Source organism: Pleurocapsa sp. PCC 7327 (genome assembly GCF_000317025.1).
In the GTDB taxonomy this organism is placed as follows: Bacteria; Cyanobacteriota; Cyanobacteriia; order Cyanobacteriales; family Microcystaceae; genus Hydrococcus.
In genome coordinates, this window is record NC_019689.1 from 2,313,031 (window position 1) to 2,370,701 (window position 57,671).

Consider the following 57,671-nt stretch of genomic DNA (forward strand, 5'->3'; position numbering starts at 1 on the left):
TTCATTTTTTCGGCTTTCTTTAAGCCTTGGAGGTCTTTTTCTGCATCCTCGGCGAGTTTTTCTCTATCGTTGAGGTGAGAGACGATCGCGTGCAATTCTTCTTCTAGCTTTTCTTGGGTTTGAGGAGGCAAAACGTTCCAGTTGATTTTCCCGTGAGAGGTGCTGCTGCCGAGATTAACGCCTGTTTTTGCTTGTTTCTGACGGCGATCGCGTCCTTCTGTCAATACCGTCTTCAGGACTCTCTGGACTAACAAATCGGCATAGCGCTGTCCCGGCGAAAGACAATGAGTATAGCAATCCTTGTAGGCTAGTCCGAAATGAGGCGCGGGATGGCTGCTGTATTTGGCTGACTTGAGCGTCGATAGCAACAAATGATTCAAGATTCTAACACAAGGCGCTTTCGAGAATGCCTGGGTCAAATTTTGATAGTCGCGGGAAGTAATCTCCTCATCAGATTCTAAGCGTTGGTCTAATCCCAGATTGTTCGCCAATTTCAGGACATCTTCCAATTCATCCCAATCTGGTTCCGGCTGGGCGCAGTAAATTCCGGGTACGCCGAGGGCAAAGAGGTGATCGGCTACCGCTTTTCCTGCCAATACCGTTAACTCGGTCAACAGAGAACGAACTGGCAGGGAGGAAGACACCAGAATGGCACCGATTCTTCCCTCATCTTTATAAGGGCATGACGTTTCTGAAAGAATCTCAAAGCTGCCTCGCTGGATTCTTTGAGCTTTGATTAGAGGGCTGAGATTAAAAAATAGCTGCTTGAGGCGATCGACGACCTCTGCCATCTCCGGTTCGATCACTTCTGGATTGTTGAGCAAAGACTGCACCTGCTGGTAACTGAGTTGGTGGTCTACGCTAATAACGGTAGGTAAAGTTTCATATTCAAGCAGTTGACCCGTCTCGTCGAAGGTCATTAGGACTGAGATAGCTAGCCGATTTTCATCTGGAGCAAACGAACACAGACGAGTGACGGCTTCTGGAAACAGGGGCAGGACTTTTTGTCCGAGATATATTGCCGTGCCGCGCTTTTTGGCTGCTTTATCCAAGGGAGAATCCGGTTCGATATAGTGAGCAACATCGCTGATGTGAATGCCTAACTGCCACTTTTTCCCTCTCAGTTTTTCGAGGGTGAAAGCATTTTCTATAAAGGGGGGATGGTCTCTTTCTATGTATTCTTCTATGGTGAAGGTCAGTAACTTTCTTAGGTCTTTCCGTTTTTTGATTTCGGCTGATATGGAGGCTTCTGACAGTTGCTCTGCTGCTTTGAGGACTTCTGGCATAAAGGTTTGGGGCAGGTCGTGCTTGCAGCAAACGATATCCGTATCTGCGGCAGCTTCTGCATCGCTTCCCAGGATGCGGGTCACTTTTCCCAGTGGTCCGTATTGTCCGATAGGATAGCGCACCACCGAGACGTGAACGAGATGATTGACGGCTTCTTCTAGATTGTTGCCATTCTGTTTGAGGTCTAACTCGAACAAAAGTCGGTCGTCTAGGGGAACGGCACGGTATTTGCTATCATCCCGCTTTACTTGCGCTAGCAGCGAAGGGTTGGCTCTTTCTAAGATGAGCTTGACTTCTCCTTCCGGAGAGCGACGGCGACTGCCTTCTTTGATGATTTTAACGAGGACGCGATCGCCATTCCAGGCATTGCTGAGATGGCTTTCTCTAACGTAAATATCGTCGGCATCTTCATCGTCTTGGATGGCAAAGCAGAAGCCTTTACTGGAACAGCGCAGCTTAGCTTCTACGACATTTTCTTCCTGGACTCGACGATATTTTCCTCGTTCTTTAACCAAGATTCCAATTCGTTCTAAGGCATCTAAGACAATTTGCAATTCCTGAATGCTTTCTTCATCTTCACAACCGAGTTTTTTTTCTAAAACTTTAGCAGCGACTAATTTATCTTCACTGAAATGGGATAGTAATGTAGCGATTGAAAATTCCATCTAAAATAATCCTTCCGTGTTTAATTGTGATTTTCCGAGCAACGGCTTTTACGAGCTACTATTTTTTAGCATCGCTAATGAGAAAACCCAACTTAAAAATGTCAGCCATCAATCGATCGCAAACCGTTGCGTTAACAACCGATTGTTCCCAGCTAACTTTGCGATCGGGTAAATTTTCTCATCATGCAGTTTTCTAAATCTATCATTGGCAGATCGAGAGGCGACATACAAGATTCGGCTATAAGAACCGTCGTAATGCAAAAAAAATTTTCTAGCTTTTTACTTGGCTAGGGAGGACTCTAGCTGGCGGTTATCGTTCCGTGCGCTCTAGGTTCGCGCGGCTGCGATAACTTTGTGAAGTTGCAGCTAGCTAAAAAATTACTTTGTCCGCAGGGAGTTATAGCCCTATTATAATTTTGAGAGCTATCTCTCAGCAAACTAGAATAGTTTAAGCGTTTTAAGGGCTAGCGCTGAGGTTTTATTATTGTCAAACTGTAGATAACCCCTCAGCATTTTTTTCCAGAGGACATTTCATTTAGTCTTTAATTTTACCAATAGAGGAGACATTTTGCTTCTCTTTTCTTCAACCTTTAAGCTCAATTAGTACTAAATTAGTACTAAGATCTCATTGTTTGAGCGAGATAATTTTTTAGTCAGAAAAATCGTATTATGTTGACGCAATTCCGAAAACGCTATCCTCACGCCAGTCTCATTAGCGAGCTAGTGCAAATCGATCGCGACAAATACATCGTCAGAGCTTTGGTACAAGTGGGAGGCATGACCATCGCTACAGGTTTAGCTGCTGCCGATACAGTCGAACAAGCAGAAGATCGGGCAAGAAGTAGAGCTTTAGCCATTCTGGAGATCGACGAGGCAATAGTCGTTCCCTCAGAAGTTACAGTAACAAAAACTCCGAAAGTTGAAAGCGTCAAAACAAGAGAACCTCAAACAGCCGTTTCTCAACCGCTTGAAAAAATCGATCGCGCCGAAATTTCCCCATCTCAAAGTTCCGCAACCAACCGACTCCGAACCATTTCGGACTCGCTTGCAGTCGCCCAAAGGGACATCCGTGCCGCTCAAAGGAATTCGGGAGATAACTTGGAGGAGGACGCACTCCGCTTGTCCGGGCGAGACTGCACTCCAGCGTCCGTCCAAGCTCAAGATAAAGTTGAATCGCCCGAATCGCTACCTTTACTATCTAACGGAGCCACTTCCCCTCAAACCACTGGCGCGTTTGCCAAGTCCGAGGGATCCCAGGAGAATGTTAGTTTCCGCGAATCTATGACCTCAGATCTTGAGGAAGCTCGCTTAAGCTTTCAGGAAACTGCCACAGAAACTGCCGAACTGGGCGAGGTAGTCTCCGGATCTCCTCAACTTCCCCTGGAAACTGCAACTCCATCGCCCACCTTATCTTTTGATGAGATGATGCTCCAAACCACCGTTCAAATGAAGCGTTTGGGTTGGACGGACAAACAAGGGCGCGAATACTTGATAGAAGCTTACGGAAAGCGATCGCGCCACTTGCTCAACGATGAAGAACTGCTCGACTTTCTTCGCTATTTGGAGAGTTTACCCAGTTAGTAAGGCTTTTATGCAGAAGGCAATTACCAGTGATTCGATGATTCGATGAAAGAATTGGGGATGGTTAGTGGATAGTAGTTAGTAGGAGCAGCTTTATCTAAAAACCCTAGAGATTTACCTACAGTTACTGTCAAAAACCCGCCCGTATAGGGGTTAGTAGTTTGTCTTCTTCCTTGTCCCCCAGTCTCCCACTCTCCCAGTCACCTTCTCGCCTAATTCCCAATTACTGACCATTAACTGCTGCGGGTGGATGGCTAGCAGAGGGGCGGCGATTAATCACTTGGTCGATTAACCCGTAGGTTTTTGCTTCCTCCGCAGACATGAAGAAATCGCGTTCGGTATCTTCTGCGATTTTGTCTAGGGGTTGTCCCGTGTGGCTGGCAAGATGCTCATTGAGCAAGTTTTTGAGGTAAAGAATTTCCTTGGCTTGAATTTCAATATCAGTCGCTTGTCCCTGGGCACCTCCCAAAGGCTGGTGAATCATGATCCGAGAATTAGGAAGACTCATGCGTTTGCCTTTTGCCCCGGCACTGAGGAGAAAAGCGCCCATACTAGCTGCTAATCCGATGCAAATAGTGCAAACATCTGGACGAATTTGATTCATGGTATCGAAGATTCCCAGACCTGCCGATACGGAACCGCCGGGAGAATTGATATACAGATAAATATCTTTCTCAGGGTCTTCTGCTTCTAAAAATAACAATTGGGCAACGACTAGGTTAGCCGACTCATCTGTAACTTGCTGCCCTAAAAAGACAATTCGCTCTCGCAGCAGTCGAGAGTAAATGTCAAATGCGCGTTCGCCACGACCTGAAGTTTCAATTACGGTAGGAATCATTGAGTTTCTATCTTTTGTCCGACTTCTCTTTGATTGTAACGATTGTTGTGTCGATTCGCGATTCGAGGATCTTCTACTTTTTTCCACTTAGAAAGAAACAAAATCTTGCTTCGATCGGTCGAATTTCTTTTAATTTTGGGACTGACATGGCGCGATCGCGCCAATTATTCTAAACAATATCAACCTACTCGCAAAAAGTTTTTTCTCGCTAATCTCGAATTCGAGTTTTCTCCTATTGTCATGGTTTTCCTCTTGCCAACCCACCCTGCTGCCAAGCAGGGTTTTTCATTGCTAGGGATAGCAAAGCAGGGGAGGTAGGCGAGGATAGAGGGAATTTACGCAGGAGTGACTAGCTGCTCTTGGGTTGGCTTTCTGTATTCGGCGACCAGTTGGCGGAACTGGTCTCCCTCAATAGTTTCCTGCTCGATCAACAGATCGACCAACTTATCGACCAAGGCGCGATTTCCCTGGATAATTGCTTGGGCATGTTGGCGACAATGGCTGATAATCTCTCGTACCTGCGCGTCGATGCGAGAGGAAATTTCTTCTGAATATTCAGCTCGTTTGTTGACGAGATCGTTGCCCAAAAAGACCGCTTCGTTCTCGCCCTCAAGGGCTACTAGCCCCAACTCAGACATGCCAAAGCGAGTGACCATTCGCCGCGCCAGATAAGTAATTTTCTCTAAATCGTTACCTGCTCCCGTAGTGACTTCGGACTCGCCAAAGATAATTTCTTCAGCAACTCTTCCGCCCAAGAGTCCGGTAATGCGAGCCAATAGTTGCGCTCGCGAAATCAAGCCCTGTTCTTCATCGGGTGTAAACCAGGTTAACCCTTTGGCTTGTCCCCTGGGAATTAGGGTCACTTTTTCCACCGGATCGTGACCCGGACACAGCGTTCCGACGATCGCGTGACCGATTTCGTGATAGGCAATCAGGCGCTTAGCTTTGCTATCGACCAAGGGAGTTCCTTCCATCCCGGCGACGACGCGATCGATCGCGTCGTTAACTTCTTGCATGGTCATCGCCTCTTTGCGCCGCCGCGCTGTAAAAATAGCGGCTTCGTTAAGGACGTTAGCCAAATCGGCTCCCGTGAAACCGGGCGTGCGACGAGCGATGGCTTCTAGCGAGACATCCGAGTCAATTTTTTTGTTGCGGGAGTGAACCTCTAGAATTTCCAACCGCCCTTTCAAATCGGGATAATCGACGGTCGTTTGTCGATCGAAACGTCCCGGACGCAATAGCGCCGAATCGAGAACGTCGGGACGGTTGGTGGCAGCAATCACGATGATGCCCGTATTGCCTTCAAACCCGTCCATCTCGGTGAGTAGCTGGTTGAGGGTTTGTTCTCGTTCGTCATTGCCACCGCCAATCCCAGCGCCGCGCTGGCGACCGACGGCATCAATTTCGTCGATAAAGATCAAGCAGGGAGCGTTTTCCTTAGCTTTTTTAAACAAATCGCGCACTCGCGAAGCACCAACTCCCACGAACATCTCGACAAATTCCGAACCGGAGATACTGAAGAAGGGAACGCCTGCTTCTCCCGCGATCGCTTTTGCCAACAGGGTTTTCCCTGTGCCGGGAGGTCCGATTAGCAATACTCCTTTGGGAATTTTGGCTCCAACCGCCGTAAATTTTTCCGGCTGTTTGAGGAAGGTAACAACTTCCTGTAATTCTTCCTTGGCTTCTTCTATTCCAGCAACATCCTGGAAATTAATGCCCGTTTTCGCTTCCATCTGAAAGCGAGCGCGAGACTTGCCAAAGTTCATTGCTTGCCCGGAGGCGCTAGCAGAACGGCGCAGGATCGCAATGACGATTCCCAACAGTAAAAACAGGATTAATAGGTTAGCGACTAACCCGATAGCCGCCGAGCGGTCTGCCGTAGGGCGATTCTCTACTTCAACATTTTTTGCTGTCGTCAGCAGCGCATCCAATTCTGGGTTCCGCTCGAATAATTGGACTTCTTGGGAAGATTCGTTTTCGCCCTGACCTACCAAGGTAACTCTTGCTATCTGATTGGCTGGATCGAGTTCGACTTTACTAACTTGACCTTTTTCCAGCTTCTCTAGCAGTTGGCTGTAACTAAGCGCATTTTTTTCTCCTGTGGCAAGGGCTGGCAATCCCATTAAAATCGTCTGGCAAATTATCAAACCCGTCACAAGCGGTTTGAGGTATCGGGGAGAGGATCGTTTTTTGGGGAGTTTGCGATCGCTGGGGGGATTTTTTGTTCTCACTCGTTCGTTATTTTGCTCCTGCCGCGTTTCCTGCCAAGAATTTTCCTTCATAACCAACTGCTGTAGATGTGACTCTATTTTCCATTATGCTACGCCTCAGTCATTGGTCATTGGTCATTTGTTGTTTGTTAGACTTCCAAACTACCTCTGTGCGGGCAATGCTTTGCCTTGTTCCTACGACTGCTGACGTTGGGATCTTCTTTCTTTCGGCAAGGAGATCTAAAATCTCGATTATGTTTTGTTTTCTACGAAATGTAGTTAGGAATAAAGCCGCCCGATTTATCGGTTGGTGGGTTACTTGCCTCGTTCGCTGTTTTTTCCGTATCGCGTCTCTTGTAGAGTGTTGCCGATCCCTTGAATTATCCCGCGAGCGATCAAGCCAATGGCTCTGCCGATAACTTGTGTCAGCAAGTAAACAACACCTTTGCCAACAAACGCAACAACCGCTCGCAGGCGCGGGGAAAGCGCGTCGCGCAACTCTAGAGCTATTGTCACCAACCAAGGAATTCCGTTAAGTTGGTAGAGTTCGTCTTGGCGCGGCGCATAGATATAAGTAGTTTTCAGGCTGCCTCCGTTTAGGAAAAATAACCGATATTGACTTTCAAAAATATTTTTTGGCTCTTCAATGTAGCGTTCTTTTCGGTATCGCCAAGAAATGTCGTTCCGAAATCGCGCAATCTCTCTAGAAGACAGATAATTTTTCTGATAAAGATTTTGTTTGATTATTTCAATTTCAGAAAAATTATTCAAGATCGTTTGGACGATCGCATTGACAATTCGCTCGATTAGGTTTTGTAAAATAATTTCCGCTCTGGTTATTGCTTCAGGCGATTCGGGACGATAGAAGATATTATCGATCGCTAAATGTGTTTCAAATAAACAATATTCCAAAAGCTCGGTTATCATCGGGATTTTTTCTAGGATTTCTTCTTCAATCGTTCTAGCATCTAGGGAAAAGATCTCGATAATTTTATTAGCATTCAAACCGAGCGAAGTGTAATATTGGCTAAAAAAATCTAATAAAGAAGACTCTAATAACTCTCGCAAAACCAGGGAGCGTTTCTGGGGTAGCTCCTCGCGAGTAACATTGAGCGATCGCAAGTCTTCTAAAATTTTTCTGAAGCGATCGAGAACTAAATAAAATATTTCTTGTTTTTTATTGGCTTGCAGAATATCGATTTCTAGCGGAACGCCAGTTCGATTCTCTATCCCCAGTTGAATTTTTGCCAGCGTATTATTTAATATAATTGCTGTTGGAGATGTCCCAGGCACAAGCAAGTCAGTAGTGGGAAGGGAGAGACGGGACAGGTTCCGTTTGGGAGAGATGGCTAGTTCGCCGCCGCGATCGCTGGGTTTTTTCGGTTCGGGAGCAGTTTCCGGAACGACGACAACTTCTACGGGCACAAGTTGCTTGACTAGCCAACGCGAAGCTAGGAGTTCTCGCCTTCTCCCACTCCAATATAACCAATCGAATAGCGGTAGCTGAGGGTTATCTAGCTGAGCTTGTACCTCTTTTAGCGTTGCTTCAATTTGCGCCAGTCCCGACTCTCCCGTGCGAACGAGCCAATTTCTGCGGCGGATGGGTTGTCGAAGAGAGCGGTCGGGGGAAAAGGATACTATTGGGTACCATTGAGTTTCGCCTGCGGCAACCAGACGCAGAACTGCTACGATTTCTTCGATCGCCGTTCCTTTCGGGGCGTAACCTTTCACGCCATAGACTTGAGCTGCTAACAGGTTTTCTGAATCGGTTGTTGCGCTTAAGAGAAAAATTGGTAAATCAGGGTAATCTTGTCGAATCTGCCGACAGAGTTGCCAGCCATCGGGCATAGCTGGTTCTAAAATAACAAGATCGGGAATTTTTTCTGCCAATCGGGCGAGTGCGGTAGCCATGCTGTCGGCTTGGGCAATAACCCGAATATCGTCAAAGGCTTCTAATGCTGTAGCAAGACCTAGCCGAAAGATCGGATCGTCGTCGATGGTCAGAAGTTCAATCGGGCGATTGCTCACAGAATTTCGTCGATCGCTAGTCGTCAGTCATCGATCGGTTCGATTGACACTTCATAGTTTACAACCCGTCGTCAGTTTGCACTTCTGACACTGAGGAAAGTTTCTATGAATTAGCCATTCACGACAATTCCCTATCTCTGGAATACCGATCGATTGTCATTATCTCGGTCATCGTTCATTTGTCAATGACAATCGACTTTCGAGCGACAACCGCAGTCATCTTAGTTTATACTAGTATCCCGAAATTAATTCTCGTAACCGTAGAAATCTATGCGATAGTCGGTTATTTTAACGCCTGTTTGTTCTTCGATTTGTTTTATCAATGTCTCTGGAAGTTCGACGCGAACGTCAATAATGCGATCGCTATCGAGACAGTTGACATGACTGTGAGAATCGCTGATATTGCCGTAGAGTCTGCCGTCGCATCGCTCTACGCATTCGATTATTCCTTGACTGGATAAGGCTTCTAAGTTTTGATAAACAGAGGTGTGACCGATATCTTTGCCCTGTTGGTTCAAACGGTCGTAAATTTCTCTGGCTGACAAGTGCTCTTGCGCTTCCCAAAGCAGTTCGAGAATGTAGCGGCGCTGGCGACTAACCCGCATCCCCATCGTTTGACAGCGTTCGATAGCATCTTCGAGGGAGTGAATGGGTTTGGTTTTTGCCCCTTGTTCTTTCATATCTGAGGCTAGTTATTTACGTACTAAGACAAACTCATTACCAGTTTAGCCTAGAAAAGCCGAGAATGTCTACCTTGGCGCTTCCGTAAGCTACCAGCATGACATCGCCGCACGCTGGCAGCCATAACTCGAACTTAAACATGAGTCAGATAACTAAGCGCACGATTTTAGATAGCAACCGTCGCATTCGACAAAGAATGAGATAGCGCTTCTTTTAGGAGTGCTGCTTTGTCAGTAGCTTCCCAGGGCAGATCTAGATCCGTCCGTCCGAAGTGACCATAGGCAGCCACATCTTGATAGAAGCGACCCCTCTGGGCTGGGAGGCGGCGCAAGTTAAAGGTCTGAATAATACCAGCAGGACGTAGTTCAAAATGCTGTTTGACTGCCTCTAGCAGTTTTTCTTCATCGACTTTTGCCGTGCCGAAGGTTTCTACCATGATGCTGACGGGTTTTGCTACCCCGATGGCGTAGCTCACTTGCACTTCGCACTTATCTGCCAAACCTGCTGCGACGATATTTTTAGCGACATAGCGGCAAGCGTAGGCAGCCGAACGGTCTACCTTAGTGGGATCTTTGCCAGAGAAAGCACCGCCGCCATGACGAGAATAGCCGCCATAGGTATCGACGATAATTTTCCGACCCGTTAGACCCGCATCTCCTTGGGGACCGCCGATGACGAATTTCCCAGTTGGATTGACTAGATAGCGAGTATCGCGATCGGGTTTGACATCAATGTCTGCAAAGACTGGCTCAACGACAGCTTCCCAGAGATCGGCTTTGATTTTTGCCTGAACGGCGGCGTTGTCGCATATCTCGCCAATGGTCTCTGTATGCTGAGTTGAAATTAAAATCGTGTCGATTCCAACGGGTCGTCCGTCTTCGTAGACGACGGATACCTGAGTTTTTCCGTCTGGACGTAGATAGGATAAATCTCCGGTTTTGCGAACGGCTGCCAAGCGGCGAGAAATTCGATGGGCAAGGCTGATAGGCATGGGCATCAGTTCGGGCGTTTCATTGCAGGCATAGCCAAACATCAACCCCTGATCGCCAGCGCCGATGCGGTCTAATTCGTCATCGCTGAGTTCTTCGCGTTGTTCGTGAGCTGCCGTTACCCCTTGAGCAATATCGGGAGATTGTTCGTCTAAGGCAACTAAGACGGCACAGCTATTGGCAGAAAAGCCATTATTGGCATCGGTGTAGCCGATCTCAGCAATTTTCTTGCGTGCCAAGTCAACGTAGTTGGCGTGAGCGTTGGTGGTAATTTCCCCAGTGATGAGGACTAAACCCGTATTAACGACGACTTCTGCGGCGACGCGGCTGTGGTCGTCCTGGGCGAGTAATGCATCCAAAATCGTATCGGATATCTGGTCGCAGATTTTGTCGGGATGACCTTCAGTGACGGATTCAGAAGTAAATAAATAGCGGCGAGACAATTTATGTTAGCCCTCCTTGAGAAGTACTACTAAGCGATATTAACTAACTGCTGAAATTAATCTAATATCATAGCGGTAAAAAATATAAACAAGTGTAACGCTAAATCGGTTATCCGTTCGTTAAGAATCATCTTTACAGAATCTTCACGGGATTTTGGCTCCTCTTTATCGATCGGATTCAATCCTCCAACTATAGATAGTTCCCGAACGCGTAGTAATCCATTACATTAAATAATGTTCACTACTGCAAGACGAGAGGAAATCCAGTGCTGGAGTTATATCAGTTTGAACTGTCCCAATATTCGGAGAAAGTCCGTTTAATCCTCGACTACAAAGGACTGGAATATAAAAAAATTGAAGTAACTCCTGGTATCGGACAATTAGAACTTTTTCGACTTTCGGGTCAGCGGCAAGTTCCCGTTCTCAAAGATGGAGAGACATTCATTGCCGATTCGACAGAGATTGCTTTCTATCTCGATCGCAAGTATCCTGAAAAACCAATTATTCCAACCGAGCCGCTTTTGCGAGGACAATGCCTTTTAATAGAAGAATGGGCGGATGAATCGATCGGGTTAAAAGGTCGCAAGGCTTTTATCGGCGCGTTAAACCAAAATCAGAATTTCCGCGTCTCAATTTTGCCCAAGAATGTCCCAGACTTTTTCAAATCCTTGGTGGGGGCAGTCCCTTCTGAATTTTTGGGTTTGTTGGGAACGGGGGTTGGCTTCGGTCCGGATGCCATTAAAGAGGCACGCCGAGGACTCGAACAAGATTTAGAAGCCCTTACTCTTATTTTACAGAATCGTCCCTATTTGGTTGGGGACGAACCGACTTTGGCAGATTTGGCAGTGGCGGGACTGAGTACGATCCTGAAGTTTCCTGCCGGAAATTATTTAAATGTTCCCGAACAACTCAAAGGCAAAGGAATTCCGGGGTTGGCAGATCGAAGTGCTTACGAGCCGTTTTTCTCCTGGCGCGATCGCCTCTATGCCGAATACCGCAAACCCTTAACTGGTAGCGGTGCAACCGATTCTAGTCCTACGTCGATAGAAATAGATTAGATGATTCCTTCATGGCTGGCGATCGCGAGCGTTACTTTTGCGATCGCTTTTGCACTCAATCGAGTTTCTCCTAGAGGTCGTCGCTGGTTTAGCCGCCTGCGCCGACCGAACTGGCTTACCTTTGAATAGGCAATCCCTTCGATCTGGATTTTTATCTTTATCTGCGGAACCTGGTCGGCTTATCTCGTCTGGGAAACTGTTCCCGGTAGCAGTCGAACTTGGTGGCTGATGGCGTTCTATTTACTCGTAGAGGTCGCGATTTTGGCTTATACGCCCGTGATGTGCAATCTTCGCAGTCTGAGAGTTGGAACTCTTATTGGGGCGACGGGGTTTTTCTTGGGGCTAATTCTGGGGTTGTTGGTTTTTCCCATTTCGAGGGGAGCGTTTTTTACTGCTTCCCTATTTAATCTGGAGTCCGATTGGGACTTTTGTTACTTGGCAGACGATCGATTTGAATCCTGAAGATGCTTAGATACTCTCTAGAGCCACTTCTGTAGTTTCCTCTGGTATATCTATTAATAAAGAATTGCTAAGTGTCCCTGTTTGTTAATTAACCATTAAGCAAGTTTGACAATGAGCGATCGCCAACCTCCAGATTTAATAGCTATCCGTCAAGGCAAAGTAAAAAACCTCGTCCATGCCAATCTCGCCGGAATTGATTTAGCGGAAGCGCAGCTAGCTAATGCGGATTTGTCTCAAGCCAATTTAATGGGAGCGATGCTGACGGGAGCGAATTTACAGAGAGCTATTTTGCGGGCTAACCTGCGAGGAGCTGACTTGAGCGGAGCCGATTTGACTGGAGCAGATTGTCGCAATGCCGACTTGCGCGGAGCCAATCTTCTAGACGCGCAATCTTCCCAAACTAGCTTTGCTGGGGCATTTTTAGGAGGCGCGATCCTCAGTCATCTAGACTTGAGCGGTGCAGATTTTCGAGGGGCGGACTTGCGGGGAGCAACGCTGATAGGAGCTAGGCTAGATAGAGCAGATTTGAGCAATGCTAACTTATCGGGAGCGGATCTCTCGCAAGCCGATTTAGAAGAAGCCACCCTAAACGGTGCTGTTTTACGAGGAACCAATTTGACCAAAGCCAATTTATTGTGTGCCCAAGTCGAGCAAGCCGTTTTGACTGGTGCTACCCTCAAAGGTGCTTGTCTTGAAGGAACCCCTTTAATGCCAATTCGCAATTAATAATTCGCAATTCGCAATTGAATTGGGTTTAAAAACCTTCCCTATCTCTAAATTTCGACAACGGGCCAATCGAGTTCTCGTTTATAGGCTGTCATATCCCCAAATTTACGCAACTGAACTTGACGAATGGTAAGTATTTGGGGTTCGGTTCCCAACCAGCGATCGTTAAAATTGGACAGAAGTTCGACCAAGCGATCGCGGTCTAAATCGGCAGCAATTTCACCAAAATAACCTAAAGTTATATGTCCGGTTAAATAATATTGTTGTTCGATTCCTAGAGCCATTAAATTGGAGTTTTGATAAATCGATCGCCGCAGCCGCAAAATTTTTTCATAATCTATCTCGTTTCTTGGCACTAAACCGACAGCTATGGCACGGGGAAAAATAATTAATCCCATCAATTGCCATTGACTCGGACTGTTTTGAGGAATAATTTTTTTATAATTTTCAAAGCTTTCTCGGATGCATGCTTGGAGTTGGCGATCGAAGTCGAGATTTTCTGCGATCGAGTTCCTATAGGCATCGTTCCAAATTAAGTCGGCTACCGTCAAATGAAAACTGCTTGGAGGAACTGCTACGACCAATTTTGAGTCTAATTGTTTCAGTAGCTCCTCTTGAGCAAGCTCTAGATCTTTATAGAAATCTGAATTGTCTGAGTCTTCTTCTGCGGGAGGCGTTATCGCGCTGTAACCTGGAAAAGGAACTGCTTTTCCATCCCGAAATTTGGGAGACTTTTGGATGTTCTGAAGTTGAGTCTGATAAGTGGAAGGCAGGGTCATTCTTGCCATCCGATTGACGTAGACTTGATAAGTTTCGTCCAATCTAATTTCCTCTATGAGTTACTGTACCTATTTTCTCTCATCTAACTTGACTCAGAATTGAGAATTCTAAATTTCTTATATGCCAATCTATCTTTTTTGGGGAGACGATGATTTTGCGATCGCGCAAGCAGTCAAACAACTGCAACAAACCGTGCTCGATCCTAACTGGTCGTCCTTTAACTATGATAAGATTTCTGGCGACGAACCCGATGGGACGATATTTGCCCTAAACCAGGCAATGACCCCAGTTTTTGGCACGGGAGGACGGTTTGTTTGGTTAGTCGATTCTTCTGTCTGCCACTCTTGTTCTGAAGCGTTGTTGTCTCGCTTGCAGCAAACTTTACCTGCGATTCCTAATACCTCGCATTTGCTGCTGACTTCTCAGAAAAAACCGGATGCACGACTCAAATCGACCAAATTATTGCAAAAATATGCAGATATTCGCGAATTTTCTCTTATTCCTCCTTGGAAAACGACCGAACTGGTCGAGCAAGTCAAGCAAGTTGCCGGACAAGTTGGGGTAAACCTCACGCCTGCTGCTGCTCATCTGCTTGCGGAATTACTCGGCAATAATACCAGGCAGTTATGGGGCGAACTGGAAAAGTTACGCCTCTACAGGGGAGAAAACTTTCATCCCATCGATACCGACATCGTTACTCAGCTAGTCAATGCTAGCGCTCAAAATAGCATCAAGCTAGCAGAAACCCTTAGCCATGGCAATGTCGATTTGGCTTTGGGGATAGTCGCCGATCTCATCAATCGCAACGAACCCGCACTAAGAATTGTTGCAACCTTAGTCGGACAGTTTCGGACTTGGGCGATAGTTAAACTAAAATTAGAAGCCGGGGAACGAGACGAGAAAGCGATCGCAACAGCCGCAGATATTGCCAATCCCAATCGCGTTTTTCATCTTCGCAAACAAGTTCAATCTTTTTCTTCTCGTCAATTGCTTGCTACTCTACCAATTCTCCTAGAACTCGAAATGAATCTCAAAAAAGGTGCCGAACCCATTTCGACCTTACAAATTCAAATTGTTAAACTCAGCCAACTTTTAAAAAAAAATTAACGCACTAAATCTTATTATTTAGCGTTAATTATCAATCTAATTAAGGGCAGGTCGCCATAGGTAAAACTACCGAATTTATGCAAATTAGATCATTAAAACTTCACATTATCTCAAGACAAAAATTAAGTGTTTCTACGATACCTTCGGATCTCGCGGATAGACTACACTGAGGTTATCTTGAGGGATTTCAAAAATTTGTTTTTCAATAGACCATACAGGTCAACGATCGGTAAAAGGGAGGAGTAGATGCGACCCCCTCAATTCGCTCTGGCAGGATCGATCCAAACCCGAAAGCTACCGCGAGTTATGAATAGGTGAGTCAAACCTTTAAAGGCTAATCTTTTACTCCAATTACAAGTTGAACGTTCGTCAATAATGAATACCCAAGAATTTGAATTTGACGTAGTAACCGTCCAGCCAAAAGCCTCGAAAATTAACTTGAATCGAAGTCATAGTCAGTATTTCACTGAAGAATTAGGAAACCAGATCGTTCTGGAAATGGTATCTATTCCTAAAGGAAGCTTTATGATGGGTTCGTCTGAAAGCGAATTAGAAGCCTATGACAGCGAAAAACCGCAGCATCAGGTAACAGTGAAGCCTTTCTTTATGGGCAAATACCCCGTTACCCAAGCTCAATGGCAAGCGATCGCGGCACTCGATCCGGTCGAGTTGACACTCAACCCAGAACCCGCTAGATATAAAGGAACCGATCGCCCCGTCGAGAAAGTCTCTTGGTATGAAGCCGTCGAGTTTTGTTGGCGACTGTCGCGATTGACTGGAAGAATTTATCGATTGCCCAGCGAAGCCGAATGGGAATATGCCTGTCGAGCCGGAACCAATAGTCGCTTTCATTTTGGCAGAAGACTGCCGAAAAACCTGGTCAATTGTTACGGATCGCTATCGATGCAAGGATACGAAAAGGGAACTACACCCGTAGGAATTTTTGGGGTAGCCAATGCCTTCGGCTTGTACGATATGCACGGAAATGTCTACGAGTGGTGTGCCGATTGCTGGCACGACAACTATGAAGGTGCGCCGAGCGATGGAAGTGCTTGGTTGTCTGAAGATGAAGAAGGTGAGGATCGCGTAATTCGCGGGGGATTTTGGCTCTCTTATCCCAGACACTGCCGTTCGGCTTTTCGCGATAGCTGCGAACCCGATCTGAGATCGAGTACCGTCGGCTTTCGAGTAGTCTGTGAAATTTAAGGCAGAAGACAGAGAAAGTTAACTATCTGAATGATTTTGTCGTTTTTTAATTAGAGCAATGGCGCGGCTGACACTTTCGGGGAAAATGACCACCAAACCGCCATTATCGACGCGGTCTAAACCCGTTTCAATCGCTTCTGTTTCGTCCAAAATAGTTTGATAGCGAGCATCAGGCTTTTCTTGAAGCATGCCTTTGACAATCAGATCGGCAACTTCGCCGCGTTCTCGTCCTCGCGTATCGTCGTCTTCTTTGACAATAATGCGATCGAAGATTTGCGCCGAGAGTTTACCCAAAAGAATCAAATCCTCATCGCGGCGATCGCCAGGGCCGCCCACCACTCCAAGTTTCTCGCCATTCCAATTACGGACGAATCCGCCGACTGCTTCATATCCGGCAGGATTGTGAGCGTAATCGACTAGAGCGTGAAAAGAACTCAGCTTAAATAAATTCATCCGTCCTGGCGTTTGATTTGCCGACGGACTAAAAGTTCTGATCCCTTGACGGATTGCTTCGATATCAACGCCATTAGCAAAGGCTGCCAAACAAGCAGCTAGCGCGTTGGCAATCATGAAGGGAGCCATCCCTCCCATCGTGACGGGAACATTGACGACTTCTTCAATGCGCAGCGTCCATTCGCCTTCTAGAATTGAAAGATAGCCATTTTCATAGACAGCAGCCATGCCACCCCGACGGATATGGTTTTGGATAATTGGATTGTCGGGGTTCATAGAAAAATAAGCGATCTTACTTTTAACTCGTTCCGCCATTGCCGCCACCAGAGGATCGTCAGCATTGAGAACGGCATAGCCATCGGGACTGACGGTTTCTGCCACCACGCTTTTGACTTTTGCCATTTGTTCGATAGTATCGATATCGCCAATTCCCAGGTGATCGGCTGCCACATTCAAAACCACGCCGATATCGCAGCTATCAAACGCTAGCCCGGAACGCAGAATTCCGCCGCGAGCCGTTTCTAGAACTGCTACTTCTACGGTTGGGTCTTTTAAAATAACGCTCGCGCTCTGGGGTCCGGTATTATCGCCTTTTTGTACTAAGTAATCATTAATATAAATGCCGTCAGTTGTGGTGTAGCCGACCACTTTTCCCGTTTGGCAATAGATATGAGCGGTCAGGCGAGTCGTAGTAGTTTTTCCGTTGGTTCCCGTCAGGGCAATTATGGGAATGCGAACTGGCGTTCCTTTTGGAAAGAGCATGTCCAGGACGGGAGCCGCGACGTTGCGAGGTAAGCCCCGACTGGGAGCGACGTGCATGCGAAATCCCGGAGCCGCATTGACTTCGACGATTACGCCGCCGACTTCTTGTAAGGGTTTGGTGATGTCTGGGGTGACGACATCAATGCCTGCAATGTCCAAACCGATGAGCTTGACAACTCGTTCGGCAATCCAAATATTTTCTGGGTGAATATCGTCGGTGCGATCGATAGCAATCCCGCCCGTACTCAAATTAGCCGTGTCTCGCAGGTAGGCGATTTCTCCTTGCCTGAGTACTGTTTTGAGGGTGTAGCCTTGACGTTCTAGGACAGAGATCGAGGTGCGATCGATGGTAATTTTCGTTAACACGTTATCGTGTCCTTCGCCGCGATTGGGATCGCGATTGGTTTCTTCAATCAATTCTTCAATGGTCGATCTCCCATCGCCGACCACGTGAGCGGGTATTCTCTCGGCAACGGCTATCAGTTTGCCATTAATCACTAAAATGCGATGGTCGCTTCCTTGATAAAAGCGCTCCACGATTACCGAGCGGCTTTTGGCTTCCGCGCTTGCTAGGTCATAGGCGGCTTCGGCTTCTTGCCAGTTCTTGATGTTAATTGTAATGCCGCGTCCGTGATTGCCATCGAGAGGCTTGATGACGATGGGATAACCGCCTACATCTTCGATCGCGTCTTCGAGTTCGTCGAGATATTGAATGACGGTTCCGCAAGGCACGGGAATTCCCGCATCCTGAAGAATCGTTTTTGTCCCTTCTTTATCGCAGGCGAGTTCGACAGCTAAGATTCCGGAGTAACTGCTTAAAGTTGCCTGAATGCGCTTTTGGTGAATCCCATAACCGAATTGAACCATGGCGCGAGCGCTCAGCATCATCCAGGGAATTTTTCGCGCCTCGGCTTCTTTGACGATGGTTTCTGTACTCGGACCGAGTGAGGCATTGGCGTGGAGATCTTTGAGGTCGGCTATATCTTGCTCGAATTCTGCTTTGGGATAAGTTCCCGTATCGACAATCGCTCGACAGAGGCGCACGGCTGCTCTGCCAGCGTAACGTCCCGCTTGTTCGTCAACATATTCAAAAACGACGTTACACACGCCGGGAGTTGAGGTTTCTCGCGTGCGACCGAATCCCACTGGCATCCCTGCCAATTCCTGGAGTTCGAGGGCGACGTGTTCGATGATGTGTCCCATGTATGTGCCTTGCCGCACCCGCTCCAAAAAACCGCCGCGACGACCGAGAGAGCAGAAATGTTCTTCTATGGTCGGCAATACCTTGACCAATCCTTCGTAGAAACCGGGGATTTCGTTAGAGGGTCTATCTGCCAGATCCTCTAGATCGAGACGCATAACAATTAATTTTTGCCGCCGAATGCTCCAGTAATTGGGACCGCGCAGGGTTTGGGTTTTGAGAATCTTCATAAGTGTCGATTGTCGTGCCTTGATGAGAAGCGCGAAGAGACAGTTTTTAATTTTCTCGCTTGCCAGAAACGAGAAACTGTTCGCTATGAACAATTTTTTAGAACTTTGTGACTGCTAGTCCCTTTACTGTTTTGGGACGGGTTTTTGCAAGTGGAGATGATAGTTATCTCCGTGGGAGAGAATGTGAACTCGCAGGTTGTGCAAGCTGATTGGTTCGGTAGCCCCTACTTCTGTTTGGTTGGTGTAAGACATCTCTCTCGCATCCACAATTGTAACCGTTCCTCGCCCAATGACTCGCAACCATCCATCTTTTTCAAACAAGGCGCAGGTATCTTCGTCAATGCCGATCCCCAGCCGTTCGGGGTGATTGGAAATCGCGCTGAGCAGACGAGCCATGCGATTGCGGTTGTGAAAATGTTGATCGACGATAATCTCTGGGATGAAGCCCAAACCGATTGCCATATCGACGAGAGCGCGGTTGGGACATTCGCCGCTACTGCCGCCAGCGATCATATGATGCCCCATGATGGCGGCTCCCGCACTGGTTCCGGCGAGGGTAATTTCTCCCTGTTGCACCCGTCCTCGGATGCGTTCCATAAGCGGCGTATCGGCAAGCAAGCCGCACAGCCTGAGTTGATCGCCTCCGGTTAAGAAGACTCCCGTACATTGTTCGATGTACTCTCGAAAATAAGCGTCTTCGCCTTGTTCGCGATCGCGGATATCGAGAACTTTAGTAAATTTAGCCCCCATCTCTTCAAAAATCTGCTGGTAGCGATCGCCAATGAGCAGAGGCTCTCGCGATGCCGAGGGAATAATCGCGATCGTGGCATCGCTTCCTCCGGCACGAACCCAAAAGGCATGTAAAATTTCTCGCCCGTGAACTTTATCTTCAGCACCGCCGATTACCAAAATGGCAGTTTTTGTGGATGGGGGCATATGGCTTTCTGGGATTTCAGTCTCTATTTGCGGCATGTTATCGCTTTTGAGCATAGGCATGGTCTAAAGGTATTTTGGGTGACGGCGCTGAAAAAAAACAATTCCTATTTGTTGAGATTTCTCAGAGGCTTTGAATAACTCCGTCCCCTTCTCTAGTTTTTCGGGATTGACTTGTATAACTGCTTGGCTAAGTGTCACCCTCTGCGATCGCCAAGCTATTTGCATTAACCAGGTTTCGCCCCTTTTTAGACTTTAAAGCTTAGCTCGATTCGGTTAGCATGAAGTAATTATTGAGTTTACACTTCGTATAGAACTTTTATAATTACTACACAATAGGGGAAAAGTCAACGATATCTCGATACAAGATACTGTCGATCGTTGGTTAGTAGTTAGTGATTAGTAGTTTGTCTTCTTCCCAGTTTCCCGCTCCCCCACACTTCCCACATTTCCCTATCCTTCCAATTACTGGTCATCGAACACCGAACACTGATTGAGGATTTCCGTGCGATTCGACGTGATTACGCTGTTCCCTGATTTTTTTACCTCTCCGCTGGAATCTGGATTGCTGGGCAAAGCTTTAGCCAAACAGATTGCCCAAGTCAATTTAGTCAATCCCCGCGATTTTGCGATGGACAAACATCGACGAGTCGATGACGAACCATACGGCGGCGGAGCGGGAATGCTGCTCAAACCCGAACCAATTTTCACAGCTGTGGAATCGTTGCCGATTTTGCCTAGAAGAGAGGTTATCTTGATGAGTCCTCAAGGTCAACCCTTGAATCAGCCCCTGCTGCAAGAGTTAGCCAGCAATTACGACCAACTGATTCTGATTTGTGGGCATTATGAAGGAGTTGACGAACGAGTAGTAGAGCATTTAGTTACCAGGGAAGTATCCCTGGGCGACTTTGTCCTTACTTGCGGTGAAATTCCTGCCCTAGCAATCATTAATGGCGTGGTGCGACTGTTGCCGGGAACGGTGGGAAAAGCTGAGTCTCTCAAGGCAGAAAGTTTCGAGGATGGATTGCTCGATTATCCTCAGTATACCAGACCTGCGGTTTTTCGAGGCTGGGAAGTCCCAGAGGTTTTGCGATCGGGAAATCACCAGGAGATCGATCGCTGGCGCAAACAGCAACAAATACAAAGAACGAAAGAACGCCGTCCCGATCTCTGGAAAAGATGGATAGAAACTCACCAAGCCAATGTTGATAGTTAATTGTTAATGATTGATGGCGATCGGCAATATCAACGAGACACCAAAGTCATCGAGTCAGCATAGAAGAGAAATCGCAAGTAAGCCCCGTCGGCATTGTGCAGCTTTTTTGCTGCTGGATTGGTCGTTCGCCTCCCGCAAGCGCCGACAATTCCGCTTTCCTTGGGAATTAAAGCGCTATCTACTATAGCCCAGAGCGTTTCCTTGGTTTTCAAATCGAGCTTATAAATTAGCGTCGTGTTAGGGTTTAGTTTGGCTAGTTCTTTAACGAGTTCGGGAACTCTAGGATCTCTGGTCAAATATTTGTCTAACATTCTTTGGAAATTACTTACGCGAATATTCGGGACATAGCTTTTCCGCCTGGCATCATCTGCGACTAAGTTAATAGATGAGCCGGGACTATACCGAAAATAGACAACCTCCGTACCTACCGGACAAGAAATCTCGGAAAATTGGGGTGGATTGCTTAAGATGGTTGTCGCGATCGGTCCGGCAACAGTCAGAATGATTAAACTCAATCCAAACATCCATAGCAGGAAAGACCGATCTGGTTGCGCGGGAATTTGCGCCAGGCGATGCCATTCCATCTTTTGAGCGATAAAAGTCGCTCCGAGTGCTGGCAAGAGCACAATAAAGGGAATGGTCGCCGCATAGGGGCGGATACCAGCATCCCAAGGTGGAACGAAAGGAACGGAAAGCAAAATGCCAATCGTGACGGCAATTATAAGAGAAGCTGTTGCAGTTTGTCTTTGGCGATAGCACTGAACTAGGGCGATAAGACTGAGGATTTGTAGAGTGACGTTGACTTTAGCACTGGTAACAAAGGAAAAAATAAAGTCATTCCAGAGAAAGTCCGTCCAGGCTCGCATGCAGCCTCTCACCAAACTAAATGGATTAGCGCGGAGTGCTTCTAAGGCTAGCTCGTAAACCCGCTGCGATCGCGCTGGTTCTTCTAAACTAAGTATATCTAGATGCTTGGCTACTGCTGTCTGCCAATCGCCGCCGACGAGCAATCCATAAAGTGAGTAAGAAAAATTGGAATAGGCTAGGGCATCGGGAGAACCAATGACTTTTAACACCAGCGAGTTGAGAATAAACCCCAACAAAACCACGCTAGCCCCACTGATTAGGAAGCGCACGGAAAGACGAGATGAGCTGCGAAACGACCAAGCTCCCCACAAGAGGAGGGCAGGTAGAATAAAAAAGGCTCCCGCACGGGTATTTAATGCCAACGTTAGCAGGAGAATGCCCAGCAAGCAGGGGTTAATGCGCTTGGCAGTCGCGCCCCGCCAAAGGATTGCCATACCAATCGTTCCCAGCGCTAATCCCAGGTTTTCCGTCGAAGCGGTTCCCAGGTATTTTCTGTAAAATAGAAATAGCGTTGTCGCAACTAAAATTCCTGCTGCCGTCCCGTGACTGCGTTGAACTTCGCGGGCGAGCAAAAAACAGGCAATGGTAGTAATGAGGGTTAAAATTGCGAAGGTAACTTGTAGGTTTTGCTGAGTTAATCCTAGTAGCGTAGCTAATACCCCGTGAGCTAAAGGTCGCGTAGACGAAAATACTGAGAATGTATCGCCTTCTAGCAAACGCAAGGCATCATTGTAGTAGCCCTGGGTATCGGTCATTGCCAGTAAACCAGCTAGGACGTAGGAACTTTGGTTGAGTCCGCTACGCCAAAGTCCCGATAATTGCAGGGCAAATAAGATTAATGTTGCACTAAAGTTAGTCAGCTCTCCAATCCAACCAGACGGAAGATAGGCAAGATAAAGCAGTAAAACGCTGCCAATAAAGAGCAAGCTTGAGTCGTTAGCTAGAAAGATCTGATTGATTCTGTCTGGTATGCCGATCGCTAAAACGGCAGAGTATGCCAATAAACCAACAGCTAAGATAGCTAGGGAAGAAAGCCATCGATTGTCTAGATTGGTTAATAGTTTTCTTAGTTGCATTTGTATTTAAGTCAAGCTTAGAAGCTGTTTAAAAGGGTGCGATTGCGCAGCAATTATCAGCGTGTCAACGAGACAGCAAAGTCATTGATTCAGCATGAAACGTACCTGTTTTTAAAATTGAATTTATTGATTAGAGTAGATGGGATGGTCACAGAAGCAATCGGGCTATGCCGTTGGCGATAGCAATTGACAAGCGCGACAAGCCTTAGTCCCTGCAAATAGAGCCGTTGGCTGTCTGAAGTTGTCGATCTTTTTCCTATTCGCATCTGTCCGTTCACTGCTCGGTTGGTCTCAAGTAATCAGATTTTTTAACCCCGAAAGGTTAACTCGAAGCCAGCAATTCTCTTTTAGAAAAAATCAGGTCGGTATAGCCTCTATTTTTTACCAATTTATCGATAACTTCTTGCCGAGCGGGTTTTAATTTTCCCTTTTTATGCAAAAGATACATAAAATATCCTTGCTCTTGAAAGAAGGTAAAAATTGTCTCTGGAGCAAAACCTAACTCGGACATAGTACTGGGCATATATTCTATGGCAACGACGACATCTGGGTTAGCTGCTAGAGTTTGTTGCATTCCCAAACACACAGGCAATTCATAACCTTGGACATCAATTTTGATAAATTTGACGGCTGCATTAGCCATCTCAGATGCGACAAATTCATCCACAGACCACATAGGAACCACTGAAACTTTCATTAAATCGACACCAGATTGCTTATAGTCTTGGGTGAGAATTCGATGGTCGCCATGATGGTTTTCGTTATGCCAAAGCTCGATCTCTCCCTTTGTTTCTCCCATGGCTGCTTGAACGGGAACGATCTTGCTTTTTGCCTTACGGAGTTTTACCATCTCTCGCAGGCTATTAAAATTAACGCGATCCGGTTCAAAAGCATAAACTTTGAAACCAGGAGTAATAACTTTTGAAAAAACTGTTGTGGTATAGCCAATATTTGCGCCAATATCTAGAACGCATCCTTCTTTAAATAAATGAGGATACTTTTGGGTAAGTCCGAAAAACGGGTCTTCAAAATACTGTTTGTAGAGAAAATAAGCAAACCAAAATCCTTTGTTAAATAAGGGTTTTTCTAGTAAGCCAGTTTTTTTAATCAGGCTATAAACTCCAAGAAGTAATTTTTGAAAGAACTGCATGGCTTGGATTTCTCAGAACATTAAATTTAACTTCCCTGCGATCGCAGGTTGGAAAACTAGCGAAATTTAATTTTTTTCGCTGCATAAAGACACATTTTCAGGAGAACTATTCCTTCCTTAAAGTGTTGAATGTTAGATTTTCCATAGGTTCTCGGTACGTATCTAACTGGTATATCTTTAATTTTCAGCCCCAATTTAGCAGCACCAAAAAGGAGGTCAAAATCTCCAAAAGGATCGAATTCGCCAAAGTAAGACCGATTAGTAGCAATTCGCAAATAATTTTCTCTAGAAATGGCTTTAGTGCCGCACAGCGAGTCTTTAATTTTAGTATCTAATAAGTAAGATAATACCCAAGCAAAAAATCGATTTGCCATCCGATTTAGCCAGGGCATTGCTTGGGAACTCACGGGATAAATTAATCGACAACCATTAGCAAATTCGCAACGATAAGAGGCTACTGCTTGGAAGAAATGTACCAACTCTTCTGGTCTAACAGTCAGATCGGAATCCAAAATAGACCTCCAGCAAAAGTCAGAGTAAGTTAGGTAAAATAAAACCAAATTACAATTCGAGTTATGACTTACTCTCAAGTAAAAAATTTAAAACCGACAGAGTTTAAACGGCTTTGTGGAGTATATCCAGAGACGTTTAAAGAGATGGTAAAAGTTCTAGAAGCCGAAAAAGTCTTACAAAAAAAACAGGACGACCAAATAAATTAAGCGCAGAAGACCAAATCTTAATGACTCTTGAATATTGGCGAGAGTATCGCACCTATTTTCATATCGGAACTAGCTGGGGAATAAACGAGACAACGGCTTTACGAATCACCAGAAAAGTAGAAGATATTTTAATGAAATCGGGACTTTTCAATCTGCCTGGGAAAAAAGCTGTTCAACCCCAAAATACAGAAATTGAAATTGTCGTAGTAGATGTAGCAGAACATGAAATAGAAAGACCGAAAAAAACAAAAAGCTTACTACAGTGGTCGGCAAAAGTGTCACACGATAAAATCGCAAGTTTTAGCTGACGCAAAAACGAGACAAATTCTTTGTATTGCTCATGAGAAGGGAAAAAGTCATGATTTTAAGATTTGGAAAAATAGTAAAATAGGAATCGAACAACAGATAGAATGTTTGGCTGATAAAGGATATCAAGGAATTCAGAAACTTCATCCCAACAGTAGAATTCCCAACAAAAAAAGCGCAATCAACAGTTAAGTCTAGAGCAAAAGAAGTTTAATCGTAAGTTAGCAAGTGAAAGGATTGTAATTGAAAATATTCATCGCAGTCTAAAAATATTCAGAATTCTTTCAAGTCGATATCGCAACCGAAGAAGACGGTTTGGGTTGAGATTTAATTTGATTGCTGGCATTTATAATTATGAACTTCTTTCCCACTCCAATTATGCGATCGCGTAACACTTTTGCAGGAGGTCTAATGATTAATACATCCCCAGTTGCCATCGCAAATCCTTGACGGACTGCATCGCCTTTACCTTTGCCCGTTTGCTGGCAAATTTTGATGTCCCAGCGATCGCCATATTTTGCTTGAACTCTTTGAATCTCTTCCCAGGTATTATCGCTTGAATGTCCCTCGACAAAGATGATTTCTGTGTGCTTTCCTAATTGGGGCATTCGGGTAATGCAGCTTTCGATATTGCCTGCTTCATTTCGTGCGGGAATAATCACCGAACAGGTTAAATTATTAATATTTTCTTGTCCCTCTGATGGGTTGGGTTGAATTCGAGCAATAATATACTCGGTCAAGCAGAGATTATTAATTAAAGGTAGAGGGGCTAATATCTTATTGAATAACCAAAATAATAAAGGAAAATGCCGAGGAAATAACATGCGCTTTCCATGAGAGATAACCTCAAATCCTGCCAGAGTTAATAAATTTTCAATATCCTCATAACTCAACCAGTTTAAGTTTTCTACTGGCATTCTTTGGTTAATTAAAATTGCTAATTTTAAAATAAATTCCCAGCCAGGATTGTGAAATACCAATAAAATTTTAGTAGAGGGCTTGCAGTTTTGTTGTAAGTTCAGAAGTGCTTTTTGAATATTTTCAAAATAGCTAATTGTATTAGCTAATAGAATATAATCAAAACAGCGATCGCACTCAAAAGATTCAGCTTCTTTAACCCAAAACTCCAAATGAGGAAATTTTTGTTTGGCTACCTCAACAACACTATTGTTAGGATCGATACCCAATCCAGATTTGGGATTGACGGAATCTAGTAAATAACCCAGCCCGGAGCCAACTTCCAAAACTTCCGAATTGGGTTGCACAAAAAATTGACATAATTGTTCTAGATCTTGATGATAGGATAAATTTTGCTTTCTCCACCTTTCTAAAGAACTCATCTTTAGTAGCAACCTCCCGCTCAATAGACTAGATCGTCTAATCTTTCATACTCACTAATTAAACATGCAAGGTCTGGGTTTAGCAATGCCATAGCCTTGTGCGTAATCGACTCCGATTTCTTGCAACTTTTTCAAAATCGCTTCATTTTCTACGAACTCGGCAATAGTTTGAATTCCCATAGCATGAGCGATCTGATTGAAACTCTCGACCATGACATAATCAATGCGATCGCTGGCAACGTTTTTAACAAAGCTCCCGTCAATTTTTAAATAATCGATGGGTAAGTTCTTGAGATAGGCAAGGGAACTCATGCCATTGCCAAAATCATCGAGAGCAAAGCGACAGCCAAGTTCTTTAAGAGAGTTAATTAACCTGGCAGCGCGATCCAAGTTGGCGATCGCAGTGGTTTCAGTAATTTCAAAGCAAATTGTTCGTGGACGAATTTGGTATTGCGTCAATTGCTCGGCGAGAAAATTAAAAAACTGGGGGTTGTTGACGCTTGCTCCGGAAAGATTGATTGCGTAAAATTCCTGCAAGCAATCGGGGTTTTCTTGACGGTAGCGTTCGTAGCTAGCGAAGAAAGTACTAATTACCCAGCGATCGATAGCTGGCATCAGATCGTAACGCTCAGCCGCCGGAATAAAAGCCATTGGCGATACTAACTCCCCGGTTTCATCAACTAAACGAAGCAAGACCTCGTAATGGCATCTTCTAGAGGCGCGAGTAACCGAGACGATCTTTTGGCAGTGCAGGCGGAAGCGGTTTTCTTCTAGGGCTTGGGTAATCCGAGCGATCCACTGTCTTTCGCTTCGTTGTCGCACTAGATCCCTATCGTCAGTTCGATAGACGCGGATGCAGTTGCGCCCGTTTCCCTTGGCTGCATAACAAGCTGCATCGGCTGCGCTGAGGACATCATTTAAATCTTTAGCATCGGCATCGATCGCAACCAAGCCGATACTTGCTCCGATAGTAAATATTTTGCCGCCCCAAATGAAACGAAAATCTTGGACGATCTGCCTGAGAGTCTCTGCGATCTGTTGAGCCATTGGTAGGGGACATTGATAGAATAACAGCCCAAATTCGTCACCTCCCAAGCGAGCGAGAATATCTGTTGTACGAACTCGTTTTTGCAGAAGGGCGGTCACTTGACGCAATAGTTCGTCGCCAGCAATATGACCGCAAGTGTCGTTGACAACCTTGAACTGGTCTAAGTCTAGGTAGCAAAGGGCATGTTGTCGAGCGCTATTTTTGGCATCGGCAATGGCTTCTATCAGTTGCCGCTCGAATTCCCGCCGATTGACCAATCCAGTCAAGGTATCGTGGGTTGCTTGCCAGGACAATTGACGGGCTAGCTGTCGAGATTGGGTGACATCGTGAAACACCAGCACGGCACCGATTATCTTGCCATTGCGATCGCGAATCGGCGCAGCTGAGTCATCGATGGCATATTCTGTTCCGTCGCGAGCGATTAAGATGGTGTAGTTTGCCAAACCAACGATGCGATCTTCGCGCAAGACTCGTTCTACCGGATTTTCTACTGGCTCTCTAGTGACTTCGTTAACGATCTTAAAAATTTCGGCTAAAGGAATTCCCTTGACTTCGTTTGCTCTCCAGCCAGTGAGTTGTTCCGCCACCGGATTGAAATACTGGATCTTACCCGCCATATCGGTGGTAATGACTCCATCTCCGATGGATTGCAAGGTGACTTGAGCCAGTTCTTTTTCAAGAAAAAGAAGCTCGGCGATGCGTTGGCGCTCCCTAATTTCCCTTTTGAGGGCTTCGTTAACAGTGACGAGTTGGGTGGTGCGATCGAGCAGTTGTTCTTCGAGTTCTCGATTCAATCTGCGCATTTTGATTTCTGCTTGTTGACGCTCGATGAGTTCGGTTCGCAGTTGTTCGTAAAGTTCTGCTCGCTGGATCGCGATCGCTACTTGGGTGGTTAGTTGCTGGAGAAATTTAACTTCCCATGACTGCCACTGTCGCACAGCAGAGCATTGTTGAGCGGCTAGCAACCCCCACAGTTGCTTGGAGATTTTGTCATTCTCTTCTTCTCCTGTTAACACAATCGGAACGACTAGGTTAGCCCGAATTTGAAATGGAGCTAGCAGATCGATATGACACTGAGATAACCCATCAGTATAAATATCTGTCGTAACTTGGATGCGACCGTTTTTGTAAGGTTCGACCCAATTTTTTCCAAAACAAGAGTCATGAATTTTTCTCCCTAACATCGAAGGCAAACCGTCGCTGACTGACTCGATAGCAACAACTCCACTCCAATCGGGATTAAATCGATATACAATTACCCGCTCGGCTTTAAGTAGCTTTCGGACTTCTGCCACGGTGATGCCGAGGATTCTGCCTGGCTTGAGCGAACGGCGAATGCGGAGGGCAGTTTTGGCTAGAAGATATTCTAATTGAGCCTTTTGTTGAGATTCGCTGGGAGTTTCTTCCTGTGATTCGGGAACTTGACTAGCTTCGGGTTGCATCAGGAATTTTTACCAAATAGTGACTTCAATCACATTTAAAGTTCCCCAAAATTTTTTAAGAGTAACGCAACCGTTAAACTTGAAACATTAATTTACAGGATTTCAACATGCCGTAAGTCAAATTAATTCGCAATTATCGCTCCGTATGAGCTGCTCGCGCGATCGCGCTCTTGAGAGGATCGAACCTCTACCTTTAAGGTCTTTTATTTAGCCAAATCTTTAATTAAACTTCATAGATTAGCTTTGATTTTTCTCCGATCCAATTTTATTTAACTTAAAGCTTTTTATTAATAGTTAACGTTTGTTTAACTTATTTAATATAGTATCGAGTTTGCTTTAAAAGAAGTTGCAAGTTTTGCCGATTTGCCCCAAGAATGCGCTACGCTCACAAATCATAGTAGATACTTTTGAGCGCGATTTGTAAGGAATAAGCCCATAAATGAAGTAATCAATCCTGAAGAAATTGTGTAGCTCAATTCAATCGAGTTTTACTCTTGGGGGTGAATTTATGAACCAAAAAGTCCTCGAAAATACCCGTAATGTAGCGATTGTTGGTCCATACTCAAGTGGAAAGACCACTTTACTAGAAAGTTTGTTATTTTTGGCAGGTGCAACGACTCGCAAAGGCAGCATCAAAGATGGCAATACCGTTGGCGACAGTTCTCCGGAAGCCAAGGAACGGCAAATGAGCGTAGAAGTCACTGCTGCCAGTGCAACTTATCAAGACATCAACTTTACCTTTCTCGATTGTCCCGGTTCCATCGAGTTTGCTCAAGAAACCTATAATGCTTTAGTCGGGGCAGGAGCAGCTATTATCGTTTGCGAACCCGTCATCGATCGCGTCCTGACCTTATCGCCTCTATTCAAATTTCTCGACGACTGGGAAATTCCTCACCTGGTTTTCATCAACAAAATGGATCGGTCGAAGAACGGCTTTATGGATGTTCTCCACGCTCTTCGAGAGGTGTCGAGCCGTCCGTTAATTCCCCAACAATACCCCATTTACCAGGGAGAAGAGCTAGTTGGCTATATCGACCTCGTTACCGAACAAGCTTATCACTACCACCAAGGTAGTTCTGCCGATCCCGTTCCTCTACCCGAACACCTCAAAGACGAGGAAAAGGCAGCCCGCACCGAAATGCTGGAAACCTTAGCAGACTTTGACGACCATTTACTAGAAGAACTGCTCGAAGATATAGACCCCCCCCAAGAAGAAATTCTCCAAGACTTGAAGAAAGAGCTAGGCGCAGACCAAATCGTGCCCGTATTTTTAGGCATTGCCGAGCAAGATTATGGCGTGCTTCCCCTGTTGGATGCCCTAATTAAAGAAGCTCCCGCCCCCACAGTAACAGCCGAACGTCGCGGACTAACTGCCGCAGATAAGGACAACACGATAGTACAAGTTCTCAAAACCTACTTTACTCCCCAAGGTGGACGACTCTCTCTGGTCAGAGTTTGGCAAGGGGAAGTTACCGACGGCATGGCGCTTAATGGCGTTCGTGCGGGCGGCATCTATCGGATGATGGGACAGCAACAACAGCCAATCGGACGAGCGTTTGCTGGAGAAATTATTGCCATTGGTCGTTTGGAAGGCATCCAAACAGGAGATATTCTGACTAGCTCGAATCAGAAAAAAGTTCCCCAATTGCCTCAAGCAGACAAGCTAGAACCCGTCTATGCCTTGGCAATTACTCCGGAAAACCGCAAAGATGAAGTGAAACTCAGCGCAGCGATGGGCAAACTGATCGAAGAAGATCCCTCGCTATACTGGGAGCAACACGGGGATACTAAGGAAGTGATTCTCTGGGGACAGGGAGAAATTCATCTCCAAGTTGCTCTAGATCGCTTGCGCCGCAAGTATAACCTGCCCATGACAACCCATTTACCCCAAGTTCCTTATAAAGAAACCATTCGTCAGGCTACCAAGTCCCACGGACGCTACAAACATCAAACGGGCGGTCACGGCGCTTTTGGAGATGTCTATTTGGATATCAAACCCCTGCCGCGAGGAGAAGGCTTCCACTTCCACGAAACCATCGTAGGCGGCGTGGTTCCCAAGCAGTACATCCCAGGCGTGGAAACGGGCGTGCGCGAGTACCTCGAACACGGACCTTTAGGTTTCCCGGTGGTCGATGTCGATGTTACCCTCACTGATGGCTCCTATCACACTGTAGACAGTTCCGAGCAAGCGTTCAAACAAGCGGCTCGTATCGCGATGACGGAAGGGATGCCTAAGTGCCAGCCGATCCTCCTAGAGCCGATTCTCATGGTTGCTGTATCGGTACCTTCTGAATTTACCTCCAAGGCACTACAGCTAGTAAGCGGACGGCGAGGGCAAATTCTTGGTTATGAAGGACGAGAAGACTGGAAAGGTTGGGATCGCGTGACGGCATACTTACCCCAAGCCGAAATGCACAACTTTATTATCGAGTTGCGATCGCTAACCATGGGCGTTGGCACCTTTACGTGGCAATACGACCACCTGCAAGAAGTGCCCGAAAAACTTACGGAAACCGTTCTGGCAAGCGCTGGCAATGGGAATGGGAAGAGTTGATCGAGACAGGCAATATTAATAAATGGGTGGGCAATGCCCACCCATTTATCTGTTCAAATTTACAAACGTTTGGCAAGAACTGCATAAAAAGGATCTGCTCCCATCATGCCTAGCATTTGTAGAAAACTGGGCATGGTGGAGGCACGAGCGATGACTTCCGGTTCATTTATCTGTTCAAATTTACAAACGTTTGGCAAGAACTGCATAAAAAGGATCTGCTCCCATCATGCCTAGCATTTGTAGAAAACTGGGCATGGTGGAGGCACGAGCGATGACTTCCGGTTCGCTAAAGCTGGGGACGGATCTAAAATAACGTTTGACTAATTCTATTCGGCTCATGTCCGTGCCATCTCGCCAAGCCGCGATCGCTTTTTGATAGAACATCCGATTGGAAAAACTGACGATTGCAATTCCCTCTGGTTTGAGAACGCGATGAATTTCGGAGAAGATCGCTTCGGGATATTGCAAATATTGCACGGAAACCGCAATGAGAACGGCATCAAAATCCTCATCTGCTAGAGTTAGCTTGGGATTGGCATTGAGATCTTGCACGAAATAATGATTCAATCGAGGATTTTTTGCCAATTCCTCTTCGTTCATGCCGTGTCCTTCAACATGGGCGAATTCTATCTTTTCTGGCAAATGAGAAACCCAACTGCTCATCAAATCGAGAATGCGCGTGTTAGGTTTCAGTCTTTCTCGATAGAGATTTGTCAGTTGCTCAATAAATCCCTCATCGACGTGCGTGACAAAACGGGGAAAAGAATAAAAAAGCGTGTCGTCCGTGTCGTCTAATTTGGCACGTTGCTCTGGTCTCAGCATAGTCAGTAATTAGTAATCAGTAATCAGTAGGAGCGCGTTTAATGGTCAAGGCAACCAATCTGATTCGATAGGGAGAGCAAACAAATAGGCTTTGTTATATACTAGACTTCTGCTTGCTAACTCTTCATTACTCATCGATAATTTATAACTAACAACTGACAACTATACACTGATTACTGATTACTGATTACTGGTCACTGACTCAAGGAATCCATTTTGGCTGAAAACCAGGGTCTTCTAATTCTTCTAGTTTTTTCGGATCGAACTTAGGTGGTTTCGTGTCTGCTTGAATTGTTTGGAGTTCTGGTAAGGGAAATAGCCAGAGGCTTCCTTTCAAAATTGCCTCTCCGCCATCGGTTCTAATTTCGGCATTGGCAACGGCGATGTTAGTAAAAAGTTGGTCGAACAGCAATGCTACGCCATCGGGAGACATGCTCATACTAACGTTTTGATAGTTAGGCAATCCCAGTATGGGAACTTCTTTCATCGTTTCTAGGTCGATCGCGGCTATATAAGCCTCTCGATCGATTTGTTGCTCGTCTCTTTGAACCAAACCTATTTTAAGACAGTAGAGAAGTCTTTCCTCTCGCGGTTCTAACTGGCAATTGACGACCGGAGCCAGGGTTTGAAACAGGGGTTTTGCTTCGCCTTCTTTATTGATGAGTACTAGCGATCGCGTATAATTGGCATTATCTTTGACGAGAAATTGCTGGGAGCCATCTTTAGAAAACCCGACGATGGCTTCATAACCGGGCAAAAATTTCGATTCTCCGCCTTCTGGCGTTAGGGGAAGCGTCGCTATGCCTCCTCGCTGAGCAACTGCAACTGTCTTTCCATCGGGTGCAACGAGAAAATTATTTCCCGGCAATCCTAGCGGTCTCGGTTGACCGCCTTCTGGAATCACCCACAATCCAGAGTCAGCCGGATTGTTTCTATTTACCCGTTGAACGACGATGGTTTTGCCGTTATCGGATAGGTCAAATTTGAGATTTCGATAGTCTTTGGCATCTAAAATGCGCTGAATTCTTCCCAGGCGTTCGACTGACTTGGAAGACTGAAAATTCAGTCCCGTCGAGACGGTATAAAGTTGTTGTCTTTCAAATCCTTGGTTTCCGCTCCCTCGCTCGAAAGCAGAAAATAATATTTTGTCGCCATCGGGATAAATTTCAAAATGGGTGACGATTAAATCGCCAGGCGTGAGTGCGTCTCTTCTCTTGCGAGTGAGATTGACGAGAACTAATTGTCCTCTCTCTTTATCTGCCATGCTTATGTAGACAAAGGCGCGATCGCGACTTCTAAAGACATTGGCATAGGATTCCCCGACGCGGTCGCTGTTGAGTTGTTTTATCCTCGCCAGACTGAGCTGATAATTATTTCCATAAGTTGGCGGTTTGGCGAGCGTATACGTTAATTTTCGTCCCGTCCAGCTAATTTTTCCCGGCAAAGGAGGTTCGATGATAAGATTTTTTTCTACGCTTTCGCGATCGACGGGACGATTAAACCCCAGCGTAAACCAAAGGTCGTTTATCCCTACGATCTTATCTTCCCAGCTAAACTCCGTAACGCGCAAGGGAACGCGATCCCCTTGCAAAAGAACGATGCCTATCAGCACGCACAGCACTAAAATAGCACCAAGAACAATGCGCTCGAAGCGCTGAAGGGATCTTTTAGAGGTTGGCGGTTGTTGTTGGGGAGTTGATGTCATCTCAGTTGAGAATTAGTGAGTACGATTAAAAAGTCGAGCCATTCCATCCCCACATTGACCCTTCAGAATTATTGAACTCGATATACGTTCGATTTTTGGCAACTCCTAACTTCTCTTGAATTTGCTGGCAAAAGTCTTGACTCATCGCCTGCGTTTGCGAGGGAGACATCTTGCCAACGCTTTTCACTTCGATGTAACAAGTTGGCTCAAACGTTCCTCCAAAACTCATTTTTACATTTGGCTCAAACGATGTCATGACATAGGATTCTGGTTTTCCCAGATGCTTAGCCAACTTCGCCGAAAGACTTTTGAGCAGTTCGTCTACAGTAGTTGAATCTGGTGCGGCAACAGACGATTGAACTTTAATTAATGGCATAGCTAGTAATTGGTAATTAGTGATTAGGGATTAGTAACTGGTAACACCAATTCGCAATTGCCAATTAACAAGAGACAATTGCGAATTGCGAATTGTTTTAGTCACCCTCCATACTGCCAACCCGTGCTTTCGAGCAATAAGGGATTGCCTTCGCGGTGGATGCCGGCAGCGATTACTTGACCGACAAAAACGGTGTGATCGCCTTTGGCTACGGCATCGATTACTTGACATTCAATATAGCCGAGTGAATCTTTAATAATGGGACAGCCTGTCACTGCACCTTCGTAAAACTCTACGTCATCGAATTTATTGCCTACACGACGTTTGCGCTTAAAAAATTTTGCAGCTAGGTCTTTTTGTCCGTCTTCGAGAAAACTGATGGCAAATACCCCACTTTTTTTAATCATTTCATGGGAGATAGAATCATTTTTCACGCAATTGACGACTAGGGGAGGCTCAAAGGAAGCTTGCATTACCCAACTAGCAGTAAAACCATTGAGTTCCTCCCCATCTTTCACCCCACAGATATAAAGTCCATGGGGAATCTTGCGCAGCATCGTTTTTTTCGCTTGTTCGTCTAGCAAAGTTTTCCTCTCCCTAATTCCTTCTCTCGAAATTAGTCTATCAATCTTTACAGATTTTTTGATTCATTTCTGTTTGGGGTTAAAAACTCGTACTGTTCGCTCTAAAATACTTTTCGGCTGAAAATTTTGCTTGAATTTTTTGAATTCGCCAGCATCAAACCAAATGCCGCGACATTTGGAACATTGTTCGTACCAAATGGCATATAGGTCGATATCCAGCATTCGTATCATTTTGGCATGGCATCTGGGACATTTGAGTTCTTTTTCACTGCAAGCGCAGCTCATGCCTGTGGCAGAGACACCAATGTCTACGCTCTCGGAACCCTGAATCATTTTGAGCCGTTCGGCTTCTAAAGAGTCCAGCCAAATTCCAGCGCACTTAGGGCAGCGATCGATTTCTATTCCCTGATAGACAATGCTTTCCAGTTTTGCCTTACACTTAGGACAGGTAATAGGTTTCATGTTATTTATTTATCTATGAATAAATCTTTTGTTTCTAGATTAACCGAGCCAGCAGCAGAAGTCATTACGAGAACGCTAACCTTTTCTTAGTAAATTTTTAAGGTAATTTTTTGGGTTTTTATAAAATTTAAATAAATGTCTAATAATTTGAGGCGATTAATTGGTATAACAGGCGGAATTGCTACTGGCAAAAGCACGGTTTCTCAATATCTAGCCGATACTTATAAGCTTCCTATTCTCGATGCCGATCTTTATGCAAGAGAAGCTGTTCAAACCAATTCGCCTATTTTATTTAATATTTTCAAACGCTATGGCGATCGCGTTCAACTGCCTGACGGAAGTCTAAATCGCAAGCAATTAGGCGAAATTATTTTTAATAACTTAGAAGAAAAAAACTGGCTAGAATCACAAATTCATCCTTATGTTCGCGAGCGCTTTCAATCTGAAATAGAGCGAACAGATGCCCGGACAATAGCTTTAGTAATTCCGCTTTTATTTGAAGCAAAAATGACCGATCTGATCACTGAAATTTGGTTAATTTATTGTTCTTTTCAAGAGCAAATTAGACGCTTAATCGAACGCGATAAGCTAAGTAAAGAGCAAGCGATCGCTCGTATTCAAAGTCAAATCCCTATAGAAGAAAAAGTGGCTTGGGCTGATGTCATTTTAGATAATTCTTCTACCTTAGAAAATTTATTTCGCCAGATTGACGATGCTTTTTGTCAGTCTACTAATTTAAAATAACGTTAGTTTTTCTGTCTGAATTCTTCTCATCTTTACCTACTCGCGATCGCTTCGCATATTCCCATCCGGCATAACCGTGAATTGCAAGATAGCATCGCTGCATCCTTGCGTCTCAACAGCACCCATCAAATTAGCACCAGTGAGGTTAGCATCCTTAAAGCTGCTATACAATAAATTGGCATTACTCAAATTAGCTCCATTAAGATTAGCCCTGTTAAAACGGCATTGGCAGAGCACAGCAAAGCTGAGGTCTGCATCAACTAAGGAAGCTTCATCAAAGTTAGTCTTATCCCCATAAACCCAACTCAGGTTAGCACCATCGAGTTTAGCTCTACTCAAATCAGTTCCTTCCAGACTTGCCCCTTTAAGGTTAGCACTGCTAAGATTGGCATCGCTGAGATCGGCACCATCCAAGTTAGCTTCCTCCAAATTAGTTCCGCTCAGGTCAACCCCTCTCAGTTTGGTATCGCTTAAATCAACACCACGCAGATCGATCCCAGAAAAATTCCTTTCGCCAGCAGAATAAAGCCCTGATAATTCTTTTTTCATAGATTAACTCCTATATTCTTTCACATCCTCAACAAGACTAAATTGGCTCCTGAGAATATCCCAGGAACGAAAGATGTGAGAGATGGTTGCTCGTCACTGAAAATGAGCAACTGGGAAATTACTTTATTATTCTCGATCTTTGCAACAAGCGTTCAAAAATCCTTTGATGAGTGGATGGGGTCGTTCGGGGGTCGATGAAGTTTGAGGAACGAATAAGCTTGCCAGAAAAAAGCGATGGGTTGGCAGTTCGAAAATGCGAGGTTCCCCCTCAGCGTCGTATCCGGTAATTTTTTTTTTGAATTGCTTTCATAAGCTTTATTTATAGCGTTCTTTCAGTACCAGCATAGTTGCTGCGGTAGAATGAGTCAAATTTATTAAATTCACATTTTAAATGAAAAAAAATCATATAACATTGGCGCAGCTTCAAGCTTTCGCAACGGTTGCAGAAGTCGGCAGCTTTACCACAGCTAGTGAGGTGCTGGGCATGACGCAATCAGCAGTGAGTCACTCCATCGCTAGCTTAGAGAAAGAGTTACGAGTCTCGCTGCTCGATCGCGATCGCAACGGCATCTTTCTTACCGAAATTGGCAAGCGAGTTCTCGTGCAAGCGCAAGAAATCTTGTTTCGTGTAGAACAAATTCGACAGGAGACGGCGGCAGCAGTCGGTTTGGAGACGGGAAAAGTTCGTTTGGGCAGTTTTCCCAGCGTGAGTGCACGTTTTCTCCCCGGACTTTTGCGTCAGTTTCGACAGCGCTATCCCGGCATTGATGTTGTTTTGTTGGAAGGAACCGATGATGAAGTGCTAGAGTGGATTAATTCTCGCGCCGTCGATCTCGGCGTGATTGCATTGCCCGTCGAGGATTTAGAGACGATCGCGATCGCGCAAGACGAGTTTCTAGCAGTCGTGTCGGCTTCCCACCCCTTGGCAGAACGCAATGGAATTCACATCCGCCAACTGGCACAAGATCCCTTTATCATATCCAAAGCCGGATGCAAACCTATCATTGTGAAAATGTTTCGTCAAGCTAATATCGCTCCCAAAATTCAGTTTGAGGCGATCGACCTGCGAACGATTTTTTCAATGGTACAAGAAGGAATGGGCGTAACGATTGTCCCGGAAATGTCACTTCCTGACAATCTGACGGGACTTTGCATTTTGAACCTCGAACCAAAGAGATTGCGACGATTAGCCTTTGCACTGCCTTCTCTGGATACGGCTTCGCCTGCCGTTAAAGTCTTCTTGCATCAAGCACGTAATTGGTCAGCGTCTCGGCGTTATCTTATCCCTGAAAAACAAAACCCCTCAGCCAAACAGCTAGAGGGATCTTGAAGCGATTCTGTATAGATTAACCGCTACGCCGTTTTACCTCAGTTTATGACCTGGATAAACCAGGTGGGTACCGACATCTTACGCTTTCGTTTCCGAGTACAAGCTCGGTCTACTGCCACGTAAAATCGTTGGTTCCCTTATTTTTCAAGCATAGATCAAAAAACTTGATTGGCAGTCACCAACGTAGCAGCTCAACTTCTTTTATATTAATCGTTTTTTCTGGTTTAGGCAAACTAGATTTTAAGGACGGAGAGCAAAAGTCAGAATTCGGAAGTCGGAAGTCGGAATTAGCAACAAATTACTACTAACCACTAACTACTAACTCATCCCCAATTACTAGCCAAATTAGTTTATGCTGGAATAGATCGCAGTTTACGTAACTTTACAAAATACTATGCAGTGCGTCATTCACCGTCGAGCGCAGTTTTCAGCGAGTCATCGCTACTGGCTGCCAGAACTCGATGAGGCAGAAAACTGGGAGCGATTTGGGGCAGGTAGTCGATTTCCCGGACACGGACATAATTATGTCCTGTATGTATCTCTCGCCGGGGAAATCGATGAGTATGGCATGGTACAAAACCTATCCAAGGTCAAACGGCTTATTAAGCAAGAAGTTACCAGTCAACTGGACTATGCCTATCTCAATGACGTGTGGTCGGAATTTCAACAAACCCTTCCAACAACAGAAAATATTGCTAGGGTCATTTGGCAGCGATTAGCCCCCCACCTACCTCTGGTTAACATTCAACTGTTTGAACATCCCGATCTGTGGGCAGATTATAAAGGAAACGGTATGGAAGCGACTCTGACTGTTAAAACTCATTTTAGTGCCGCTCATCAATTGGCTTTACCCGAATTGAGTCAAGAAGAAAATAACGAAATCTACGGCAAATGCGCTCGTCCCAACGGTCACGGGCACAATTATCATTTAGAAGTATCGGTAGTGGGAGAAATCGACCCGCGTACTGGAATGATAGTCGATTTAGGCGCGCTCCAAAAAGCGATCGACGACTATGTTGTCGAACCTTTCGACCACACTTTTCTCAACAAAGATATCCCTCACTTTGCTAAAGTCGTACCGACGGCTGAAAATATTGCCCTCTACATCGCGCAATTATTGCAACAACCCATTCGCGAACTCGGTGCGGAACTTGAGAAGGTTAAATTGATAGAAAGCCCGAACAATTCTTGCGAAATTTACTGCCGCCAGTTAGCTGGAGAGACAACTAATCTACAAATGAAAGAACCTGCTTTAGCGGCTGGGTAGAAACCGTTCAAAATAATTAAATTGAAGGGCAGAGTAGCGAACTGACAATTACTAAAGCCATCATTCGCTACTCTACCGCCCTTTCTTGTACTGGAGAAAATAATTTTTTACAAACAAGCGATTTAGGTAAATAAGTTTTGGTTAGAATTTAAACAAAACGGAATGGAATGTTGCCATCTCCCTGGCTTGCTCCTCGCACACTCAAATTTGCTAGTGGCTATTGCAACAGAAACTTTACTTCAAGTGTAGGTAGGCAGCTTCTGCTTCTAGCTGACGGATCAGTTTTTCGTTGCCTTGTGCTCTAGCGACTTCTAAACGATGTTGTAGACTCTTCCGCAAAGTTTCTCTGTGCGCAATCGCTGCTTCTGTTAATATTTGCTGACGATTTTTGTTCATAATGGACATTCTTTTTAAGCCAATTGATATAACCTACACCTCCAACATAACATTTTGGAGAAACCTAGTAGATTTTGTTACTGAAATTTCACAAACCTGACGGGGATGGCAATCCCAGGCTTATGCTTGGTAATACTAGGCTCCTAAGATTTCATTAAAACTTATGTCGATCCCCGCAGACATGATGACTGACAATCGAATTATTGCCTTGCTGAGTGACTTTGGCTTGCAGGATGTTTATGTTGGCGTAATGAAAGGCGCGATCGCTCAAATTAATCCTCAGCTAAAGGTAATCGATCTAACGCATCAAATTCCGCCTCAAAACATTGCTGCGGGACGGTTTTGTTTGATGAATGCCTTCTCCTACTTTCCTCCTGAAACTGTTTTCGTCGCCGTCGTCGATCCCGGCGTAGGTAGTCAGCGACGAGGAGTCGCAGTACAGTTTGCGGGCGGATATCTCATCGGTCCCGATAATGGCTTGTTTAGCGGCGTTCTCAGCCGGTCTCCAGCTATTGCTGCCGTCGAATTGACCAATTCCGATTATTGGCTTTCTCCTCATCCCAGTTCTACCTTTCACGGTCGAGATATTTTTGCCCCCGTGGGCGCTCATCTCGCTAGTGGCGTTCCTCTCGAAAAACTCGGCTCTCCTATCGATCCGACAAGCCTAGTTGAACTACCGCTAGGATTTTATAAGATGACGGAGAACAGTATCATTGGAACGATTCAGTATATCGATGTATTCGGTAACTTAATTACTAATATTCCAGCAACAGCCGTAGAAGACAAGAGATGGTCGATCGCGATCGCCGATTCGATCGTTCCTTGCGGTCGAACCTACAGCGACGTGAAAGTAGGAGAGATTATTACCCTCGTTGGCAGTCACGGATGGGTAGAAATTGCCGTCAATGGCGGGAGTGCCAAATCCCAATTACAGGTCGATTGGGGAGATTTAGTAGAAGTCGTTTACCAAACCATGTCTTAAAGCACGATCAAACCCTGTCGCAGTCCCAGCGTTACGGCTTCCGTGCGACTCGAAGCATTGAGCTTGGCAAAGATGGAACCGATGTGAAACTTAACCGTATGTTCCGAAATGCCCAGACGCGAGGCGATCGCTTTATTCCCCAATCCCTGCGCTAGCATTTGTAGCACCTCAACCTCTCGCTGAGTGAGCGCTTCAGTTGGTTCGGCTGGCAGCGCCTGCGTCCGAAACGGATTGACGTTCAGCCAAGACTCGACAAGATTGGGATGCAAGACTATCAGTCCTGCTGCTGCCGCCGCGACAGTAGCGATAATCTCCTCTGGCGTCGCGGTTCGCGGGAGTACAGCCCGCACTCCCGTTGATAGGATCTCAATAACGCGATCGCCCTCCATTGGATCTATCAAAATAACGATCGCGGGGTCAGAGGTTTCATCCGAAAGTAACGACTCCCAAAAAAACTCCTCATCCGTTTCCCACCAATCCAGCAGGATTGCGTCGGGCTGTCGATCGCGATCGAGCTGCATGAGAGCGTTTAAATCTGAAGAACTCCCAACTATCTCAAAATCGGGCTGAGCGCGGATGATGCTCTCTAACCCCGCCCGCGCGATCGGATTGGTAGCATGTACCAATACCCGCGTCATTTTGCGTTGCTCCCGACAACGACGGTTCGCTCGTAGCACTTGCGATCGCGCAGAAACTCTAGGAGAAAGCAATCGCCAGGTTGGGCATTCCAGAGAAAATGGGCTAGCTCGTTAGGAGTGCGAAAATATCGCCTATTGAGACTAATAATAATATCGCCCCTTTGCAACCCAGTAGCCATGGCTAGACTGCCGAAAGCCACCTCTAACACCAACCAGCCGATAACGCGCCCGTTTTCCCAGGGAACGAGTACGGGTTGCATCGTTACTCCAAGCGTTATGCGGTGCGGCGAAGCGAGGAAGCGCTCGACCTCATAACTGGGCACTACCAAAGCCAAACCACCTGCGATCGCTGTATTAATCCCGATAACTTCACCCCTTGCGTTAGCTAGAGGTCCACCCGAATTGCCGGGAGCAAGTCTTATATCGGCAACAACCCATCCTTGTGATTGGAGATTGGGTACAAAAGATTTCTTGGCATATACCTTTGTCTGTTTTATCTTTCCTGTTGCTTCGCCATCGAGCGAATGGACGATTCCCATTGTCAAAGCGCCAGTCGCGCCGAAGGGATTGCCAACTGCCAGCACCAATTCGCCTACCCGCAGTTTACTAGCGTCTCCTATTGTTATGGTTGGCAGATCGGTTGCTTCCACTCGCAGCGCAGCCAAATCCCTTTGGGGGTCTTGCGCCGTTACCTCGGCCTCCAACACCCGCTCGTCTGCCAGCACGACAGTAGTCTGCCAACCTCGTACTACGTGAGCATTGGTAATAATCAAACCATCCGATCGCCAGATAGTGCCCGAACCGCTATTGCCTCGACCGCCACTTATCTGGACGGTAGAAGCTTGCAACCGTTCGGCTATATTGGCTAATTCTAAGGCTAACTCAAATGATGCGATCGTCATATCAGTTACCAGGCATTTGATTTTGGATTTTGGATTGGTGAGAGTTAATAGTTAGTAGTTAGTGGTTAGTAGGGGCGGGTAGATTTTAAAACGCGAGAGATTTACCTATACTCCTGGGATTTGCGAATTCCGACTTCCCCCATCTCCCTCATCTCCCCTGTCTTTCGCCGACAACTATTGCTAGTTCTACTAACTCGCCGCCGCGAATGAGTTGTGCTTTTAGAGTTTGACCGACACTTTGGGAACCTAAAAATGCCTGAACATCTCTTGTGTCCTTTACAGGGGTATCATCGAGAGCGACTAATATATCGCCGAGTAAAATTCCCGCGCGCTCGGCAGGTCCCTGCGGTTCGATGCTAACGACCATCACTCCTTGCTCGGAAGATAGAGGCAGTTTGCTCTTGAGAGAGTCGGGCAAGCGAACGGGTTGCATTCCTACACCCAAATAGCCACGACTGATGTATCCTTTCTCCAGTAAGCGATCGAGAACTCGATTGACGGTAGCTGCTGGAATCGCTAGAACTGTACCACGCGGCCCTGTGGTGGTAAAGCCAACAACTTGACCGGTCGCATCGACTAGCGAACCTCCAGCGCATCCTGGATAAAGATTCAGGTCTAGACGGAGAAAGCGATCGATTAATCCGCCGCTCATGCTGCGCCAAGAACCGCCTGCCGTGCTAACAACGCCTAGACTGGCAGACAGACCGCGATCTCGCCCCCGACCGATCGCTAGAACGAGATGGCCGACTTTAAGCGATGCTGCATCTCCAATCTCTGCTACGGGGAGTTCGGCATCTGGCAGTTTGAGAACGGCTACGTCAGTACTGGGATCGCGCCCGATCAGCGTCGCGGGAACGGTACGATCGTTAGGTAAGGTAACGGTGATGTCATCTTCTCGCCTAATCGTTTCGTCGGAAGTAACGATAATACCTTCTCGCCAGTGAATACCGCTTGAGGAAATGCGCCGCGCATGGACGGCGACTACAGATCGACCGACGCGATCGACAATATCGGCTAGGCTATTAGAAAGAGCCAATAAAGTACTCTCGGTTGTAGCTGATAAAGACATTCTTTCCTCCAGAGATTGAGAATTAGATTCTTCTGTTCTCAATCGTGCCGTTGTTGGGAGGAAAGTGACATCGGGTATTTGGAGAGGACAGTACCTAGAAAAATGGCTAGGCGCGATCGCAATACTGTCACGATTGTTTCAGGATAACTGTTACTTCGATCTCTGACTACGAGCAGAAAGCTAAGATTGAGATGACAAGCTTTTGGAGATAATTTGCTATAGTTTCCACATCTCAATCAACTATCAGCGATCGCATCATTGAAAAACTCGATCGACTACCCCCATCCCAACAACAGGAAGTCTTAGACTACATTGAGTTTCTCATTTACAAAAACCAGCCCCGCAAAACGATTTGGGATAAGATTGACGAAATAGTCAAGGAAGTTCCAGAAGAAGTGTGGGATGAATTACCTACCGATGGCGCACAAGAACACGACCATTACCTTTACCATTACCTTTACGGAACCCCAAAAAAAGGACTGTGAACGCTGTATTTGTCGATACTTTATATTGGATACTTTATATTGGATAGCGATAACGAACCCAAAAGACCAGTGGCATCAAAAAGCGGTTGAGATTAGGGAAAATGATCTAGCCATTCGTCTAGTAACAACAGAAGCTGTCCTCATCGAACTGCTTAACTATTTCAGCTCTTATGGTTCTAGAATGCGTCAAGTAGCAGTAAACATAGTGCGTGCTATCTTGAGTAGTGCCGATCTTGAGGTGATTCCTCATACTAATGAACTGTTTTTGTCGAGTTTGGCACTCTACGAACAACGCCTAGAACAAAGGTTATAGTATGGTTGATTGCATTTCGATGACGGTCATGAGAGAGCGAGGATTGACTGAAGTGTTAACTCATGACAAACACTTTACGCAAGAAGGATTCAGAATTTTGTTGTAGTTTAAGCAAAGGAGTCAGCAGAGCGATCGCATGTATCGAGCGGTTATTGGTATGAGTTGCGATCTTTTGATGGAGAAGTTACTCTAGTGCCAAATGAAGCTTTAAAGCTGCATCGACTAACTGCATTAATTCCTCTCTTAAATTTCCCATCATCTCCCCAGTAATTCGCTGTTTAGAAATCGTTCTTACCTGTTGCGCCTGAACTTTAGAAGGCTTGGGCAAACCGCTATCAGATGGCTGAAGAAGAACCTCAAAAGGGTAGACGCGATTGAGATTTGATGTAATCGGTAAAACTGTCACTGTAGAAGCAGCATGGTTATTAATATCATCGCTGACTATCAACACTGGACGGCGTTTAGCTATCTCAGATCCAACAGTGGGGCTAAGATTAGCGTAGTAGATTTCACCACGTTTCATCAGCTAACCCATCCGCAACTGTCAACTCCCAATCTGGATCGATTTCTTGAGAGGCTTCTCTGTAAGCTTCTTCTAATTCTCGTTCTTGTAATAAGGTTAAAGCTTCCTCAATCACTTGAGAGCGAGATTTACATCCTTTGGCAACCCTATAACTCTCAATAAACCTTACTAGGGAAGGTGATAAGGAAATTGATAATTTTTGCGACTGCATAGTATTACTAAACAGTAAGTAAGAAATTTCCTACTAAAAATTCTATCCCACCTCAGATATCTAAATCGAAGAATCGCGATCGCCTTCATCGAGGACTTTTTAACCCCAATGAGTCGAGAACAAATGTATTACTGTATAGAGGATCGGCGATCGCCAAGTAATTGAGGTATTAATACACTATCTAGATAGCTTAGCTCACTCTGGCAATCAAAACTAAAAATTAGCGCTCGCTTCAATAGCAAGGTAGTATAAGATCTTTGCTTACGATCGCGCTGTCTGCCTTACTCATGGAGGATTTCAGTGTCTCGGTTGAAAAAACTGAGAATTTTTTTCACAACGCGATCGTTTTTGAGAAGGAAATGGGTAATTTAAATAGCAAGGTAACTCAAAAGAGCAACCAGAGCGATCGCAGGCAGTATGTCAGATCCAATCATTCGGGTTGAAAATCTAGGGAAAAAGTATATTATCGGTCATCAGAGTGAAGGGCGATCGAAGTATGTTGCGCTACGGGATGTGATTGCTAATGGTGCGAAGTCACTGGTTCAAAGAATCCAAAATCCAAAACCCAAAATCCAAAATCAGTATGGGAGTTTTGGGCGCTTAAGGATTTCTCGTTTGAGATTAAATATTTATTAATTTCAGGTTAATTGATTAAAAAATGACGGATCGATCGCCAAAAATTTCAATTATTACTCCATCTTATAATCAAGGCAAATTTATAGAATCTGCCATTCAAAGTGTCTTACGACAAAATCATTCTAATTTTGAACATATTATTATTGATAATTGTTCTCAAGATCAAACCAAAGAAATTGTAAAAAAATATAACCATTTAGTTTGGATATCCGAACCAGACAAAGGACAAAGTGATGCTTTAAATAAAGGTTTTAAAATAGCTACAGGAGATTTGATTGGATGGTTAAATGCTGATGATTTATATCTTCCTTACTGTTTTTTTAATGTTGGAAATTATTATTTAAACAATTTAGATATTGATATTTTTTATGGCAACTATCGATGGATTGATGAGACAGGAAAATTGCTACAGTTGAGACAAGAATTAGATTTGGATCTCTTTATTTTGAAGTATCTTCACGTTCACTATATTCCTACTGCTTCTGTCTTTTTTAGAAGAAAAATTTTTGAAGAAGACAATTATTTAGATACTTCATACAATTATGCAATGGATTACGAATTTTTTCTGCGTTTAGCATTAAAAGGTTATAAATTCGCTCGTATTCCTGCTTATTTGGCAGATTTTCGCTGGCATTCTTCAAGCAAATCAACCCAGCACGCACAAGCACAAATAGAAGAAAAAGAAAAAGCTTTATTGATTTATGATTGCAATTTACAAAAAGTACCTTTAAAATCAAGAAACTTGATTAGATTTTTTTTAAAAATTATGGCAATGAGCAAGCGCTATTTGTTGAAATTATTTAAAGGTTATTATTTTCAACAATGGAATGTATACAAGAGGATTTAATATTTTTTATAATTAGATAAATAGCAGTGATTATTTTCTCTAGCTTTGAAAAATGAAAATTAAAATCTTGCTGAATTTTTTCTTCAAAACTGACGAAGTTTTGAAGAAAAATTGCGATTAAATAATTTTTTTTTAGCAAAGTGCTGCAATATCATTGACATAGATAAAAACTAATCATTAACAGTTAATTATATAGAATGGATTTGTTTTAGCAAGTGAAGCTATATTATTTTAAATTAAAAACTGAAGTCATGAAAAATTAAATGCAATTTCTTTATACTCTTACAACTTATCCCCCTGCAATTGGCGGCGCACAACTTCACCAACACCTAATCGCACAACAGCTTAACAAAAAACACGATATTCAGGTAATTAGTCATTGGAATAAAAATCGAACTGATTGGCTACTGGGAACAACCTTAAACGCACCAGAAAGCAGCCATGACTATATAATTGAAGAAATCAAAGTACATCAAATAGGGCTTTCTCGACAAGAAAAACTTAAACTAACCCCTTACATATTAATTTACTATCCATTAATGGATGTTGCATTGCCCAAGATTGCCTCCTCTCTGGAAAAGCATCTCCATACATATGCCAAAAAAGCTAACTTAATTCATAATGTTCGTATTGGTCGAGAAGGATTGAGTTATGCTTCTCTTCAGGCTGCTCATCACTATGATATTCCTTTTATTCTGACTCCAGTCCATCATCCTCGCTGGGTAGGATGGCTCTACCGAGCTTATTTAAAACTGTATAAATTGGCTGATGCAGTTATTACCCTAACTCAGGCTGAGAAAAAAGTACTAATCGATCTCGGAGTACAAGAAGAACGAATTCATGTTACAGGTCACGGTCCTATCTTGGCAGAGAAGGCAGATGCAGAAGCTTTTAAAAAATGCTATCAAATAAATGAGCCAATAGTACTATTTTTAGGGCAACATTATCCCTACAAAGGCTATCGACAACTATTAGAAGCAGCGCCGATTGTTTGGCAGAAAATACCAGAAGCAAACTTTCTCTTTATTGGACCTCCTGTAGCTCAATCTGAAAAAGTTTTTGAAGTAATAACAGATCCACGCATTCACCGTTTAGGTGCGGTAGGCTTACAAGAAAAAACTAATGCTCTAGCTGCTTGTACTTTACTCTGCGTTCCCTCAAATCAAGAAAGCTTTGGTGGAGTTTATACAGAAGCTTGGAGTTTTGGAAAACCCGTCATTGGTTGCAATATCCCCGCCGTTTCAGAAGTCGTTACTGATGGTGTTGATGGATACCTTGTTTCCCAAACTTCTAATGAAATTGCAGAATCTATTTGTCAATTATTACTCAATCCCAGCCAAGCACAAGCAATGGGAACAGCAGGCAGACAGAAAGTAACGTCAAGATTTACCTGGGAAAGATTAGCCCAATTAACAGAACAAGTATACCAAAAAGTATTATAGGCACTCAGAGCGAGGCTACCAGTTACGAGGATGCCTACGATCGCAGCCTACCCTAGATTACTTTCACGAGCTAGCTACAGTCAAATCTATCAGCGATCGCTTACTCTAAATCTTTTGCAATTAACCTAGCTATTTTCATCAAAGCCTTTAAGGTTCCCATTTTCAAATCTTTATTTCCATGTACGGGAATCGATAAAATTTGCATGGTTCCAGGCTTCTGATAGATATGATGACTCCCAGTAATTTTCTTTAAAATCCAGCCTTTTTTCTCCACTATTTTACATAACTTTTTCCCAGAAACAGCTTTCATATAGCGATTTCAACTACTTTATCCGTATCCTCTCTAGATTGAATGGATTCACTGCTATTAGCTACTTCGAGCCATCCTTCAATCGCATCTTTAAGGCGAGCCATCAACTCTTCCCACGTATCTGCTTCCGTGATACAACCTGGTAATGCAGGGACTTCTGCCCAATAACCGCCTTCCTCAGCCTGATGAACAATAGCTTTAAATTTCATCTTGAGTGTTTTTTGTCGTAATTAGGGAATATTAAAGATTGAAAATATTCTAAACGATTAGCTAGTTAATAGTAAGGCGATCGCGTTGTGTTAAATCCCGATCTCGAACATAAATTAATTATAGGAACTCGAATCGATGCTACCAGTTACGAGGATGCTTGCGATCGCATCCAAACCTGGGCAACTAATCAAACCTCTTGTTATATCGTTGCTGCTAATGTGCATGTCGTCATGACTGGCTACTGGCAGCGAAACTATCAAAAGATTATTAACAATGCCGCATTAGTTACTCCTGACGGAATGCCTTTGGTTTGGGCAATGCGTCTTCTGGGTGTTAAAAGACAATCGCGGGTTTATGGACCCGATCTCATGTTAGCGTGGTGCGATCGCGCGGCTAAATATGGCATTCCTATTTTCTTATACGGCGGCACCGAGGCGATGCTAGCAAAACTTCAGAACAACCTAGAACGACGCTTTCCCAGACTGACAATCGCTGGCAGTTATGCTCCTCCCTTTCGTCCTCTCACTCCAGAGGAAGAAGCGAGCGATAGAGAGCGCATTCAGGCTACTGGTGCTCAAGTAGTTTTTGTTGGCTTGGGCTGTCCGAAACAGGAAGCATGGATGTCCAGACAACAAGGAAAACTAAAAGCGGTTATGGTCGGCGTTGGCGCAGCGTTTAGTTTTCATAGCGGCGAAGTGGCCCAAGCTCCCAGATGGATAATGAGATTAGGATGGGAGTGGCTCTATCGTCTTGCCAGAGAACCTAGAAGATTATGGCGACGGTATCTCATTAATAATCCTACCTTCTCGATCTTATTTGGGTTACAGTTGTTCGATCGCTGGATCGGAATTAGAAGCCATCGCCAATAAACTTAATTCTTGAGTGAGCGTTCGACAACGGAATTGGGAATTCTCAAGGTAGACGTAAAATTAAATTCAGCATTCAGAATTCCTTCCGTCGCTATGGCAAAGCTTCCTGGCGAAACGCGCAAACTTCAATCTGATATTCGAGCGCCCTATCAATTTCGCCTATTCCATCTTGCGAGCTGGCAATGGTATCAAGTTTTGGCATTACTGCTGAGCGATGTGTTAGCGCTAGCAGGTGCTTGGCAGGTTGCCAGATATCTCAATCACTTTTATTCTCCTCTTCCTCCTCAGTTAGTTTGGTGGGTTTGGTTGGGAATGCCGAGTTTGTTTTGGATCTTTGCCGCCATCACGCTAATATTCTTTGCCTACGGGAGATTGTATAGCACTTCCAACCAAAGTCACAACTATGTACGGACAGCTCAGTTAGTCAGCGTCGTCTATCTCTTATCTCTGGTTATTTGTTATTTCTACGATCCCAAACTCGACCCGCCGCGATCGCTCTTTTTTACTGCTTGGATCGGCAGCGTCGTTATGGTAATGGGGTTTCGGCTGTTTATTACCCTTATCTTCGGTCAATTTGTCCAGAAACAGCCGCAGGTATCTGTCTTTCTCATTGCTCCCGCAGGACGGTTAAAGAAATTAGCGCAAATTTTAAAACATCGCTCCCGCTATCAGGTCATCGGTGCGGCACTCGCCTCGACAGCAAATACTTCTGCTACGCTTCAGGCAATTTTGCGATCGGGTGCAGCAGAGGTTCTGGCGGCAGATATCCCCCAGACAGAACTCGCCTCAACCCTCTACTGGAACTTGCGGCGTGCTGGCATCGCCTTAAGATTGCTTCCGTCGAGCCGAGAAATCCTCTACCGTCGGGGAGTACCGGAAATATTTGCCGGATTGCCGACGCTGCGAGTAGAAACGCCCTTGCTAATTGGCTGGGATTACCGACTCAAGCGCTGGCTGGATATTATTGGTGCTTTCTTTGGGGTAATTTTTTTGTCTCCTTTATTAATAGCAGTCGCGATCGCGATTAAACTCTCTTCGCCCGGACCCGTCTTTTTCTGTCAAGAACGCATCGGGTTGTACGGCAAAGTCTTTCAGATGTGGAAATTCCGCACGATGGTAGTCAATGCAGCCGAACTACAAGCCTTCCTAGAAGCGCAAAATCAGATTCAAGATGGAGTGATGTTCAAACTGAGAAACGATCCCCGCATTACGCCTATCGGTCGCTTTCTCAGACGTACCAGCATTGACGAACTGCCGCAACTATTTAATGTTCTTTTGGGTCAAATGAGCCTAGTAGGTCCTCGTCCTTTACCTGTAAGGGATGTCGAGCGCTTCGAGCAATGGCATCACATTCGCCATCGTGTCCTTCCAGGAGTAACGGGACTTTGGCAAATCTCCGGGCGCTCTGATATAGAAGATTTTAACGACGCTGCTCGGCTAGATCTTTATTACATCGACAATTGGTCGCTGAACTTAGATTTAGATATCTTAGTTGAAACTATCAGAGTTGTTTTATTTGGGAAGGGAGCCTATTAAGGACGGAGGAGAGGGGACTGGGAATGGGGAGACAAGGGAGACAAAGGGGAAACAATTAACAACTAACTACTAACAACTAACTACTAACCAATCCTTTCATCCGCCGTTCTCCTTGAAGAGGTTCGAGGAGCGTGCGGCGGCTTCGCCAAAATCAAAAATCCTTTCATCGAATCACTGGTCATTATCTAGAACCCGATCTCGGATTTGGGAAATTAGTTTGCAACAAAGGAGAGGAAGGCGTTGGATTGGGAGCGGGGTTTAACATTTGCTGCCATGTCTGAATTTGTGCCCGTGCCGATTCGTAGGCGCTGCTTTCGCTGGGAATCCTTCTGGCTAAACGGATCGCTTCTTCTATTGAGGCTGAGTTTGCCAGGTTTTCTGCCATACTCAACAGTTGATAGCTCCAGCGATTGAGTGCCTGTGCGCTTTCTCCTCCTACGTCCGTCGAAGATGGGATTCTCCTCAAAATATTAAGTGCTGCTACTAAAGCTTCTGGCGTTCTCGCCTCTGCTACGATTATGGCCTCTTGATAATCTTTTTGCGCCTGAATTTCTTGCTCCCAGTCCCTAATATTGGCGCGTGCTTCTCGATAAAGCGCTCTTCCCCGTCCAATTTTTCGGGCTGCCTCTATAGCAGCTCCATAATCTTTGCTACTGGCTAGAGTATTTGCTTGGTCTAGAAAAGGACGGTCTTCTTGTTCCTCAATAATGCTTCTCCACTGACCGATTCTCTCCTGAGCTTTATTGTAGAGAGCGCGATTTTGACCGATTAAACTTGCTTGAGCGATCGCTGCTTGTAGGGCAGGAACTGTACCGCTCATTGCCAATTCTTCGGCGCGATCTAAAATCGGCTGGTCTTCAATCGTTTGCACCTGACTAACCCAGCGACCGATTTCTTCTCGCGCTTCCCGATAGCGAGGATTGTCCCGTGGGATGAGTTCTGCTTGCGCGATCGCTGCGTTGAGATTTTCAGTTGTCCCCAGTTGTGCTAAGCTCTTCGCCTTTTCCAGAACGGCAACATCCTCAATTTCCAACGTCCAGCGACCGATTAAGTCTTGAGCAACTTGATAAAGAGGACGATTGGGTTCGATTTGTTGGGCGATGACAATCGCTGATTCCAAACTCTCGACCGTTCCCATCTGCGCATCCGCCCCCGCAGTGGCGATCGTCTGCCAGTCATTAGCTTCTTCCTTGAGACCGAGGCTTTCGGGAAGTCGGTCGGTGACATCTAACAAAGCTTGCCAATCGCGTTTATCGATTAAGCCCTCGATATGCTCGACAATCTTTTCTTTTGCCTTGGCGATTAACTCTCGTGCTTCCTGATAGGCATAGCTGTTGGATTCAATTTTTTCTGCATCTTCTACGGCTTTAAACCAATTGTCGATGCCGCCCCGACGCAGGGCTACATAAGCACCATCGAGTTGACGACTTTCTTCTTGGGCGCGTTGGATTTCCTGGGTAAGTTCCCCGTATTTAGTGGTTGCCCAGTATTGATTTTCCAAATAGAGCAATTTGATAGCTTCGCGGAACGCCATATTCCATTCAGATTCTCTCAAGCGTTCCTGCGCTGCGGCAAAAATTTTCTCGCCTTCAGACCAGGTAGACTGCCAGCTTTCGATCCGCTCCTCTACGAGGTTGTAGGCTTGGACGTTATTGGGAATTCTCCGGGCAGTTTCGATCGCCGCGACCAGGCTACCTTCGTTAAACTCCTTCTCGGCAATGTTTAAGATTTCTTTTGCCCATTGCTCGACATTACTATCAATTTCCGATCGCAAGGGATGATCTTTAGATAGAGCTTCTACTAGATTAATTGCGGCTAACAAACCGTCTACCGTCCCTTTTTCAGCTTCTAATTGGGCGCAATAAAGGCGCATCGAAGCCGAAGCGACGGGCCAAAAAATCCTCGGACAATTGGGAGTTTTGGGCAACTGCAACAACCAAGACGTAGCCGCAAATCCTATTCCTCCCGATGCCAGCACCAACAAAATTGCCCAAACCTGCCAACTCAGTTTGCCAAAAGTGTTTTGAAACAGTTTTCTTACCGGGTTGGCAGAGTCAAGCCGAGCGCTCGAATGACGGATTTCTGTAGGTGCCAGTTGTTCCCGATCTGTCCTCATGATTTACTCAAAATATCTAAATTCATCCCACCACTGAGAAAGAATTTTTGCTGTTTCGCTTTTAGGACGAGAAGCTCTAACGACTTCCAATGGCATTTAGGTGGCTTTTTTCCCTTTTGGATCGAACTTAAGGTTTTGCCACCTATTTATTCGAGTAGTTATCCCTAAATTTTCCTAGGGAAGTAGATTGTGTTCGATCTTACCACGACATTTAGCGAAAGCGGTTTGAATTTTCGACTTCTTTACCAGTTAATTGAAGTTAGCGACACTTCAAACGGATTCTGCTCTTAAATCTTCAATCAACTGCGCTAGATGATCCCTACTAGCTTGGTAAATCTCGCCACAGAACTGACAGGTAGCTTCTGCTCCATCGTCTTTTTCAATCATATCTTGGAGTTCTGCTTCTCCGAGGATCTTCAAAGCTCCCAAGACTCGGTTGAACGAACAAGGGCAATCAAAGCGTATCATCTGAACTTCTGGCAGGATAACTAAACCGAGATCGCCCAGCAAGCGATTGAATATGTCAGGTAAGGTCAAACCTTGCTGCATCAGAGGGGTAAATCCCGATAATTGACCGACGCGCTCCTCTAGAGTTGCTACTAACGCTTCGTCTCTAGCTGCTTTGGGCATCACTTGTAACAGGATTCCTCCCGATGCCGTCACGCCTTCCGCTCCGACGAAAACCCCGACTATTAAAGCCGATGGGGTTTGTTCGGAGGTGACTAAGTAGTTGGCGATATCATCTCCTACTTCGCCAGACACTAGCTCGACCGTGCTGGAATAGGGATAGCCATAGCCGATATCCCGCACGACATAAACAAATCCCTCGCGACCGAGCGCTCCGCCAACATCTAATTTTCCTTGCTCGTTCGGCGGCAATTCTACGCTGGGATTGTCTACATAGCCGCGTACCGTTCCGTCGAGTCCCGCGTCGACTAATAATCCCCCCATCGGTCCATTGCCTCTGATGCGAATGTTTACTCTCGATCCTTCGCGTTTCATATTAGAAGCGAGTAACAGTCCAGAAGTCATAGCACGTCCCAAGGCGGCTGTTGCGACATAGGAGAGTTTGTGTCGCACTCTTGCTTCTTGGGTCAAACGGGTTGAAATCGCTCCCACTGCTCGTATGCCACCATCTGCTGCTGTCGCCCGTATTAATTGGTCTGCCATAGTTGATTTTTTGCCGATCGTACTTGATATAACTTAACAAATATTTATGCTTCAAAGGGGTTTAGGCACCGTCTCCGAGCAGGTAGAGACAACCGAACCGAGGTGCGATCGCTAATAAATCTGTACAGGTTTGAGCCAATTGAGCCAAGTAGCAATTTTAATCCAAAAATTTCCTCCTCGATGACTTCCGCTCTTGATAATTTCTTTACCTTTTCTTGAAAATAACTGACTCTAGTTTAAAGTTTTGATGAACCTAGTAAAAACACGTAGACAGTTACCCACCAAAGTGTTATCAAAGAATTATAAAAAGTATTGTTTTTAGAAATTAAAGTACTAAATTAAGCATTTATTAACGAAAAGATAAAGAAAAATAAGCAAAAATTAGTCTGAATTATTTTAAACTGTTTGCTAAATATTTATTCTTTTTTTACTCTAAATGTAGCGAATGAGTAGATTGCTTTTTGTTGGCACAAGTCCCAAAATTAAAACGATTTTAGCCCAAAAATTGAGATAATAATGAGTAAAAACTTGTACCCCCTAGTTAAAACTAGAAATGTCAAAAACAGCATGGCTTCAGAGCTGAAAACTCAGCCAAGCCAAAAACCTTGGTGGAATCGTCCGCTCTGGGGGGACAAGAGTCTATTGGAGAAACTGATATGTAAGCTCAGCAAACCTGAAGTATTCGAGGGTGCAATACATTTACACAATCGAGAACTCCTGGAAGCACAAGGCTTTAGCAAGATGGCTAAAGCTATTGATAGCGATAAATTTGGCTCTCAAGAGTTTTTACTTTTTGTCAAGATTAAGTACTTATTGGCTAGTAATTTAGATGGGTATGAAGGATTGTCCGATAGCGCACAACTTCTCGCAGTAGCGCTTAAAGCTAAAGATAGCTTAATGGTACTTAATCAAACTGAATTGCGTTATCAAACCTATAAACAACAGCAGTTTTACAAGTTTGTTGAAGATCTACTGTCTCAAAACTTAGATATAGAAACATTTCGAGGGCGAGTTCAAGCTAAATTAACCGAACTTCTCGTGCAAATAAAAACTGAAGAAGATAAAATGGCTTTGCAAGCTTATGTCAAAGAGTTAAACGATCTTTCAGAACACGAGCTTGGATTAAAACTCCTTGTTTCATTAAAAGGATATTACTGTATCGATTACTCAATCTTGAGCAAAATCGCTGCGATAATCAACCGTCTTGGCAAGAAAGACATACAAGATCTAAAGAGATTAGTTTCTTTAGTGTTAGTTAATTATGAATTCTTCAAAAAACTCAAAAAAATTATTGGTCTTTCTGAAGAAAAAAACACCCCTGAAACTTATGCTAGATTGATTCAATATCTTGCACTCAACCACAAATATCAACTTGCATTTTTGAAATTTCAGGAGTTAGAGGCGGTTCTGTGGCAATGGTGTAAACACTACCAAGCTATTCTCGCTATTCGTCAACAATATCCGCCTAGCCAATACAAGCAACCGAAAGATTTTTCTCAAGAAATCCCCGGTTTAAAAATTTATCTAAAGTATAAAAATTGGTTAAGCGATCGCAAAGCTTAACTATTTACATGGGTTTGAATCCCTCACCTCGTCCAAGCGAGAATTTCTGTACGTGTATTGGGATTGACGATCGCATCCTTCTCTGCTAATCTAAAGGCATTGCAAGTAATAAAAGTTTTAGAAATTATTAAATGCTTAACAGCATTACGCCCTATTTTTATTTTTGGTTTATGTCGGTTCGCCAAAGGTGAATCCAGTTTCTACTGGCAACCAATGGCGAACCGCAGAGTAAAATCTGCGGTTTTTGTTTTGTCTAAAACGCTCGCTCTCAACTTGAAGAAACGCAAAATGACGCTATTGTCGAACTATTTTTACGGTTTTTACTTTTTTTGGCCCAGACCAGTTCCGGGTAGCTAGAGTCGTGTAGCTAATTTCTTCCATCACCTTGCCCGGAACCGAAATCGGAACCGGGCTTTTTAATTGCTTATTTTCGTCAAAGGAACTATTAACTATGTTGAATGCCAAACTCGCCCTCAAATCTCATCCCGAACAAAAAACCATCGTTCCCCTGTCCGATACCATTGCTTTCGGCGGTAGGGAAATCGTCATCATCGGTGGACCCTGTGCCGTTGAAAGTTTAGAACAGATGGAACGAGTTGCCAGTCACCTCAAACCTACCCCCATTCAAGCGTTACGGGGAGGGGTTTACAAACCGAGAACCTCTCCCTACGCTTTCCAAGGATTGGGATTGGAAGGACTCAAGATCCTGGCCGACGTTAGGCGACGTTATAAAATGCCCGTCGTTACAGAAGTAATGTCAATAGAACAGATAGAAGCGATCGCTGCCCATGTGGATATCCTACAAGTCGGCAGCCGCAATATGCAAAACTACGATTTACTCAAAGCATTAGGACAAGTGAATAAACCCATACTCCTCAAGCGTGGTCTAGCAGCTACCCTTGAGGAGTTTGTTTATGCGGCAGAATATATCTTAAGTCACGGAAATCCAAACGTAGTGCTTTGCGAACGAGGCATTCGCAGTTTTGATTCTTATACTCGTAACGTACTCGATTTAGGGGCAGTAGCCGCTCTCAAACAGATTACTCATTTGCCGATTATCGTCGATCCCTCCCATGCTGTCGGCAAGCGGGAGTTGGTCGCACCGATGGCAAAAGCTGCGATCGCGACTGGTGCGGATGGTTTAATCATCGAGTGTCATCCAGAACCGGACAAGTCGGTTTCCGATGCCCGTCAAGCTCTTTTCCTAGAAGAAATGGTCGATTTAACCCGCATTCTAGAACCGATTGCAGCAGCTGTAGGACGCTGCTTTCCGAAACTCGCACTTCCTGCGATCGTCCCTTAATTGCCGTCTTTAAGGGTTAAGCCAAATACACCAAGTTGAAAGATCGCGGCGAAAAGCGCGATCTTCTCTATTTAGATGGATTAAATCCGAGCTATCTTTTTTAGAAAATAAATCCTTGGATTATTCTTAATTAACGAAAAAGATAAAAAAAATATAAAAAGGCGCTAAGATTTTGATTATTTAAATTGCATGATTTCAACGATTAGTACGAGCGATTAATCTATTTCTTTTATTTCCTTACTATCTTTATCCCTAGCCAAGGTTGGATAGAAAATTAAAGACTTTTCCGTATATTGTTTGAAAAATCGTTAAGATGACAGTAGCATAATTATCAGAATTTTTTACTGGTAAAATAGTAAGTTACTAGAAGTGTAGTACACACTGTTTTCTTCATTACAACTATGATCGAATCATCTGTTAATGCAATTGATGAACCACAATTACCACGAGAGGAGAGGGTAATCCAACTAAAAAATGTCATAGAAACCCTACGCATCGCCGATGAAATTGCTACTCAAGGCTATTTAATTACTAGCTCCGAACTAGCAGATTTAATGGATATTAACGCGAGCGCCGTAACCAGTCGCGGCGATAATTGGTCGTGGCGGAACTGGGTTGTCTCGCGGGTAAGACGAGAAGGCAATCAAATCCTCTGGCAACTCGAAAGAGTCGATTAAAAATCGTGTGTGAGAAACAAACGATTGAAAGATTTTCCCATGCTTTCTTAATTCTCCAAGCTATAAATTCGCCCTCGCCAGTGGGTAGGTTTTTGAAAAGCAGAAATAAAAATCCGCAACACCGCTAACGGATCTGCCAAAGGAGAAAGCCAGAATAACCGCACAGCAGGCGAGGGTTTTTCGCCTCGATAGTAAGAAGGAGCGATCGCCCCCAGTAGTGCAAAGCGAATGGCAAGTAAAAAAAGGTTCAATCCGACTGCTGCTTTTAAGGTAGGA

53 protein-coding genes, 1 other RNA gene and 3 pseudogenes (2 of these 57 only partly in view) are annotated in these 57,671 nt (G+C 44.9%); 23 read left to right on the forward strand and 34 right to left on the reverse strand.

Going from position 1 to position 57,671, the window contains the following annotated elements; translation table 11 throughout:
* Positions 1-1,952: the 5' portion of a ribonuclease R family protein gene (locus PLE7327_RS10320; protein ID WP_015143776.1), read on the reverse strand. Its footprint begins 301 nt before the window's first position; 1,952 of the gene's 2,253 nt are visible here — the first part of the coding sequence; the start codon lies at positions 1,950-1,952; its stop codon lies beyond the left edge, outside the window.
* A 669-nt stretch (positions 1,953-2,621) separates the two neighbouring features.
* Between PLE7327_RS10320 and PLE7327_RS10325 the strand changes: the two genes are divergently transcribed.
* Positions 2,622-3,533 (forward strand): hypothetical protein, encoded by a 912-nt coding sequence (locus PLE7327_RS10325; protein WP_015143777.1) that lies wholly within the window; start codon positions 2,622-2,624, stop codon positions 3,531-3,533.
* 223 nt (positions 3,534-3,756) lie between these two features.
* On the opposite strand, the gene clpP is transcribed toward PLE7327_RS10325, so the two are convergent.
* From clpP to metK, 5 genes are all read right to left on the reverse strand, one after another.
* Positions 3,757-4,458 (reverse strand): ATP-dependent Clp endopeptidase proteolytic subunit ClpP, encoded by a 702-nt coding sequence (gene clpP / locus PLE7327_RS10330; protein ID WP_256377725.1) that lies wholly within the window; start codon positions 4,456-4,458, stop codon positions 3,757-3,759.
* Positions 4,459-4,706: 248 nt separating this feature from the next.
* Positions 4,707-6,653: an ATP-dependent zinc metalloprotease FtsH gene (gene ftsH / locus PLE7327_RS10340; RefSeq protein WP_015143779.1), complete on the reverse strand. Its 1,947-nt coding sequence runs from the start codon at positions 6,651-6,653 to the stop codon at positions 4,707-4,709.
* Positions 6,654-6,896: 243 nt separating this feature from the next.
* Positions 6,897-8,609 (reverse strand): DUF3685 domain-containing protein, encoded by a 1,713-nt coding sequence (locus tag PLE7327_RS10345; RefSeq protein ID WP_015143780.1) that lies wholly within the window; start codon positions 8,607-8,609, stop codon positions 6,897-6,899.
* 245 nt (positions 8,610-8,854) lie between these two features.
* Positions 8,855-9,289, reverse strand: coding sequence for a Fur family transcriptional regulator (locus PLE7327_RS10350; protein WP_015143781.1), 435 nt, complete (start codon positions 9,287-9,289; stop codon positions 8,855-8,857).
* 167 nt (positions 9,290-9,456) lie between these two features.
* Complete coding sequence (gene metK, locus PLE7327_RS10355; RefSeq protein ID WP_015143782.1) at positions 9,457-10,722, reverse strand: methionine adenosyltransferase; 1,266 nt, start codon at positions 10,720-10,722, stop codon at positions 9,457-9,459.
* A gap of 266 nt (positions 10,723-10,988) precedes the next feature.
* Here metK and PLE7327_RS10360 point away from each other — a divergent pair, with 266 nt between their 5' ends.
* The 3 genes and pseudogenes from PLE7327_RS10360 (at position 10,989) to PLE7327_RS10370 (ending at position 12,968) form a co-directional block, all read left to right on the forward strand.
* Entirely contained in the window at positions 10,989-11,780 is a 792-nt protein-coding gene (locus PLE7327_RS10360; RefSeq protein WP_015143783.1) for a glutathione S-transferase family protein, read from the forward strand.
* A pseudogene (locus PLE7327_RS26510) lies at positions 11,781-12,252 on the forward strand (TspO/MBR family protein).
* 101 nt (positions 12,253-12,353) lie between these two features.
* Positions 12,354-12,968, forward strand: coding sequence for a pentapeptide repeat-containing protein (locus PLE7327_RS10370; protein WP_015143784.1), 615 nt, complete (start codon positions 12,354-12,356; stop codon positions 12,966-12,968).
* Between the two features lie 47 nt (positions 12,969-13,015).
* On the opposite strand, the gene PLE7327_RS10375 is transcribed toward PLE7327_RS10370, so the two are convergent.
* The gene (locus PLE7327_RS10375) at positions 13,016-13,789 is read right to left on the reverse strand and encodes a DUF1868 domain-containing protein (RefSeq protein WP_015143785.1); all 774 of its coding nucleotides are present in this window, start codon (positions 13,787-13,789) and stop codon (positions 13,016-13,018) included.
* 79 nt (positions 13,790-13,868) lie between these two features.
* On the opposite strand from PLE7327_RS10375, the gene holA reads away from it, so the two are divergent.
* Together holA and PLE7327_RS10385 are read left to right on the forward strand one after the other, a co-directional pair.
* Positions 13,869-14,855, forward strand: a complete 987-nt coding sequence (gene holA, locus PLE7327_RS10380) for a DNA polymerase III subunit delta (RefSeq protein WP_015143786.1) — start codon at positions 13,869-13,871, stop codon at positions 14,853-14,855.
* A gap of 375 nt (positions 14,856-15,230) precedes the next feature.
* On the forward strand, positions 15,231-16,061 hold the full coding sequence (locus PLE7327_RS10385) for a formylglycine-generating enzyme family protein (protein WP_015143787.1): 831 nt from the start codon (positions 15,231-15,233) through the stop codon (positions 16,059-16,061).
* 18 nt (positions 16,062-16,079) lie between these two features.
* Here the strand turns inward: PLE7327_RS10385 and cphA are convergent, their stop codons facing one another.
* The 3 genes from cphA to PLE7327_RS24815 all read right to left on the reverse strand — a co-directional run bounded on the left by cphA (position 16,080) and on the right by PLE7327_RS24815 (position 19,868).
* Positions 16,080-18,707, reverse strand: coding sequence for a cyanophycin synthetase (gene cphA / locus PLE7327_RS10390; RefSeq protein WP_015143788.1), 2,628 nt, complete (start codon positions 18,705-18,707; stop codon positions 16,080-16,082).
* A 123-nt stretch (positions 18,708-18,830) separates the two neighbouring features.
* Positions 18,831-19,679 (reverse strand): cyanophycinase, encoded by an 849-nt coding sequence (locus PLE7327_RS10395; protein WP_041392038.1) that lies wholly within the window; start codon positions 19,677-19,679, stop codon positions 18,831-18,833.
* A gap of 27 nt (positions 19,680-19,706) precedes the next feature.
* Positions 19,707-19,868, reverse strand: coding sequence for a hypothetical protein (locus PLE7327_RS24815; RefSeq protein WP_015143790.1), 162 nt, complete (start codon positions 19,866-19,868; stop codon positions 19,707-19,709).
* 277 nt (positions 19,869-20,145) lie between these two features.
* On the opposite strand from PLE7327_RS24815, the gene trmD reads away from it, so the two are divergent.
* Positions 20,146-20,856 carry a tRNA (guanosine(37)-N1)-methyltransferase TrmD gene (gene trmD / locus PLE7327_RS10400; protein ID WP_015143791.1) on the forward strand — a complete coding sequence of 237 codons (711 nt, stop codon included), beginning with the start codon at positions 20,146-20,148 and terminating at the stop codon, positions 20,854-20,856.
* Positions 20,857-20,885: 29 nt separating this feature from the next.
* On the opposite strand, the gene PLE7327_RS10405 is transcribed toward trmD, so the two are convergent.
* The 3 genes and pseudogenes from PLE7327_RS10405 to PLE7327_RS10415 all read right to left on the reverse strand — a co-directional run.
* Positions 20,886-22,799: a hypothetical protein gene (locus PLE7327_RS10405; RefSeq protein WP_015143792.1), complete on the reverse strand. Its 1,914-nt coding sequence runs from the start codon at positions 22,797-22,799 to the stop codon at positions 20,886-20,888.
* 322 nt (positions 22,800-23,121) lie between these two features.
* Positions 23,122-23,949 carry an FkbM family methyltransferase gene (locus PLE7327_RS10410; RefSeq protein WP_015143793.1) on the reverse strand — a complete coding sequence of 276 codons (828 nt, stop codon included), beginning with the start codon at positions 23,947-23,949 and terminating at the stop codon, positions 23,122-23,124.
* A 56-nt stretch (positions 23,950-24,005) separates the two neighbouring features.
* Positions 24,006-24,464, reverse strand: a pseudogene (locus PLE7327_RS10415) (glycosyl transferase); the annotation flags it as partial.
* A gap of 60 nt (positions 24,465-24,524) precedes the next feature.
* On the opposite strand from PLE7327_RS10415, the pseudogene PLE7327_RS23370 reads away from it, so the two are divergent.
* A pseudogene (locus PLE7327_RS23370) lies at positions 24,525-25,366 on the forward strand (IS5 family transposase).
* On the opposite strand, the gene PLE7327_RS10425 reads toward PLE7327_RS23370, so the two are convergent.
* Both PLE7327_RS10425 and PLE7327_RS10430 read right to left on the reverse strand, forming a co-directional pair.
* Complete coding sequence (locus PLE7327_RS10425; protein ID WP_083888294.1) at positions 25,259-26,314, reverse strand: glycosyltransferase; 1,056 nt, start codon at positions 26,312-26,314, stop codon at positions 25,259-25,261. The pseudogene PLE7327_RS23370 and the gene PLE7327_RS10425 overlap by 108 nt on opposite strands.
* Positions 26,315-26,368: 54 nt before the next feature.
* Positions 26,369-28,804: an EAL domain-containing protein gene (locus PLE7327_RS10430; protein WP_015143794.1), complete on the reverse strand. Its 2,436-nt coding sequence runs from the start codon at positions 28,802-28,804 to the stop codon at positions 26,369-26,371.
* 508 nt (positions 28,805-29,312) lie between these two features.
* Between PLE7327_RS10430 and PLE7327_RS10435 the strand changes: the two genes are divergently transcribed.
* The gene (locus tag PLE7327_RS10435) at positions 29,313-31,358 is read left to right on the forward strand and encodes an elongation factor G (protein ID WP_015143795.1); all 2,046 of its coding nucleotides are present in this window, start codon (positions 29,313-29,315) and stop codon (positions 31,356-31,358) included.
* A gap of 59 nt (positions 31,359-31,417) precedes the next feature.
* On the opposite strand, the gene PLE7327_RS24335 is transcribed toward PLE7327_RS10435, so the two are convergent.
* The 6 genes from PLE7327_RS24335 to PLE7327_RS10460 form a co-directional block, all read right to left on the reverse strand.
* On the reverse strand, positions 31,418-31,564 hold the full coding sequence (locus tag PLE7327_RS24335; RefSeq protein WP_217523366.1) for a hypothetical protein: 147 nt from the start codon (positions 31,562-31,564) through the stop codon (positions 31,418-31,420).
* Positions 31,539-32,180, reverse strand: a complete 642-nt coding sequence (locus PLE7327_RS10440) for a class I SAM-dependent methyltransferase (RefSeq protein ID WP_015143796.1) — start codon at positions 32,178-32,180, stop codon at positions 31,539-31,541. Before PLE7327_RS10440 ends, PLE7327_RS24335 begins: the two co-directional genes overlap by 26 nt.
* Positions 32,181-32,382: 202 nt before the next feature.
* Positions 32,383-33,885, reverse strand: a complete 1,503-nt coding sequence (locus PLE7327_RS10445; protein WP_015143797.1) for a hypothetical protein — start codon at positions 33,883-33,885, stop codon at positions 32,383-32,385.
* A gap of 25 nt (positions 33,886-33,910) precedes the next feature.
* Complete coding sequence (locus PLE7327_RS10450) at positions 33,911-34,261, reverse strand: phenylpyruvate tautomerase MIF-related protein (RefSeq protein WP_015143798.1); 351 nt, start codon at positions 34,259-34,261, stop codon at positions 33,911-33,913.
* A 101-nt stretch (positions 34,262-34,362) separates the two neighbouring features.
* A complete protein-coding gene (locus PLE7327_RS10455) occupies positions 34,363-34,845 on the reverse strand; it encodes a flavin reductase family protein (protein WP_015143799.1) in 483 nt (160 codons plus the stop codon).
* A 63-nt stretch (positions 34,846-34,908) separates the two neighbouring features.
* Positions 34,909-35,307, reverse strand: coding sequence for a zf-TFIIB domain-containing protein (locus tag PLE7327_RS10460; RefSeq protein ID WP_015143800.1), 399 nt, complete (start codon positions 35,305-35,307; stop codon positions 34,909-34,911).
* Positions 35,308-35,442: 135 nt separating this feature from the next.
* On the opposite strand from PLE7327_RS10460, the gene coaE reads away from it, so the two are divergent.
* Positions 35,443-36,051, forward strand: coding sequence for a dephospho-CoA kinase (coaE, locus tag PLE7327_RS10465; RefSeq protein ID WP_015143801.1), 609 nt, complete (start codon positions 35,443-35,445; stop codon positions 36,049-36,051).
* Between the two features lie 36 nt (positions 36,052-36,087).
* Here coaE and PLE7327_RS10470 read toward each other — a convergent pair whose 3' ends face one another.
* Positions 36,088-36,600 carry a pentapeptide repeat-containing protein gene (locus tag PLE7327_RS10470; protein WP_015143802.1) on the reverse strand — a complete coding sequence of 171 codons (513 nt, stop codon included), beginning with the start codon at positions 36,598-36,600 and terminating at the stop codon, positions 36,088-36,090.
* Positions 36,601-36,991: 391 nt separating this feature from the next.
* On the opposite strand from PLE7327_RS10470, the gene PLE7327_RS10475 reads away from it, so the two are divergent.
* Positions 36,992-37,930: a LysR family transcriptional regulator gene (locus PLE7327_RS10475; RefSeq protein WP_015143803.1), complete on the forward strand. Its 939-nt coding sequence runs from the start codon at positions 36,992-36,994 to the stop codon at positions 37,928-37,930.
* Positions 37,931-37,943: 13 nt separating this feature from the next.
* On the opposite strand, the gene ssrS is transcribed toward PLE7327_RS10475, so the two are convergent.
* A non-coding RNA gene (gene ssrS, locus PLE7327_RS23375) (6S RNA) lies at positions 37,944-38,126 on the reverse strand.
* 198 nt (positions 38,127-38,324) lie between these two features.
* Here ssrS and PLE7327_RS10480 point away from each other — a divergent pair.
* A complete protein-coding gene (locus PLE7327_RS10480; protein ID WP_015143804.1) occupies positions 38,325-39,197 on the forward strand; it encodes a 6-carboxytetrahydropterin synthase in 873 nt (290 codons plus the stop codon).
* 234 nt (positions 39,198-39,431) lie between these two features.
* Here the strand turns inward: PLE7327_RS10480 and PLE7327_RS24820 are convergent, their stop codons facing one another.
* Entirely contained in the window at positions 39,432-39,593 is a 162-nt protein-coding gene (locus tag PLE7327_RS24820) for a hypothetical protein (protein WP_186005377.1), read from the reverse strand.
* A gap of 184 nt (positions 39,594-39,777) precedes the next feature.
* Between PLE7327_RS24820 and PLE7327_RS10485 the strand changes: the two genes are divergently transcribed.
* Positions 39,778-40,575, forward strand: a complete 798-nt coding sequence (locus PLE7327_RS10485; protein WP_041393125.1) for an SAM-dependent chlorinase/fluorinase — start codon at positions 39,778-39,780, stop codon at positions 40,573-40,575.
* On the opposite strand, the gene PLE7327_RS10490 is transcribed toward PLE7327_RS10485, so the two are convergent.
* The 3 genes from PLE7327_RS10490 to PLE7327_RS10500 form a co-directional block, all read right to left on the reverse strand.
* Positions 40,572-41,252, reverse strand: a complete 681-nt coding sequence (locus tag PLE7327_RS10490; RefSeq protein ID WP_217523367.1) for a response regulator transcription factor — start codon at positions 41,250-41,252, stop codon at positions 40,572-40,574. The two genes, PLE7327_RS10485 and PLE7327_RS10490, sit on opposite strands and share 4 nt — an antisense overlap.
* Positions 41,210-42,115, reverse strand: coding sequence for a S1C family serine protease (locus tag PLE7327_RS10495; protein ID WP_015143808.1), 906 nt, complete (start codon positions 42,113-42,115; stop codon positions 41,210-41,212). Before PLE7327_RS10495 ends, PLE7327_RS10490 begins: the two co-directional genes overlap by 43 nt.
* 148 nt (positions 42,116-42,263) lie before the next feature.
* Positions 42,264-43,184, reverse strand: coding sequence for a S1C family serine protease (locus tag PLE7327_RS10500; RefSeq protein WP_015143809.1), 921 nt, complete (start codon positions 43,182-43,184; stop codon positions 42,264-42,266).
* A gap of 257 nt (positions 43,185-43,441) precedes the next feature.
* Here PLE7327_RS10500 and PLE7327_RS26515 point away from each other — a divergent pair, with 257 nt between their 5' ends.
* Together PLE7327_RS26515 and PLE7327_RS10505 are read left to right on the forward strand one after the other, a co-directional pair.
* Entirely contained in the window at positions 43,442-43,669 is a 228-nt protein-coding gene (locus tag PLE7327_RS26515) for a DUF2281 domain-containing protein (RefSeq protein WP_371265296.1), read from the forward strand.
* Positions 43,587-43,982 carry a type II toxin-antitoxin system VapC family toxin gene (locus tag PLE7327_RS10505; protein WP_015143810.1) on the forward strand — a complete coding sequence of 132 codons (396 nt, stop codon included), beginning with the start codon at positions 43,587-43,589 and terminating at the stop codon, positions 43,980-43,982. Before PLE7327_RS26515 ends, PLE7327_RS10505 begins: the two co-directional genes overlap by 83 nt.
* Before the next feature lie 184 nt (positions 43,983-44,166).
* Here the strand turns inward: PLE7327_RS10505 and PLE7327_RS10510 are convergent, their stop codons facing one another.
* Together PLE7327_RS10510 and PLE7327_RS10515 are read right to left on the reverse strand one after the other, a co-directional pair.
* On the reverse strand, positions 44,167-44,505 hold the full coding sequence (locus tag PLE7327_RS10510) for a type II toxin-antitoxin system PemK/MazF family toxin (protein ID WP_015143811.1): 339 nt from the start codon (positions 44,503-44,505) through the stop codon (positions 44,167-44,169).
* Positions 44,492-44,716, reverse strand: a complete 225-nt coding sequence (locus PLE7327_RS10515) for a hypothetical protein (protein ID WP_015143812.1) — start codon at positions 44,714-44,716, stop codon at positions 44,492-44,494. Before PLE7327_RS10515 ends, PLE7327_RS10510 begins: the two co-directional genes overlap by 14 nt.
* A 417-nt stretch (positions 44,717-45,133) precedes the next feature.
* Between PLE7327_RS10515 and PLE7327_RS25255 the strand changes: the two genes are divergently transcribed.
* The 3 genes from PLE7327_RS25255 to PLE7327_RS10525 all read left to right on the forward strand — a co-directional run bounded on the left by PLE7327_RS25255 (position 45,134) and on the right by PLE7327_RS10525 (position 47,641).
* Positions 45,134-45,352, forward strand: a complete 219-nt coding sequence (locus PLE7327_RS25255) for a hypothetical protein (protein WP_015143813.1) — start codon at positions 45,134-45,136, stop codon at positions 45,350-45,352.
* Positions 45,353-45,374: 22 nt separating this feature from the next.
* A complete protein-coding gene (locus PLE7327_RS10520; RefSeq protein WP_015143814.1) occupies positions 45,375-46,199 on the forward strand; it encodes a glycosyltransferase family 2 protein in 825 nt (274 codons plus the stop codon).
* 263 nt (positions 46,200-46,462) lie between these two features.
* On the forward strand, positions 46,463-47,641 hold the full coding sequence (locus PLE7327_RS10525; protein WP_015143815.1) for a glycosyltransferase family 4 protein: 1,179 nt from the start codon (positions 46,463-46,465) through the stop codon (positions 47,639-47,641).
* A gap of 100 nt (positions 47,642-47,741) precedes the next feature.
* On the opposite strand, the gene PLE7327_RS10530 is transcribed toward PLE7327_RS10525, so the two are convergent.
* Together PLE7327_RS10530 and PLE7327_RS10535 are read right to left on the reverse strand one after the other, a co-directional pair.
* The gene (locus tag PLE7327_RS10530; protein ID WP_015143816.1) at positions 47,742-47,951 is read right to left on the reverse strand and encodes a type II toxin-antitoxin system HicA family toxin; all 210 of its coding nucleotides are present in this window, start codon (positions 47,949-47,951) and stop codon (positions 47,742-47,744) included.
* Complete coding sequence (locus tag PLE7327_RS10535) at positions 47,948-48,160, reverse strand: type II toxin-antitoxin system HicB family antitoxin (protein ID WP_015143817.1); 213 nt, start codon at positions 48,158-48,160, stop codon at positions 47,948-47,950. Before PLE7327_RS10535 ends, PLE7327_RS10530 begins: the two co-directional genes overlap by 4 nt.
* An 87-nt stretch (positions 48,161-48,247) precedes the next feature.
* On the opposite strand from PLE7327_RS10535, the gene PLE7327_RS10540 reads away from it, so the two are divergent.
* Both PLE7327_RS10540 and PLE7327_RS10545 read left to right on the forward strand, forming a co-directional pair.
* Positions 48,248-49,030 carry a WecB/TagA/CpsF family glycosyltransferase gene (locus PLE7327_RS10540; protein ID WP_015143818.1) on the forward strand — a complete coding sequence of 261 codons (783 nt, stop codon included), beginning with the start codon at positions 48,248-48,250 and terminating at the stop codon, positions 49,028-49,030.
* Positions 49,031-49,123: 93 nt separating this feature from the next.
* Positions 49,124-50,566 (forward strand): sugar transferase, encoded by a 1,443-nt coding sequence (locus PLE7327_RS10545; RefSeq protein ID WP_015143819.1) that lies wholly within the window; start codon positions 49,124-49,126, stop codon positions 50,564-50,566.
* Between the two features lie 181 nt (positions 50,567-50,747).
* Here the strand turns inward: PLE7327_RS10545 and PLE7327_RS10550 are convergent, their stop codons facing one another.
* Complete coding sequence (locus PLE7327_RS10550; RefSeq protein ID WP_015143820.1) at positions 50,748-52,682, reverse strand: hypothetical protein; 1,935 nt, start codon at positions 52,680-52,682, stop codon at positions 50,748-50,750.
* 270 nt (positions 52,683-52,952) lie between these two features.
* A complete protein-coding gene (gene hslO / locus PLE7327_RS10555) occupies positions 52,953-53,852 on the reverse strand; it encodes an Hsp33 family molecular chaperone HslO (RefSeq protein ID WP_015143821.1) in 900 nt (299 codons plus the stop codon).
* Between the two features lie 567 nt (positions 53,853-54,419).
* On the opposite strand from hslO, the gene PLE7327_RS10560 reads away from it, so the two are divergent.
* From PLE7327_RS10560 to PLE7327_RS10575, 3 genes are all read left to right on the forward strand, one after another.
* The gene (locus PLE7327_RS10560; protein ID WP_041393131.1) at positions 54,420-55,415 is read left to right on the forward strand and encodes a hypothetical protein; all 996 of its coding nucleotides are present in this window, start codon (positions 54,420-54,422) and stop codon (positions 55,413-55,415) included.
* Between the two features lie 451 nt (positions 55,416-55,866).
* A complete protein-coding gene (aroF, locus tag PLE7327_RS10570; RefSeq protein WP_015143823.1) occupies positions 55,867-56,718 on the forward strand; it encodes a 3-deoxy-7-phosphoheptulonate synthase in 852 nt (283 codons plus the stop codon).
* A 401-nt stretch (positions 56,719-57,119) separates the two neighbouring features.
* Positions 57,120-57,395, forward strand: coding sequence for a hypothetical protein (locus tag PLE7327_RS10575; protein WP_015143824.1), 276 nt, complete (start codon positions 57,120-57,122; stop codon positions 57,393-57,395).
* Between the two features lie 47 nt (positions 57,396-57,442).
* Here PLE7327_RS10575 and cruG read toward each other — a convergent pair whose 3' ends face one another.
* Positions 57,443-57,671, reverse strand: partial view of a 2'-O-glycosyltransferase CruG gene (gene cruG / locus PLE7327_RS10580; protein WP_041393133.1) — the 3' portion only. The gene runs 971 nt beyond the window's last position; only the last 229 of its 1,200 coding nucleotides appear in the window; its start codon lies off the right edge, out of view; its stop codon occupies positions 57,443-57,445.

Coding starts and splice junctions, on each gene's coding strand:
- PLE7327_RS10325 (WP_015143777.1), top strand. CDS start 2,622: ATGTTGACGCAATTCCGAAAACGCTATCCTCACGCCAGTCTCATTAGC.
- ftsH (WP_015143779.1), bottom strand. CDS start 6,653: ATGAAGGAAAATTCTTGGCAGGAAACGCGGCAGGAGCAAAATAACGAA.
- PLE7327_RS10350 (WP_015143781.1), bottom strand. CDS start 9,289: ATGAAAGAACAAGGGGCAAAAACCAAACCCATTCACTCCCTCGAAGAT.
- PLE7327_RS10370 (WP_015143784.1), top strand. CDS start 12,354: ATGAGCGATCGCCAACCTCCAGATTTAATAGCTATCCGTCAAGGCAAA.
- holA (WP_015143786.1), top strand. CDS start 13,869: ATGCCAATCTATCTTTTTTGGGGAGACGATGATTTTGCGATCGCGCAA.
- PLE7327_RS10385 (WP_015143787.1), top strand. CDS start 15,231: ATGAATACCCAAGAATTTGAATTTGACGTAGTAACCGTCCAGCCAAAA.
- cphA (WP_015143788.1), bottom strand. CDS start 18,707: ATGAAGATTCTCAAAACCCAAACCCTGCGCGGTCCCAATTACTGGAGC.
- PLE7327_RS10395 (WP_041392038.1), bottom strand. CDS start 19,679: ATGCCGCAAATAGAGACTGAAATCCCAGAAAGCCATATGCCCCCATCC.
- PLE7327_RS24815 (WP_015143790.1), bottom strand. CDS start 19,868: ATGCAAATAGCTTGGCGATCGCAGAGGGTGACACTTAGCCAAGCAGTT.
- PLE7327_RS10405 (WP_015143792.1), bottom strand. CDS start 22,799: ATGCAACTAAGAAAACTATTAACCAATCTAGACAATCGATGGCTTTCT.
- PLE7327_RS10410 (WP_015143793.1), bottom strand. CDS start 23,949: ATGCAGTTCTTTCAAAAATTACTTCTTGGAGTTTATAGCCTGATTAAA.
- PLE7327_RS10425 (WP_083888294.1), bottom strand. CDS start 26,314: ATGAGTTCTTTAGAAAGGTGGAGAAAGCAAAATTTATCCTATCATCAA.
- PLE7327_RS10430 (WP_015143794.1), bottom strand. CDS start 28,804: ATGCAACCCGAAGCTAGTCAAGTTCCCGAATCACAGGAAGAAACTCCC.
- PLE7327_RS10435 (WP_015143795.1), top strand. CDS start 29,313: ATGAACCAAAAAGTCCTCGAAAATACCCGTAATGTAGCGATTGTTGGT.
- PLE7327_RS24335 (WP_217523366.1), bottom strand. CDS start 31,564: ATGCAGTTCTTGCCAAACGTTTGTAAATTTGAACAGATAAATGAACCG.
- PLE7327_RS10440 (WP_015143796.1), bottom strand. CDS start 32,180: ATGCTGAGACCAGAGCAACGTGCCAAATTAGACGACACGGACGACACG.
- PLE7327_RS10445 (WP_015143797.1), bottom strand. CDS start 33,885: ATGACATCAACTCCCCAACAACAACCGCCAACCTCTAAAAGATCCCTT.
- PLE7327_RS10450 (WP_015143798.1), bottom strand. CDS start 34,261: ATGCCATTAATTAAAGTTCAATCGTCTGTTGCCGCACCAGATTCAACT.
- PLE7327_RS10460 (WP_015143800.1), bottom strand. CDS start 35,307: ATGAAACCTATTACCTGTCCTAAGTGTAAGGCAAAACTGGAAAGCATT.
- coaE (WP_015143801.1), top strand. CDS start 35,443: ATGTCTAATAATTTGAGGCGATTAATTGGTATAACAGGCGGAATTGCT.
- PLE7327_RS10470 (WP_015143802.1), bottom strand. CDS start 36,600: ATGAAAAAAGAATTATCAGGGCTTTATTCTGCTGGCGAAAGGAATTTT.
- PLE7327_RS10475 (WP_015143803.1), top strand. CDS start 36,992: ATGAAAAAAAATCATATAACATTGGCGCAGCTTCAAGCTTTCGCAACG.
- PLE7327_RS10480 (WP_015143804.1), top strand. CDS start 38,325: ATGCAGTGCGTCATTCACCGTCGAGCGCAGTTTTCAGCGAGTCATCGC.
- PLE7327_RS24820 (WP_186005377.1), bottom strand. CDS start 39,593: ATGAACAAAAATCGTCAGCAAATATTAACAGAAGCAGCGATTGCGCAC.
- PLE7327_RS10485 (WP_041393125.1), top strand. CDS start 39,778: ATGACTGACAATCGAATTATTGCCTTGCTGAGTGACTTTGGCTTGCAG.
- PLE7327_RS10495 (WP_015143808.1), bottom strand. CDS start 42,115: ATGACGATCGCATCATTTGAGTTAGCCTTAGAATTAGCCAATATAGCC.
- PLE7327_RS10500 (WP_015143809.1), bottom strand. CDS start 43,184: ATGTCTTTATCAGCTACAACCGAGAGTACTTTATTGGCTCTTTCTAAT.
- PLE7327_RS10505 (WP_015143810.1), top strand. CDS start 43,587: ATGAATTACCTACCGATGGCGCACAAGAACACGACCATTACCTTTACC.
- PLE7327_RS10510 (WP_015143811.1), bottom strand. CDS start 44,505: ATGAAACGTGGTGAAATCTACTACGCTAATCTTAGCCCCACTGTTGGA.
- PLE7327_RS10515 (WP_015143812.1), bottom strand. CDS start 44,716: ATGCAGTCGCAAAAATTATCAATTTCCTTATCACCTTCCCTAGTAAGG.
- PLE7327_RS25255 (WP_015143813.1), top strand. CDS start 45,134: ATGTCAGATCCAATCATTCGGGTTGAAAATCTAGGGAAAAAGTATATT.
- PLE7327_RS10520 (WP_015143814.1), top strand. CDS start 45,375: ATGACGGATCGATCGCCAAAAATTTCAATTATTACTCCATCTTATAAT.
- PLE7327_RS10525 (WP_015143815.1), top strand. CDS start 46,463: ATGCAATTTCTTTATACTCTTACAACTTATCCCCCTGCAATTGGCGGC.
- PLE7327_RS10530 (WP_015143816.1), bottom strand. CDS start 47,951: ATGAAAGCTGTTTCTGGGAAAAAGTTATGTAAAATAGTGGAGAAAAAA.
- PLE7327_RS10535 (WP_015143817.1), bottom strand. CDS start 48,160: ATGAAATTTAAAGCTATTGTTCATCAGGCTGAGGAAGGCGGTTATTGG.
- PLE7327_RS10545 (WP_015143819.1), top strand. CDS start 49,124: ATGGCAAAGCTTCCTGGCGAAACGCGCAAACTTCAATCTGATATTCGA.
- PLE7327_RS10550 (WP_015143820.1), bottom strand. CDS start 52,682: ATGAGGACAGATCGGGAACAACTGGCACCTACAGAAATCCGTCATTCG.
- hslO (WP_015143821.1), bottom strand. CDS start 53,852: ATGGCAGACCAATTAATACGGGCGACAGCAGCAGATGGTGGCATACGA.
- PLE7327_RS10560 (WP_041393131.1), top strand. CDS start 54,420: ATGGCTTCAGAGCTGAAAACTCAGCCAAGCCAAAAACCTTGGTGGAAT.
- aroF (WP_015143823.1), top strand. CDS start 55,867: ATGTTGAATGCCAAACTCGCCCTCAAATCTCATCCCGAACAAAAAACC.
- PLE7327_RS10575 (WP_015143824.1), top strand. CDS start 57,120: ATGATCGAATCATCTGTTAATGCAATTGATGAACCACAATTACCACGA.